We start from the raw sequence: 57,671 nt of genomic DNA, 5'->3' as shown, positions 1-57,671 counted from the left end.
GATACTCGCAGGCGTTCTGGGAAGTCCGCTACGCGTGGCTTCACCGCCATTTGGCCGCGCTGTTCGCCGTGGTCGCCGCCGCTTGCCTCGGGATCAAATACGGTTACAAGGCCGCGCGGCGCCGCGTTCGGGCACGTGCCTGGCCCCCGCGGCTCGTCCGGTACTTCCTGGAGCTGAGGGATATCGGATACGTGCTGATCCATCCTTACCACGCGTTTTACAAGCTGAAGGAGCGAACCGTCTCATGGCCTGTGATCGTCACGATTTTGCTAGCGGCCGTCGGCTTCAAAGTGCTGGCGATCTATGTTACCGGATTCGTGTTCAATCCCGTCGATACGTCGCAAATCCATTTGCCGAACAAGCTGATCTTCTTTGCCGTGCCATGGCTGACATGGATTGTCGCCAATTATTTGGTGTCCAGCGTCAGAGGCGGCGAAGGGCGGTTTCGGGAAGTCGTACAGTCGAGCGCTTACGCGCTTGCGCCTTACCTGGTTTTCTCCCTGCCCCTCTTGCTGCTCTCCAACATCGTCGTGCTGGAAGAGAGGGTTCTCGTCGACGCCCTGCAGCAGACCATGCTCATCTGGCTGCTCTGCCTGTTTTTTGTCAGCATGCAGGTCATTCACAACTTCGAGTTCGTCGAGACGATCCGCAATTCGCTTATTACGGCGTTCGCGATCGGCATCATTTGGTTTTTCGCCTTTATCGTATCCGGGTTGACTTTTAATCTATATGACTTCTTCATTCAATTGTACCGGGAGGCGATCTACTTTGGCTGAACGATCCCTTCCCATTCGCCCGAAAACGATCGGGATTCTGTCCGCCGCTCTTCTCGTTGCCCTGGGGCTCGTCTCTATCCTGTCCGGCGGCGAAGCTCTGCCGACACCGAAGGAGCTGAACCTGCCGCCGTTACGGACGGCGGCGATGCCCGACTACGAAGGGCAACCTTGGCAGCCGGACGCTGCCGAGGCAGACGCCGAAGGATTCGTGCCGGCGCTCGAGAACGGCAAGTTCGCGCTGCGCATTCACCCGCAGACGACGCAAATCATCGTCGCCGACAAGGCCGGCGGCTACGAGTGGCGCAGCAATCCGCCGGAGGCATCGCTGGAAGACGAGACGGTGAAAGGGCTGCTGCTGTCCAACTTGAAGTCGCCGATCGTGTTGGAATATGTCGGAACGCAAGGAGACGACAGGTCGAGGCGGGCTCAGCTGAACGCTGCGAGCAAAGAGCTGCGGACGACGCTTACCCGCTACGATCGGGGCATCCAGGTTACGTACGCGTTTGAGAAAAAACGGATTCGCGTCGTCGTCCAATACGAGCTCACGGAGTTCGGCCTTCTCGTTCGCGTGCCGGACCAAGGGATCCGGGAAGACGGGGAATACGCCTTGTACTCGTTCGACCTGCTGCCGTATTTCGGCGCGGCGAAGGCCGGCGTAGACGGCTACCTGTTCGTCCCGGACGGCCCGGGCGGGCTGATCGACTTCAACGCGAGTCGATCCAGCTTATCGCAAGGCTACGTGCAACAAATCTACGGCCCCGAGATCTCCAGGAAGGTGCGCGGTCAGCAGCCCGTCGCTTTTTCGGCGTTCGGCGTGAAGCGGGGGGACCACGCCTATGTCGCCGTCGTGGAGGACGGCAAGGAGGAAACGGACATCAAGGCGATGCCGGCCGGTTTGAAATCGAGCTACTACAACGTCGGGGCGAGCTTTAAATACCGGGAGGAATATTTGCGCAGAACTGGCCGGCTGCAGAATCCGGTGAAGGCGGTGGAGGCCGACCGGATGAAGCTCGACCGCTCGGTCGAATACCGGTTGCTCGCGGGTAGCAAGGCGGACTACGTCGGCATGGCCGAAAGCTACCGGAGCCGGCTTCAGGAGGACGGACGGCTGGGAAGCAAGCTGGCGCCGGTCGACCACGTTCCGCTCAATCTGGGCATCGTCGGCGGCAACTCCGAGGAAGCTTACAGCCGCGACCGTTACGTGGCCGCGACCACGTTCGCGCAGGCGGCGGACATGGTGAAGGAGCTGAAAAACGGCGGCGTGGACCGCATCCGGATCATCTATTCGGGCTGGCAGGACGGCGGCGACTTCAATGCGACGAAGCGGTTTCCGATCGAAAGCAAGCTGGGCGGGAAGAAAGCGGCGCAAGCGTTCGTGGACGAGATTCACCGCCTCGGCTTCCCGGTGCTGTTCGAGGACAACTTCGTCTATGTCGATGCCAGATCCGCCGTATCCGCCAAATCCAACGGAGCGCGCGGCATCGACGGCACCGTGTTTTTCACCTCATGGAACGATTTTCTCCTGAAACCCTCGCTTACGGTCGGATACGGCTTGGAGACGGCCGGCAAGCTCAAAGAGATCGGAGTCGACGGCATTCACTTCAATTGGCTGGGCGAGACGACGTTCCGCGACTACGAACGGGAGCCGACCGAACGCGCCGAGACGGAGCGTCTCTACCGCGGGCTGCTGGATTATGCGCGGAAGGAGCTCGGGCAGGCGGGTGTCTACCAGGGCAACGACTTTACGATCGGAGCGGTCGACTACATCGCGGACTTTCCGCTCGACTCGAACTACAACCTGATTGTCGACGAATCGGTGCCTTTCTATCCGATCGCGCTTCACGGCTATGTGCCTTACTACGGAGCGCCCGGCAACGTTCGCAACGATTACGAGAGGGAATTTCTCAAGGCGATCGAGTACGGCGCGCTCCCGTCGTTCGTGCTGACGCACGACCCGGCCCGGAAGCTGAAGAACACGCCGTCCTCCTACATTTACAGCAGCCGGTTCGAGGAGTGGAAAGAACGCATCCGGACGGAATACCGGGATTTCGACCGGCTCTCGAAGCTGTACGATCAAGCGATCGTCGATCATCGGAAAATGGCGGATGACGTGTTCGTCACGGTCTACGAGAACGGCGCGACGGTGACCGTCGATTATGGCCGCAACACTTTCGCGGTTCAGGATGGAGGATCCAGATGAAAGAGACGAAGCAGCGGCATAAAGGCTTCCTCCGCTCCCGGCTGAAGCAGTACGGCGTCGGCTACCTGTTCATTCTCCCCTGGGCGATCGGCTTCGGCGCCCTGATCGCTTTTCCGCTCGGCTGGTCGTTCTTCATGAGCTTCCACAAAGTCGTCGCGACGACGGGTGGTTTCTCGTACGATTTCGTCGGACTGCAGAATTTCAAGGATGCATTCGTGAAGGACAACGTATTCCCGATCCAGTTGATCGAATACGTGCAGGAAATGCTTTTGATGATTCCGATTATCGTCATTTTCTCGCTTCTTGTTTCTCTGCTGCTCAATCAGCGTTTTCCCGGCCGGTTTCTGTTCCGCGCGGTGTTCTTCCTGCCGGTCATCTTCGCGACGGGACAAGTGCTGACCGAACTGTTCGCCCAGAACGCGGGAGAAATTCCGTTCCTGGACCAATACAATCTCGAGCCGATCGTGCAGAAGTACGTCGGGGAGGGGCTGGCGCAGCCCGTCCTGAGCGTGTTGGGCAAAACCGTCATCATTCTGTGGTATTCGGGCGTGCAAATTTTGATTTATATCGCGGGCTACCAGACGATTCCAAAATCCGTGTACGAGGCGGTACGCATCGATGGAGCGACGCCGTGGGACAGCTTCTGGAAAATCACGCTGCCCGCGACGCTGCCCTTCATCAGCCTGAACACGCTGTACACCATTGTCGATTTGTTCACGTTTCCGATGAACCCGGTGCTTGAGCATGTCCGGAAAAACATGTTCAAACCCGACACCGGCTACGGATATTCGAGCGCGCTGGCCTGGATTTACTTCGCGTTTATTTTCGTGCTGCTGGCGATCGTATTGCGTTTGTTCAGCAGCAGCGCCAAAAGAAGGGGGGGGAGGGCTTGAAACTCGCGGAGACTTACCGTGCGGCCTCGGCCGGCGTATCCCGGTTCCTGTGGAGCCGCTCCGTGCAGCGGGTCAAGATGCTCGCGCTTGGTCAGCAGGCGAACGAAGGGTGGGGCGCGCGGCTGATCATCTACTTTCTGCTCTCGATCATCGCCTATTTGTATCTCCAGCCGCTCTTCTACATCATCAGTACGATGTTCAAAAACTTAAACGACTTGCTCGATCCGACGGTCAAATGGATTCCGCGCGAGCTCGATTTCAGCAATCTGAGAACGGCTTGGCGAGGGCTGCACTATCCCCAGGCGTTCGCCCACACGCTGACGATCGCGTTCGTCTGCTCGGCGATCCAGGTTGCGGTATGCGCGATGACCGGCTATGCGCTGGCCAGATTAACGTTTCCGGGACGGGGACTGGTGACCTTCCTTGTGATCCTGACGTTCCTGGTGCCGCCGCAAATCACCATCATTCCGCTTTATGTCATTTACAGCAAGCTGGGGCTTCTCGATACGCCGTTCGTTTTTATCGTCCCGGCGTTGTTCGGCCAGGGTGTGCGCAGCGCGCTTTTCATCATCATTTTCCGGCAGTTTTTCCGGACGCTGCCGGCGACGCTGGAGGAGGCGGCCAAGCTGGACGGAGCTTCGGCATTCCGGCTCTTCTCCCGCATCATGCTCCCGCTGGCCCGCTCCGCTTGTTTGGTCGTGTTCCTGTTCTCTTTCATCTGGTATTGGAACCTGTATTACGAGCCGTCGATGTTTTTGCGGGACCATTATTTGCCGCTGTCCATCAGCCTCGACAGGCTCCAGGAGGTGCTGACCGGCGTGCCGGCCGGAGGCGGCGGAGAGGCGCTGCGCAAAATCGATCCCATCTCGGAAGCGCCTAAGATGGCGGCCGCTTTTCTCATCATTTTCCCGCCTCTCGTCCTCTACATGTTCATGCAGCGCTGGTTCGTCGAAGGCATCGAACGCACGGGGCTGGTCGAGTAACCGGGAACATTTCGAGAGGAGGTGAAGCCGGACGAAGGTCCGAGGCAGGGTCCATTCGAATGTCCGAATGAAGGGCGATCGACAGCATCAGGTGCCATCGTACGGAAGGGAACCAGTTATCAACCAAAATCGGGAGGGTAAAACGGATGAAAAGAAGAGGACACTGGAAAACAGCCTTACTGCTCGGTATCGTGCTGCTGTTTACCGTCGTCATGTCGGCGTGCAGCGGCAAAAACAACGAGAGCGGCGGCACGCCCGCGCCGGGGTCGGAGAGCGCGGGAACGCCGGGGGCTTCGGCTTCGGCGCCGCCCTCCGAAGAGAAGCACGACCCCGTGACGCTCAGGCTGATAACCTGGAATAACACGTACCAGGAGCTTTATGACAAGTTCCATGCCAAATACCCGTGGATCACGGTGGAAGCGGATTTGATCGGCGGGGCGGACGACAACGGAATCGTGGAAAAAATCGCCGCCCTGGAAGCGGCGGGGACGCCCGCCGATTTGACCTGGCTGATGGATTTCACCCCGTACCTCAAAGGGGGGCTTCTGGAAGATTTGAAGCCGTACATGGAACAAGATGAGAACTTGAAAAACGTGAAGCTGCCCGATGGCTTTTTCGAATCGATGGAAATCGGGGGCAAACGGCTCGCCATTCCATTCGTCGACGTTCCGATGTGGATTCTCGTGAACAAGGATCTTCTGGACAAATACGGACTGGAGCTGCCTTCGAACGATTGGACCTACGACGACTTCCGCAGCATGGCGAAAGCCGCGACCGATCCGGCGGCCGGAGAATACGGCCTGACGAACGACCCGATCTTCGCCGGCCATTTCGCGACAGCGATGGCGGTTGCCAACGGAAGCGCGCCGAATTTGGCTTACATGAACGCGGATTTGACCCAGAGCGTCCTGAATTCGCCCGCCGTGCTGGCCGACGTGAAGTGGATGCAGGAGCTGATGACGAAGGACGGCTCGCTTCCGGGCAACAAAAAAGCGGCTGAACTGGGCGATTCCGTGAGCAAATTCATCACCGGAAAGACGTTGTTCGGCATCGGCTACGACGCGGTGCTCGAATCGCTCAGCAAAGAGGCCAAATTCGAATGGGACGTGCTGCCGTTCCCGAAGGGCAAAGTGAAGCAGTCGACTTATCACATCTACGGACCGATCGCGATGCTGGCGGGATCGAAGCACAAGGACGCGGCGTACAAATGGATCAGCTTCCAGTTCGAGATGGAAGCGCAGAAGTGGAAAATCGACCACGGCGCGAACGCATCCGTCATCAGCGACGAACTCAACGCCTATATCGATCAATCGCCGCTCTGGAAAGGCAAGAACAAGAACGCGGTGATCCTGACCAAGGACATGGGCAGCATCGCGCCCGGACCGACGATTCCGGCATTCTCCGAATACATGTGGTGGCAGCCTTGGGTGTCGGAGGTCATCTTGGACGGCAAGGATCCGAACAGCGTCATCCCGCTGGTCGAGGCGTGGAACAAGAAGACGCTGCAGTTGCGCAGCGAAGCCGCGAAATAGGTGAATGGAAAAAGGAGAGGCCGGGGTGGCCTCTCCTTTTGATTGCAGTTCAGTTCGTGCCCGGTTTGACCGCGCACGGAGCGGTCGACTTGCGGACGATCAATTTGTTCGGAAGCACGACTTTGCTCCGCTCCTGCTTCGGATTGTCGATCACGGACACGAGCAGCCTGACCGCTTCCTTGCCGATCTCGAGCTCGTCCTGGCTGACGCACGTCGGCGGGATGGCGGACAGGGCGGCAAGCTCGTAATTGTCGAAGAACACGACGGACAAATCTTCGGGCACCCGAATGCCCATATCGACCGCGGCCTCGATCAGGGTAAGACCGACCGCCGCGTTGACGGCGAAGACCGCGCTCATGTCCGGGTTTTCTTTCAGATACAGCTGCATTTCCTTCTTCGCCGTTTCGTCCGCGATTCCTTCGTCCAGCACGGTGTTCATCGGCTCCGGAGCGAAATGGGTCAGGCGCAGCCTGTGCTCGACGGGGATATGATGCTCGGCCAACGCCTTTTCGTAGCCGACCAGCCTGTCCTCCAGACTTGTCGTTCCGGGGTAGACGGTGGACAAGAAGCCGATCTTGGTATGGTTCAAGGAGATCAGATGCTCGGTAGCCATTCGGGCGCCTTCCACGTTGTCGGCGTAGACGCAGTTCGTCTCGATTCCCCGCAAATAACGGTCAATGACGACAAGGGGGAAATCGATCAGCGTCAGCCGCAGGATGTCTTCGCTGTACGTTTCGCCATCCACCGGGAAAATGATAATGCCCTTCACCCCGAGTTGGATGACTTCCTGCAGCACTTCTTTTTCGATTTCCTGGGAGTCCTTTGTCTTGCAAAAAATGAGCCGGTACCCGTGATTGGCCAGTTCGGTTTCGACGCCGTCGAGCATCCGCGCGGTGAAGGAATTGACCAGGCGAGGCATCAAATAGGCGACCAAGCCTTTGTTCTTGCCGCCGATCGCCGCGTCCGGAGCATAAATGAGCGGTTCGCCGAAGGGATCGGGCGAGATGAACGAGCCTTTGCCCTGTACCCGGAAGATGAGGCCCTCTTCGTTTAACTTGGAGAGCGCGTTCTTCACCGTTATCCGGCTCACGTTAAAGCGGTCCGCCAGTTCGTTCTCGGAAGGAATGCGGTCGCCGGGAAGCCAGGCTTTTTGCTCGATTTGATCTCGGATATATTGGCGAATCTGGGTGTACAGCGGGATTCGGGGGGAAGATTTTGCCATGTCTAAATTCACTCCTGCAACGAAATCAATGTTTATATCAAATGTACAACATTCCGGTTCAAGTGTATATAGCTAGCGAGCTTAATTTGCTTGATTTTATAAAAGTTATAATATTTAATATAACCAAGAGACAACAAGATATAAACTTGAATATTTATTAAAAGGAATGATGGGAGAGGGTAACGGTTGGACAACAAGACAGTTCACATTATTTCGCATTCGCATTGGGATCGCGAGTGGTATATGCCATTCGAGAAGTTTCGCATTCGGCTGGTTCAGCTGATCGACCGGGTGATGGAACTGCTGGAAGCCGGGGGCAACGGGTTCGAATATTTCCATATGGACGGACACGTGCTCCCCATTGACGATTATTTGGAGATTCGGCCCGAGCAGGAATCCCGGATTCGCAAGCTGGTCGAAGCCGGCAAGTTGTTCGTCGGCCCGTGGTATGTGCTGCAAGACGCCTTTCTGACGAGCGGAGAGGCGCAAATTCGCAACCTGCAAATCGGGATGCGGCGGGCGGAGCAGCTGGGAGGCGTGGCCAAAATCGGTTATTACCCCGATACGTTCGGCAATATCTCGCAGACCGCGCAGCTGCTGCGCGGGTTTGGGATCGACGCGGCGGTGTTCGGGCGGGGGATTAATGCGATCGCGGAAAACAACACGGTCGTCGCCGATGCGATCGACCGCTATCCGTCCGAATTATGGTGGGAAGCCCCGGACGGCTCCAAAGTGTTATCCGTCTTTCTGGCGAACTGGTACCATAACGGAATGGAGCTGCCGACGGATCCCGAAGCGGCGCGGGAACGGGCGGAGGTGATGCTCGCCAATGTCGAGCGGGTGGCGACGACGCGACATTTGCTGCTGATGAACGGCTGCGACCACCAGCCGGTGCAAGCGAATGTCGGCCAGGCGATCGACGAGCTTAATCGGGTCCGGCCAGGCTATTCGTTCGTGCACAGTCATTTTCCGCAATATTTCGAAGCGCTTCGGAGCGCCCCTGCGGAATGGCCGACGGTAACGGGCGAACTGATCGGAGAATATACGACGGGGTGGGGGACGCTTGTCAATACGGCGTCCGCGAGGATGCACCTGAAGCAATGGAACGTCCGGCTCCAGACGGAAATGGAACGGTGGGTCGAACCGTTCACGGCCATCGCCGGCTTGCTCGGCGGGACCTATCCGGAAGCCTTCGTCCGTCATGCCTGGAAGCTGCTCCTGCAAAATCATCCGCACGACTCCATCTGCGGATGCAGCGTGGACGAAGTGCATGAGGAAATGTTGACCCGTTACCGCAAGGCCTGGCAAATTGCCGAGTCGCTCAGCGGCCAGGCGCTTGCATCGATCGCGGCATCCATAGACACTGCGTCGCTGCTTGTTTCCGCCGGAGCCGAGCATGCGAAAGGCGCCGCGATTCCGATCGTCGTGTTTAATCCGCTCGGCTGGGAACGAAGCGAATGGGTGACGGCGGAAGTGGAGGTGGAGGAAGAAATACAAACCGACCAATGGGTGCTGCTCGACGGCACCGGGGATCCCGTTCCGTATGACTGCGAGGATCGCGGATGGGTGCACGGTTTCACGCTGCCCGATGACAAGTTCCGGATTCCGTGGAAAAAACGACGGTACATCTTGCGTTTTCCCGCCGGGAACGTCCCCGCGGTAGGCCATCGATCTTTGATTTGGTTGGAGAAGCCGGCGACGCCGGTTCCCGCATGGCCGCAACAAAAGCTGCCAACCTGCACGGTTTCCGGCAGCTCGGCGTTGTTGGAAAATGCCTTTCTACGTATCGAAGCGGGAGGAGACGGCCGCGTTCGCCTCACGGACAAAGAGACGGGCCGGGTATTCGAGGATTTGCTCATCCTCGAAGACACGGGAGACATCGGCAACGAATATATGTACGTCGCAGCACAGGAAGCGGAGACTGTCACGACGGCCGGCCGCCCGGCGCGGCTGGAAAACATATCGACCGGCTATACCGCATCCGTCCGCCTGGTCCATACCCTCGAACTCCCGGCAGAGCGCGAAGGGATGAAGCGCTCGGGACAAACGAAGCTGCAGAAGATCGAGATCGACCTGCATTTGGAGGCCGAAGCTCGCAGGCTCGACGTTGAGGTGCGTCTCGACAATCAAATCAAGGATCATAGGCTGCGGGTGCTGTTCCCGAGCGATCTCCGTGCGGACAGTGTCTACGCGGACGCGCCGTTCGACGTGGTCGAGAGAATCATTGAACCGTGGAGCGGATGGACGAACCCGACGCGGAGCGAACGAATGCAATCGTTCTTCGATTTAACCGACGGATCGGTCGGGCTTGCGATTGCCGCGGAAGGTTTGCCGGAATACGAGGTGCTGCGGGACGGCCGGAACACGATGGCGCTGACGCTGCTGCGCTGTGTCGGCGAGCTGGGCGACTGGAACTACTTCCCGACGCCGGGCGCGCAATGCATCGGGCCTTTTACCGCTCGATTCGCCATTGTGCCTCACCGTGGAGACTATCGTTTCGCGCTGCGCGAAGCTCAAGCGTTCAACGTTCCTATGCGCGCGGTGTCGACATCCATTCAGGGCGGAAGCTTGTCGCCCGAGCTGTCGTGGGCGACCGTCGAAGGCGATCCATCCGTTCATCTGACCGCGCTGAAAAAGGCCGATTTCGGCGACGGGCTCACGCTTCGGCTCGTGAACTTGGGCACGGAGGAGCAGCGCGTCCGAATGACCGGCGAGCTGTTTGAGCGAAGCCGCGTCACGTCCGAGGCGAATCTAAGCGAGCAAATCATCGGACCTGCGAAGAGGGAAAATAACGCTGTTTGTCTCACGCTGCCCGTTAAAAAAATCGCCACGGTGTTGGCGGAAGGTTTAATTCAATGATTAAGAAAATAGTTCTTTACAGATCAAATGTCATACGTTAAATTATATCTATATACAACTGAATCTAGTTGTATATAGATATAAGAAATAAAAGGGGGGCGGCCGCAATCGCGCAATCGGGAAGCGTCTTCCTGATCGGTCGAAGCCGATTCTGGAAAGCGCTATCAAAACAGAAGGCCACAGCATGTCAATCATCATTTAACGAGGTGTATCCATGAAAAAGAACGTATGGACAAAGCGGAACATGATCGCTTTCGCTACGGCCGTTCTCCTGCTCGCGCTAACCGCGTGCGGAGGAGGCAATGAACCGGGGAATACAGGAACGGGGGCGTCACCGGGAGGGAGCGCTGCGCCGAAAAGCGATGTCACCTTGACGCTATGGCACTGGAAGGTGGGGTTCGATCCCGGATTGAAAGCGGTTGCCGACGCCTACAAGAAAAAGACCGGCATCACGGTCGAGACGCAAGTGACGACGCCGGACGACGCCTATACGCAGAAAGTGACCGCCGCGGCTACGGCCAATAATATGCCTGACATTTACTTGTACTGGTCCGGTCCGACGAACGGGGCTTTCGACGGAAGAGCGATGGAATGGTCGGCCGAGCTGGACAAGGACCCGGCATGGAAGAACAGCTTCTACCCTTCCGCATTGTCCGGCACCGTGATCAAGCAGAGCCAACTGGATTCCTACGCGAAAGACAAGAAAGCGAGCGATTGGCTCAAGAGCCGCCAAATCGGCCAATATTACGGCATTCCGATCGATGTCGGCTCCTTCTATACGATCTACGGAAATGCCAAGCTGCTCCAAGAAGCGGGCGTACCGCTCGAAGCGCCGCCGACGGTGGAGCAATGGCTGAAAGACATGGATACGGTGAAGGCGAAAACGGGCGTTCCCGGCTTCGTATTCAGCGCCAAGACGTTCTCGGTGTACGAGAACTGGATGGCGAACTTCCAGGATTACATGAAGAACGGGCCTGAGGAATTTACGAAGTTCATGAACCGGGAATCGAAAATGTCGGATCCGGCTCATCTGCAGGTCGCCAAATTCATCGAAGACATCTCCCGGTCTGGCAATCTGCTGAAGGGCGCGGTAACGCTCGATATCGATCCGTCGGATCAGGCGTTCGCGCAAGGCAAAGCGACCTATACGCTCGGCGGCACCTTTACGTTGTCCAGTCTGACCGCCCTCGGCATGAAACCGGAAGACATCGTCAGCTTCCGGGTACCGGCCTACGAAGGCTCGAAGGTGCCTGACGCGAAATTGCCATCATTCCCGCTCGTGCAGGCAATCGTGACGGATAATGGACCGCACAAGCAGGAAGCCATCGATTTCGTCAAATATTTGACTTCCGAGGAAGGCATGACGCTGTATGCGGCCGGCGCGTTAGACGTTCCGTCCGTCCAATTGAAGAACCGCGATTCGCTCAGTCCCATCTTGCAGAGCATGATCGGCTCCATCGGCTCGGAGGCGAACTGGTATGCGGACAATGCGGATACTTACAACAAAGTGTTCGGGGCCGAATGGAACAAGTTCCATGAGATGAAGCAGAAGATCATTCTGGGCTCTGCGACGGCCGAGGAAGCGGCCCGCGAATTCGACAAAGCGGCCGAAGCAGAGAAAGCGAAGGAATAATAAGGATGAAAAGCGGCAGCTTCCACAGCAAGGCGGCTCGGAGAGAAGCCGCGTCGGCGTACTTGCTAATGGCTCCGGCCATCCTGTTGTTTCTCGTCATCGGTCTATTCACGGTGCTGTTCTCGATCGGGCTGTCTTTCTTCCACATGGGCCACGGTTCGCTGATCGCGAACGCGAAGTTCGCCGGGCTCGACAACTTCAAAGATTTTTTGCTCGGAGACGACCAGCTTTTGTCGGAAAGCTTCTGGCGGGCACTGCGCAACAACTTGATCATTTGCGTTTCGGTCGTTGCGCTCGTCATACCGGTGTCGCTGCTCATTTCCGTCCTGCTGCAGAACATCGCGCGAGGCGTCCGTCTGTTCCGGACGCTTCTCCTTCTGCCGATGGTTTCATCCTCGGTTGCCATCTATTACGTTTGGACCGGCATTTACGAGCCTTCCGGGTTGCTGAACCGGCTGCTGCAAGCAATCGGATGGAAGAGCGCGATGGCCGCCAACGGCTGGCTCGGAGAACTGCACACGTCGCTGCCTGCCATTATCGCGGTGATCGTGTGGGGGATGATTCCCGGCACGATGATTCTTTACTTCGCCGGTCTGCAGACGATCGACTCTCATTTGTACGAGTCCGCGGACATCGACGGCGCCAGCTTCGGGCAGAAGCTGCTGCACATCACATGGCCGATGTTAAAGCCGATTACGGTCATCGCCGTCATTATGAGTCTGAACGGGGCGATTCAAATCTTCGATCCGATCTGGATCATGACGAAGGGCGGACCCGCCGGCTCCACCGAGGTGGTTAGCGTTGTGATCTATCAAGAGGCATTCGTCAACATGAAAGGCGATTTGGGCAGGGCGAACGCGATGGGATGGACGATGTTCGCGCTGACGTTCGTCATCTCCCTGATCAGCATGAGAACGCTCAAAGAGAAAACCTAGGGGGGAGAGGCGAGATGAAACGCGGTATTTCGGCGAAAATGATCAGCTATGCGATTCTGCTTCTCTGGTCGGCTATCTGCGTCTATCCCCTGCTGTGGATGATCGGCGCTTCCTTCAAAGAGCCTTCCGAGGTGTTCGCGGGTTATGCGCTATTTCCGACGGGAGCGTGGAATTGGCACACGTATGTCGATGTTTGGGATCGCATGCATTTCTTTCGCTATTTCGTGAACAGCGTCAATGTGACGTTCTGGACGCTTGTCGGCATCAACCTTTTCTATACGATGGCAGGGTTCGCCTTCGCCAAGTTGAGATTTCCCGGCAGCGCCTTCTGGTTCTATATCTTTCTTGCCATGATGTTCGTTCCGGGCATCACGATCATGATTCCGCTGTATTTGACGGAGAACGAATTGCATTTGCTCAATACCCACTTGGGACTGATCCTGCCGTTGGTGAACGGAAGCGCGCCTCTGGCCGTGTTTTTGTTCCGCAATTACTTCCGGTCCATTCCCCACGAGATTTACGAGTCCGTCAGACTGGACGGAGCCGGCATTTTCCGGACGCTGTTCCGGATTTACATTCCGCTTGCGCTGCCGGCTATGGCGACCATTACCATTACGAACTTCCTCGGATCGTGGAACTCGCTTGTCCTGCCGATGGTCATGCTAAACGATTCCAAATTGTTCACTTTGCCTCTGGCGGTGCTGCTGCTGGACTCCGGCGTGTTCCGGCAATGGAACGTATTGATGGCGGGGGCGCTTATCTCCATCGTGCCGGTCGTGCTGGCGTTTCTATTCTTTCAAAAGTATTACATCCAAGGCTTGTCCGCGGGAGCGATTAAATCATAGAAGGCCAAAAGGAAAGGGGAGATCGCCATGCATGCCCTTGTGCCCGAATTGCAGCGCCTGATCCGGCACAAAGCTTCCGGCTATTGGCCGGAGAGAATCCTGACGCAGCTCGAATACGCGTACCGGTTGTCCAAAGTGAACGGTGGACGATTCGATTCGCTGCTGGAAAAGGCTGTCGATTACTTGACCGACCGGGCTTCCGAAGAAGGCGTCATCACGCGAAGCGCCGCCGTTCAGGCGGAAGGCATGATTGCCGGACTTTCTGCGGAGGCCAAGAAGCTCAGGCTGCTGTGTACGGCGCATGCCCACATCGATATGAACTGGCAGTGGGGCTGGGACGAGACCGTGCAAATTACGCTCGATACGTTCCGGACGGTTCTGGATCTCTTGAAGGAATATCCGTCCTTCACGTTCTCCCAGTCGCAGGCGGCGATTTACCGCATCGTCGAGGAATATGCCCCCGAGATGCTGCCGGAAATCAAACAAAGAGTCAAGGAAGGGCGCTGGGAGGTGACGGCGTCGCATTGGGTGGAAGCAGACAAGAACATGCCAAACGGTGAAAGCTTGTCGCGCCACCTGCTCTACACGCGCCGTTATTTGTCCAAGCTGCTGGATATCCCGCCAGAGTCGCTGAATATCGATTTCGAGCCGGATACGTTCGGACATAGCGCGAACGTTCCGGAAATATTGGCCGACGGCGGAGTCCGCTATTATTATCATTGCCGCGGCTATGAAGGCCACCATATCTACCGCTGGGTCGCGCCGTCCGGCAAGTCCGTGATCGCGTACCGCGAGCCGATCTGGTACAACGCCTACATCGAATATGGAGCGGGGCTATATGTGCCCGAGTTCTGCGCGAAGCACAACATGACGACGATGCTGAAGGTGTACGGAATCGGCGATCACGGCGGCGGTCCGACGCGGCGCGATATCGAACGCCTGCTCGATATGGCGACGTGGCCGGTTTATCCGACCGTCGAATTCGGCACGTACGCGCAATTTTTCGCCTTGGTCGAGCAGGTCGCCGATCAGCTTCCGGTCGTGCAAGACGAGCTGAACTTCGTGTTCAGCGGCTGCTATACTTCGCAGAGCCGCATCAAGCTGGCTAACCGCACGGCCGAAGCGGCGCTATACGAAGCCGAAGCGCTGGGCGCGATCGCCCACCTCCGCACCGGGGAGGCTTACCGGGCGGACCGGTTCGAGGAAGCATGGAGGAACGTGCTGTTCGCTCAATTTCACGATATTTTGCCGGGGTCCGGCGTCACCGAGACGCGGGAGCATGCGCTGGGCATGTTCCAGCACACGATGGCGACGACCCATTCGGCTCGGCACCGGGCGCTGCTGGCCCTATCCGCCGAGATCGACACGTCGAAGTTCATCAGCGACGAGCCGATCGCCGATTCGATTTCGGAAGGGGCCGGCGTCGGCTACGGGAGCAAAGATTTCAAAGTGTCGCAGGTCGGACGCGGACGGGGCGGCACGCGCATTTTCCACATCTATAACACCACGCCTGTCGACCGGGAAGAGGTTGCCGAATTCGTGCTGTGGGACTGGAACGGCAACATTTCGCACGTCGTCTTCGAAGACGACGAGGGCCGCGCGACGGAGCACCAGATCATCGATCATGGATTCAACCATTATTGGTCCCATTATTTCATGCGCGCGCTCGTCAAGGTGCGCGTTCCCGCGTTCGGCTACAGCACCTACGCGATGAGAACGGAAGCGCGGGAGGATCCGCTGCCCTTCCAGGTCGAGCCCCGGCTAGAGAAGGTAGACGAATTCGTTCTGGAAAACGAACGGATCCGGGTGGTGTTCCATCCGGTCGACGCTTCGATTGTCTCATTCGTCGACAAGGAGAGCGGAGAGGAGCTGATCGACCCGGGACGGCCCTCCGGCATTTTCCGGTTCGTGCAGGAAGACTTCAACAAAGGGATGTCCGCCTGGATTGTCGGCCGCTATATGGAAATCCAAAGCGCTCACGGGCAAGTCAGGCTGTCGAAGCGTTACGACGGCGCCGGCGTGCGTCAAGCGATTCGATACGAGATGTCGTTCGGCGACTCGAAGCTTGCGGCCGAAGTGTCGCTCGACGCGGGCAGCAGCCTGCTGAGCTTCGAAGTCGAATGCGACTGGCAGGAGATCGGCAAGGCCGGGCTAGGCATCCCGCAGCTGCATTTCCATCTGCCGTTCGCCTACGATTGCGACGAATATGTGTATGATATTCCGTTCGGCACCGTTGTCCGGGGGGCGAGGGAGCAGGACGTTCCCGCGAACGGTTGGGCGTTCGGCCGCCGCAAGGAAGGAAGGGGCCGATCGTTCATGCTGCTGGCCGGCGCCAAGCACGGCTTCCGCGGCACGGACAACTCGCTTTCCGTCACGCTGCTGCGCAGCTCGTACGATCCGGATCCGCACCCGGAGCTGGGCGTGCACCGCTTCCGGATCGCCATCGCGCTGGCCCATGGCACGTCGAACCGCGACCTCATCGAATTCGGCCGGCTGTACCATCATCCGCTGCACGTGCTATCGGATATCGCCCGCGAGGGCCGGCTGCCTGCGACGTACGGCTTGGCCGGACAAGTAACGGGCAACGTTGCCGTCTCCGCGATCAAGCTGGCGGAAGACGGGAGCGGGGACTGGATCGTGCGGCTTTACGAGACGGAAGGGGCGGAGACGGAAGCGGGGGTGCGGCTTCCGAGCGCTCCGCGGCAAGCGAGGCTCGTCGATATGCACGAGTCATCGCTTTCGGATGTACCTGCCGTCCGCATCGACGGCGATCGGATCGCCGTTCCGGTGGCCGCCAACACGATTGCAAACGTCAGGGTCACGTTCTGACTTGGCTAAGAGCAGCAACCAATAGGAGGAGGAGGGAATCAAGTGCTTCATGATAACATGCTGTTGACGGCACGCAAATTGGAGGCGCGCATCCGGGAGCTGGAGCGCTTCCGCTATATCGATCACCGCCAAACCGGTCCCTACCGGTTATGGGTCGATCAAGAGGCGGTAGTCGGGGCGATGCCTCCCGAGGACGCCCAGTGGACCGAGATCGGACTGGGCGGCCGCTGGCGCGGTTGGGACCTGACCGCCTGGCTGAAGGCGGAGGTGACCGTTCCGGCCGAATGGGCGGGTAAAAAAATGCTTGGCCTGTTCGACTTCGGCAAAACGGGGTACGGCCACACGTCGGGCTTCGAATCGCTCTTGTTTCTAAACGGGAAACCGTACCAGGGGGTCGGCGGCAACCATCGGGAAGTGTTCCTGCCGCCGGAAACCGCCGGGCAGAAGATCGAGCTCCTGTTCAAAGTGTGGACCGGTCTGAACGGCATGACGCCGGATAAGAGCGAGCTGGAGCACGAGATTCGCTGCTCCGCTCTTGCGCTGGTCGAGCCGGATACCGACGACTTGTACTTCACCTCGTTGGCCGTCTCGCAGACGATCCAGGTGCTGGATGAGAACAGCTGGGAAAGCCGTAGCCTGCTCAAGGCGCTCGATCGCGCCTTTCAATGGATCGATTGGCGCACGCCGGGAAGTACTCGTTTCTATGAGAGCGTGAAAGAGGCCAATGGAAAGCTGAAGCAAGAGCTTGAGGCGATTCCGAAACAGAGCGCCGTTACCGTGCGCTGCATCGGCTCTACGCATATCGATGTCGCCTGGCTGTGGACGCTCAAGCATACGCGCGAAAAAGCGGCAAGATCGTTTTCCACGGTGCTTCGTCTGATGGAGCAGTTTCCCGAATACGTGTTCATGGTGACGCAGCCGCAATTGTACGAAGATCTGGAGCGAGACTATCCCCAGCTGATGGAGCAAATTGAAGAGCGCATCGGGGAAGGGCGCTGGGAAGCAAAAGGCGCGATGTGGCTCGAGTCGGACTGCAACGTGCCGTCCGGCGAATCGCTCGTGCGCCAGCTGCTGTACGGCATGCGGTTCTTCGAGCAGAAATACGGCTCGCAGTGCGAATATTTGTGGCTGCCGGACGTGTTCGGCTACAGCTGGGCGCTGCCGCAAATTTTACAGAAGGCCGGCCTCCGGTACTTCATGACGACCAAAATCAGCTGGAACATCTACAACCGTTTTCCGCATGATACCTACTATTGGCGGGGCATCGACGGTACCGAAATTTTGACCCACTATATTACGACGCCCCATCCGGGTCATGACAAAAACGGCATTTACCGCTTCTATACCTACAACGGGGAAGTGCTTCCGGAGACGGTAACCGGAATCTGGGACAATTACCGCGACAAGGAGATCAACGAAGAGCTGCTGCTTGCCTTCGGCTACGGGGACGGCGGAGGCGGACCGACGCGCGAGATGCTGGAAATGCGCAGGCGTCTCAACCGGATGCCCGGGTTGCCCAACGTGACGACGGGAAGGGCGGACGAATTTTTCAATCAGTTGGAAAATAATGTACGGAGTTCCGACCGTTACGTGCACAAGTGGGACGGAGAGCTGTACCTGGAGCTGCACCGCGGCACCTATACGTCGCAGGCATTCATCAAAAAGAGGAACCGGCAAATGGAGCACCTGCTGCGCAACGCGGAAATCGTGTCCGCCTTCTGGGGCGCGCTGGCGGGGTTCGGCAGCTACCCGTCGGACCGCCTGTACGAAAGCTGGAAAATCGTGCTGCGCAATCAGTTTCACGATATTTTGCCGGGCTCTTCGATCGCCGAAGTGTACGAGGATTCCCGGTTGGAATACGCGGAAGCGGAGAAGCTGGCGGCGGGCGCGTTCGCGGATGGCTTCGGGCGTCTGGCCGGGCTCGTTCCCGCGGGAGAATCGCCGAGCTGGATCGTGTTCAATACGCTGACGTGGGACAGAGACGAATGCATTCGTCTGCCATGGGAAAATCATTTCGGCAACGCGATATGGGAGAGTGCGGACGGACAACGCTTGGCCACACAGCGGATTCAGTTTGATAACGGCGAAGACGCGCTGCTTGTCCGGGTCCGGAACATTCCCGGCCTTGGCTACACCACGGTGTATTGCAAGGAAGCGGAGGAGGCCTCCGCCGATGTCGCGTTGCGGGCCGCCGATCAACCCGTGCAGCCTTTCCTCGTTGCGGAGAGCTCGGTTGCTACGCCTTTCTACGAGATCGAGTGGAATGCCGAAGGCCAATTGACGCGCCTTTACGACAAGCGTACGAACCGGGAGTTGATCGCAGCCGGCGAAACCGCCAACCGGTTCGACGTGCATGAGGATAAGCCGCTGAATAACGATGCATGGGATATCGATATTTTCTATTACGAGAGCGTCCGACAGGTGAACGAACTGAAGTCCGTCCGCGTCGTCGAACAAGATGAGCTTCGTGCCGTGATCCGGTTCAACTGGGCGTACGAACGCTCGACGATTGAACAGGATATGATTCTGTATGCCGACGATCCGCGCATCGATTTCCCGACCCGCGTCCACTGGCAGGAGCACCAGCAGCTGCTGAAGGTCGCGTTTCCGCTCGCGGTGCGGGCGACTTCGGCCACGCATGAAATCCAGTTCGGCAACGTGCAGCGTCCGACACTTTGGAACAACAGCTGGGATTTTGCCCGGTTCGAGACGTGCGCCCAGCGCTGGATCGACTTATCCGAGCGGGGCTGCGGCGTCAGCTTGCTGAACGATTGCAAATACGGGCATGACGTGCGGGACCATGTGATGCGGTTAACCTTGATCAAATCGGCCGTCAGTCCGGACGCCAATGCCGATATCGGCGATCACGCGTTCACGTATTCGCTGCTGCCGCACGAAGGAGACTGGTTTGCCGCGGGAACGATGATTCAGGCAGCACGGTTGAACATTCCGGTCGAGGTGGCCAAGCTTGGCGGCGGGACGTCTGCGGAGGCGGACGCTCGAAACGGGGATTCGCTGCCTCCGACGCTCCGCTTCTTCGGAACGGACAGCGACCATGTGGCGATCGATACGATCAAGAAGGCTGAAGACTCGGAGGACTGGATCGTCCGCTGCTACGAGTTCGCCGGCAAACGGGGAACCGTCCGGTTTGCTTCGTCCCTTCCGATACATTCGGTTGATGAAGTCAATCTGATGGAGCGGGAAGCATCGTCGGTCGCGCATACGGACGAAGGGTTTGAAACGAACATCAAGCCTTATGAAATCAAATCGTTCCGCATCCGGTTCAGCTAGTGGGCCGGTACCCTTAGTAGTTTGAAGGGGGGGGGGGGGGACATAAATCCGCAATCGTATCGGCGGGAACTGGACGCCATCTTTCGCAAAATCGATCGCAACGCCGCCAAATTCGAAATCTCGTTCCCGCATATCGCACCGGGTGAAGATGGGACCTATGTCACGAATACGAGCGGAAGCTGGACGGGTTCGTTTTGGACGGGAATGGTGCTGCAGGTCTATCCGAGCTTGGGAGAGCCTGGACAGCGAGTTCCGCAGAGGAAAAATGATCATCGACTGCATGATGAATCTCCCGCTGCTGTACAGCAATTCGGGCTACCCAGCCTGCTCCATTACTTGAGCCCAGCTTATTACCACTAACGAATCGGCCTGATGGAGCGCGGCGATAGCCACAATTTTACGGAACGAACGGTATATTACGATATCATCATCACGATGCTGCATAAAATCAACGAATGGATATGCGATGAACAGGTATGCGATATCGCGGACAATATGACACGCCATTTGTTTGATGCGCTGTTTTACGGGGAGGATGGTCTTCTCCATCTGAGTTGGGGGGCCGTTACGGACCCGGAGGACAAATCGTACGTGAAAGAGTGGATCCGGACTCCGATTACAATAGGGGCCGCGTATCCGGGACTGTTAACTTGGATGAAGGATGATTTGCGTCGTCATCCGGACGAGGAACGAGCGGAGAAGGTCCTGCAGCTTGAACGGACGATGGCTTCTTATGTTTACGCGGACGGTACGCTGCCCTCGGCGATAGCTTCGGACGATCCGCTCCTTTCCATCGCGACGACTCCCGCTTACGGCGTCCATTTCTGGCTCTATTTAATCGAAAGGCTCGGCTCTCGCGTCCGTTCGCCGGAAGCCGTACCGCTTCCCGGCATACACCGAACGGCCGGAGATATTGTCTGGAAAACGAGCGGAAAGCTGTGGGAAATCGAGCGCAGCGGCAAACGGGCGTTTGCCGGGTATAAGCGATTGCCCTCAGGCGTGATGATCGGACCGGACGAGCGGCTGCCGGGCATCGATTTCGACGAATTGGATCACTGCGATATTGCCGAAATCATATCGTAAATCAATTAACTGGGCAGTGTCACTTGATATGCCAGGCAAGAAACCTCTATACCAAAGTATTGTCGATCATTTTATACAGCAATTGAACCCCCGTGAGGGGGTTTTTACGATTGTGCGTGTCGTTTCAGCTGTATCTTATACGTGTTTCCGATTGTAAAATGAAGGTGCTGAACGTGAACGACAGGGCAGATCTCCTTGGGAAGGAGCAAACTCATGAAGTCGAAATATGATAAGCACGATGCAATCAAGCTTGAAGGCCCGAGGAACAAAACGGCCTGTTATTGGCCTGAGGAGATACGTTTTGAACTCCCTTTTCCAGTTTATTATGATAGATTTTTGTATATAAGCAAATTTTGGTATGAAAAGTGGTATACCCCGACTCAATTTCACGATCATTTCGAGTTATGTTATGTCTGTGAGGGGGAAGGCTGGTTCATCCTCGAAGGTATGATGTTTCCTGTAAAAAAAGGAGACATATTTGTTACCAAGCCTGGCGAGATACATTGCGGAGGCGCTGTGGTCAATGCGAAATTTCTTGTTTATGCGGTTGGTTTTCGGTTCGAACAGGCGGAGTTGGAAAAAGAATATTATAAGCTGAATATACAACGGATTTCCAACGATTCGGATGAAGTTATAAGACCGTTTCTGGATAACATTATGAATGAAATAGAAGAGGACTCCGCGTATGCACACCTTATGGTTCGATCTTATATGAGTGCGATGCTGACGGTCATTTTTCGAATTTATGAAAGACAGCATGGATTAACGAAAGAGAAGACGAAGTCGTTGACACCGGAGATGATGCACGTTCTAAATTTAGTTCATATGGACATGAATTTTATGGGGAAGATTGATGAGATCGCAAAGAGGGTGAACATGAGCAGGTCGAATCTCGACAGAGAGTTTAAAAGTCAAATGGGAGTTGCACTTGGAGAGTATGTCCGGGGTGTGTGGGTGGAAAGAGCAAAACAGTTGCTAAGACAGTCCAGCGAATCCATTACATCGATCGCTGAAAAGTTGCATTTTGACTCCGTCCAAGCTTTTTCTATGTTTTTTAAACGCCAACTTGGATTGTCGCCACAAGCGTTTAAGCGGCGAATCAATGTTGATGAAATGCAAGTCTCAGACAAGTTGTAATCCTGATGAAAAACGTGAAATACTGTATGAAATTCAGTAAAGCTCCTTTACATTCTTGACCTTATAATTGAGGTGAAATTCATATCTCATGTGGTAAAGGAGTTTGATCCAGTGATGGCTTATTTTAGCTCTGAAGAAGCATTAAAAAAATTGAAGTTGTTTTTTTCTTTGGAATTCGATTTGATCCGTCATACGATTGGCTATTGTCCTCGCATCCCTCGATATCTCGACAAATGTCAATTCGTTCGACATGTCTATGAGGATTTAAAGCGAAGCCGCATGCTCCGAGAAAGAATTCAGGATTTCGGACTCGCACAACCAGAGAAGCAATTAAACGAAGCATGGACGAATCTGGTTCGCCATCTGATGAGCGCGGCGGATGCCGACTTTTTTATCGCGGCGTTTTATCGTGTTGTGAAGGTCGAGCAAGTTGCGGCTTACAGAACCTATATTCAGAATACGCTTCGCTTGAATGACGCTCCGTCGGTGGAAGTTTTCGAAGATCATCTCCCGGCGATGGAGAGGCAGATTGCTTGGGGAAAACAGTTCGTGGAAGCGGGAAGCATTTCGGCTGACAAAGAACGCGAAGTGATCAAGTTCGAAATTGAAATTCGCGATCATATTGCAAGGTTGGGGAATTTGTATGGAGGCAGCTCACAGGAAAACGTCAACATAGAAACGGAATACCCGGATTATGAGGTGCCTGCCGAGATGGAACTGGAGCCCAGGTTTGTATGGAGAAGCGCTGAACGTATTTTTGATGCCGTAAATGAAAACGAGGAGCATCCGACCCACCACTCGTATACTCACTTTACGGAATTGCCCATTATCGATTTAGTAACAAACATCGTTTATGACGGCAGACATATGCCGTTTGAGTATATTGCAGATTTTATCCGCCAAACCTGGGATGAAGCGCGTCATTCGCAAATGGGGTTTTCGCGTCTACGTTCTATGGGGGTAGACCCTTATCAAGTTCCGATTCCTGTCGGACACTACAAAGCATATACCTCTGTACCGCTGCTGGAAAGAATTGCAGCTCTGACGCAGGTTGGGGAGGCTTGTTCATTCGTACCCAAAAAACAATGGACGAAAATGGCTGTTGAACACAACGATTTGCTTACAGCACTCGAACATGACTACGATGTAGTGGACGAAAAAAATCATGTTAAATTCGGAACGAAATGGATGAAAGAACTGATCGCGAAAAATAAAGAAACCCGTGACTTTAAGCAGATTGTTCAAGATGCTGAATGGAAGGTCAGAACGGGAGTAAACGAACTAAAGAAGGAGAAAGGAGAGAAATGGCAAGCTGATCTTGGACCACGCTTTGAAGGTTGCCAAGTCAGCAATTCTCCGTTAAATCTCGCACCGAATATTATTATTGCATAAACTTGCACAGAGGAGTCCCGAATAGCATTGGTGCAGAGCCGTTGGAGAACGTACTGTTCTCCGACGGTTCTTTCAATTTGCAATCATATCATTTAAGTATATAATGATCTTAATATATTAGGGTGGTGTTTCCTGACATGTCAGATAAGAAACCTTTATACCAAAGTATTGTCGATCATTTTATACAGCAAATTGAGGGAAGGCAATTGGTTCCGGGCAGCAAACTGCCATCCGAAAAAGAACTGATGGATTTCTTTGGCGTGAGCAGAATAACGGTGATCAAGGCTCTGGATGAATTGTCTCATTCCAGCCATATTTATCGGGTGAAGGGAAAGGGAAGCTTCGTCTCCGAAAACAGCAAGAACGATGTTCGAATCGACGGCTCTTCGGCAAATGGCGCGCTTGAAGACGCTTCGATGAAGATTTTCTCGGTCGTGCTTCCTTATAGCGAGCAAATCGGATATGAAATATTGCGTGGCGCGGAAAAAGAATTTGAAAAAATCGGCGGCTATGTTACGACTCACAACTCCGAGTACAAGCCTGATCGTGAACGGGAAATCATTCAAAAATTAAGGGCGGACAAGGTTAGAGGCATCATTATCTATCCGTGCTCCAGTGAACATAATATTGATTTATTCGGCGATATGCTGATTGATGGATTTCCTTTTGTCATGATCGACCGCGATATCAAGGAACTCCACACCCCCCACGTTTATTCTAATAACTTTCAGGGGAGCTATGATATTGTCTCTTATTTGATCGGCTTGGGGCATCGCCATATTGCTTTTGTCTGTTCGAGATTACGAGAGGTTACTTCGATTTTCATGCGATACAGAGGGTATTGCATGGCCCAAATCGATGCCGGCATTACGCTCCAACCCGAATTGCTGATCAGCGACTTGATTTCCTCGGACGATCCAGCCGAAAATAATCCATCGGAAAACCCGGAACCGCACTTTTTGGCGGCATCGCGGGTAATAGAGCGTTTAATGTCGCTGGAGCAACCGCCTACCGCTATTGTGGCCGATAACGATTACTCGGCTATGTTTCTCATGAAAGCAGCGATGAAAATGGGCATCAGCATTCCGTCCCAGTTATCGATTACCGGCTTCGACAACCTTCCCTTTAGCAATCATATGGATGTTCCTTTAACGACAGTGGAACAATCCTTCACCAAGATGGGCGAGATGGCCGCACGGATGTTGATTGAGCGGGAGGGGGGCCTTCAGACCGAATCCAATGAAGTGATCCTAAAAACAAGTATCGTCATTCGAGAATCAACCGCAGCACCAAGGTCCGAAAAAATAAATTGGCCCGCTCACAGCGAATAACATAATATATTATGCTTGATCAACTTTATTTTTTTTTTGATTTTTTAAGTGACAGCGCATACATTTTGCCCTATAATGAGTAACTGTAGACGCATGATATGTCATGTAAGATGTAATGAGGCCTTTCCACTCAAACATAATATGTTAAATAAACATCTTGGGGGGAATTATGAAATCAATCGTGCAAAAGTCGAAATATGGAGCATCTCAACGTCGAATTCGAAATATCGAGGCATGGGCCTCGGTAGGACCCGTCATGGTCTACATGTTCATATTTTCTTTATTGCCGGTGATGTTTGTTATCTATCTTAGCTTTACGGAATGGAATGGAATCATTGGCTTACCGCAGTGGGTTGGACTTAAAAATTTCGTGAACTTCTTTTCATCCAGCCAATATTTAAAGGTTTTGTGGCAAACGGTTTATATCGGCGGCATCGGGCTGATTCTTGGGATGACGCTCCCATTCCTGCTGGCGCTGCTGTTAAACCTGAAAATTCGGGGACAAAGCGCGTATCGGACGGTTTGGTATATTCCCGTAGTGACTTCATTTGCCGTCATGTCGCAAATTGTCATCGTTTTCCTTAATCCGATGGATGGTTCACTAAACCATTTTCTGTTGAGTATCGGTTTGCAGCGGGTCGATTGGCAACTTAGCACGTTCTGGATGGTCTTTTGGATTACGATTTTCAGCCAATGGAAAGGAATGGGAGGCGGTGCGCTGCTGTTCCTGGCGGGGCTTCAATCCGTCGATCCGTCCGTGTACGAAGCAGCCAAGATAGACGGAGCGGGGAGATGGCGGCGCATGGTGTCGATCACCGTACCGCTGATGAAGCCAATGTGGGCATTCGTATTTGTAATGGGGATCAACGGAATGTTTCAGGTTTTCGAGCCCATTTATTTTATTACGCAAGGCGGACCGAAAGGTACGACGACTGTTATCGTTTACCAACTGTGGAAGGACGCCTTCGTGAACTTTCAGATGGGAATGGCGAGCGTTGGCTCCGTCGTTATTTTATTGATTGTAATGGCGTGTACAATGGTCAGCTTGAAGTTATCCAAATCGATTTATTAGGTGGTGATCGTATGCACTCGAGCGCTTTGATCAGGGGAACCGCGCATGTGATCTTATTTGCAGGCGGGCTTATGATGCTGTATCCGCTGCTGTATGCTTTTTTTGGCGCCATGATGGATCCCTTCGAGTATTTAAGATCCTCAAGCTTGATACCCATTCCATCTCACTTGAATTTTTACAAATTTGCAGAGATGGTAACCTATAAAGATTTCCCCTATTGGATTCGCAATACGTTGTTCAGGATTACCTGGTATCTGATCTTCATGGTCGTGACATCGGTCGTGCTCGGCTATTTTTTCGCCAAAGGAACGTTTGTCGGCAGAAAAGCGTGTTTCTACTTCATCTTGTCCACGATGATGATTCCATCCATTACAGCCATGATCCCTTCCTATGTGATGTATGCAAGATGGCCTTGGACTGGCGGTAATGATGTTTTTTTCGGTGGGCACGGCCTGTTGAATTCATGGGGGGTTTTGCTCCTGCCCGGTCTCGTTTCCGTCATGTCGTTGTTCCTGACCAAGCAAATGTATGACACGCTTCCCGGCGAATATGAAGAATCGGCTCGTATGGACGGAGCAAGCACGTACCGCATCATTTTTCAAATCTACGCGCCTATGTTGAAGCCGGTACTTGCTGTGATTCTGATTACCGATTTCAATGGCATATGGAACGATTTCATGACGAATTTGATCTATACCGACAATCCAGGCCGCAATTTAACGACGATTTCTTACGGCATGACGAAATTACCGAAACTGCTGAGCAATATTAAACTGCAAGATCATTTCGTAAGCGATTACCCGGGGATATTTGCTGCTGCATTTATGATCGTATTACCGACAATCGCGGTCTATCTGTTGGTTCAGCGCCATATTGTCCAAGGGCTGGCGATGTCGGGGCTGAAAGGATAGGGATAGATACTACCGATTGGGGAGGTGAGGCCAGAAGAGGGAAGGTTGGAAGCGGCATCATGGACAGTATATGAAAGGCATGAGGGGATCATTACAGCTTGTATAATAGGGAGGTTTCATTTGAGATGAAGAGATTAAAAAAAACGATGATTGTTTTTATGCTAGCCGGGTTGTTGTTGACTGCGTGCAATAATTCGTCCCCATCCTCTAATGAATCAGGTGCGCCGAGTGCTTCATCCGGCGCGACTGACAAAACTGCCGAAGGCGGGAAAGAACAGAAGGATGTTACGCTTGTCGTATGGGTCGGCGGCATGAACTCGAGTGAAGAGATTGAGGCGGATAAAGAAAAGAAAGAAAAGGAAGGCAAAAAGATAGAAGGTCAAGTGGCGGCTACATATAATTTGATCGCCGCGTTTGAGAAAGAACATCCCGGCGTGAAGCTGAAATTCGAAAATCATGGATGGGGCGAAGAATTGACCCAGAACGTTCAGAGGGCGGTTCTGGGCGGCACGGCTCCCGATGTTGTCGCGGGAGAGTCACAGGTGTCTGAGTTTACAAAACTAGGCGCATATAAAGCCCTTAACATTGACGATATGAAGGATGACATTATTTCGGGTACGATCAAAGCGGCAACTAAGGATGGCAAAGTGTATGGCTTGCCTTTGAAGTCGGGAACATTCGCGCTTCAGTACAATCGGGATGTGCTGAGAAAAGCGGGCTACGACCCGGATAAGGATATTCCGACGACTTGGGATGAATTGCTGAAGATGTCCGAAGAGATCACCAAGAAGGGCAATGGAGAATACTACGGCTTTATGATTGAACCCTCGCCGGGAACGGGAAGCATGTTCCGCTTTCATCCTTGGCTCCAGCAATTGGGCGGCGATTTCGGGACGTCCGAAGGAGATGTGTTATTGAATACGCCGGAAGCGTTGAAGGTATACGAGTTTCAACGCAATCTGTCGCTGACATCACCGCCAGGAGCTGCAGCGATGACCGATGAGGGGCAAATCCTATCGGCATTGCATAGCGGAAAAGTAGCGTTCCAAATCGACGGTCCGTGGCAAATCGATTGGGCCAAGGGCGATAAGTGCGATTGCGGCTACGCCAGAATGCCTGTACCGGAGGCTGGGAAAACCGGGAATTCGATTATCGGCAACCCGATCTACTCGGTGCTTCGGGATAGCAAGAATCCCGATCTAGCGGAAGCATTCGTCAAATTTATTGCGTCTCCGGAAGGTCAAGCGATCCAAATGAGGGAAATGGCCATTTTGCCGGTTAACAAAAAAGCGATAGACCTGGTGCCGGATTATTTTACGCGGTATCCCGAGATGAAGGCGTTCTACGACGAACTCGAGCAATCCGTCAACTTGTCGCCGCTTCCGGAGTTCAAGAAAAATTCTTCCCAGATCATCGACATCTGGACGATATTGAAGACACTTGTGTTCGACCCGAAACAGGATATCAAGAAAGTATCGGATCAGGCTCAGAAAAATGCTGAGGATCAATTGAAATAAGGAAAGGCATTCGGTGTGAGAAAAAGGGGGGGATGTTAACGTACGAACAATATCCCCCAATAAGGGGATCAGGGGATCAAGTGCCAGTTTGAAATGTGTTCTATGGTTATTAAAACAAGGAGGCTAATCTGATGAGAAGAAAGCTGCTCCGGTTTTTGATAGCTTTGATCTTGATCTTGGCGTTGATAGCCCCCGCCATGGACTCCGCGTCGGAAGCGGAGGCAGCAAGTCTCGGATCGACGATTTATGTGTTTGATCTCGATCAATACCGCGATACGGCGGACCGTACCGATTGGTACGACATGGAGTTGTTTGTCAGTACATTGCAAGGCATCGTCAACCAACAAGGCCCGAGGCTGTATATTCGCAACCATAAGTTTGGCGCTCCTTTCGGAGATGTGGCCACCTCTGAGTACAACAACATCAATTCTTATTGGTTGGACAAGTTTACACAACGGGGGCAATGGTTGAGTGAAGCGACGGTAACGACACTATCAACGATTGAGGATCTTGTCTCCACCTTCAACAGCAGCATTAACGGCCTGATCCTCTGGGATCCGAAAGTGGATGCAACCGTTAACGTGGCCACGACGATGGCCGGTTACGAAGGTGCTCCCATTGTAATGGCCGGCGGCAATTTGTATAACCGGCTGACAAGCGAGCCGAACAATTTGGCTGTGAAAACAGGCTGCTCCTGCAACCTGACGACAGCCAACGGAGGAGGGCCTTTCTCAGGTGCCAACGCGAAGACGGACGCTTATACATGGGCGAAAACCAATTATTTAGATACGGGCAAAGTGAATGCCGGCCTGATTGGCTTTATTGAGGATGGGTTTGTACGTCAACCGGGATCGATCAATCCGCAAAGTTTCGCCGTAGAGCGCGACTACCTTGTAAAAAATAAAGGGTTTGCTTTCGATCTGTCGCCCTGGGGCATCCAATCGGTCGACGGCAATGAGAAACCGGGCGACGCGCCTAACGAAGGAACAGGTACGACGAATACGACGATCTCAAGAGACAGGGAGGTGCTGTTATCGATTCTGCAATCCTCCTATTCGATCTGGGGTCAATATTGGCCGATCGAAATGACCGGCTTCATTCCCTGGTGGGATAAATATTCTTCTGTCGGCAACAGGGGTTCGCACGATCCGGTGTCCGGTGAATGGAAGAGCGTCGAGGAATTTTCTAAATACAACGTCCACATTTCCAGCGCGATCGACACACTTGGTTATGGGAACGCTTCTTTCCATTCCTGGGCGCCGATCGGCACCGGTTTGAAAAATATGCCGCAATCGCCTGCCAGACCCGTGCTAGGAACGAATAAAACCTATGTGCTGTTTTACATGGGTGATCATGATGGTGGGATGCTCCATCAATCGTTACCTTATATATGGGAAGATAAGGGAAGGGGCAAATATCCGTTAGCGTGGGGCGTCGTGCCGAACATGATCCGCGACTATCCGGACATCGCCCAGTACATGTACGATACGGCAACGCCTAACGATTATTTCTATGCCGGCTCTTCCGGAGCGGGTTACGCGAATCCCGGCATCCTTCCGAGTCTGGACAATTGGACAACCTGGAGCGAACTGCTCTATAAACGAACCGGCATGACGATGTCAGGCTTTATCAATAACGGAAACGGAGGTGCGCCAAGCAATACCGTTGAGCAATCCTATTCCCAATATAGCGCGGATGGCATCACAGTTTATACAGCGACCGGCACCCCTGCTGTCCGTAATGGCAATATGGCGGTTATTACGAACAACTTGGGTGTGGACAGATACGACTTGAATTCGGCGGCAACGACCATTTACAACGCAACTTCAGCATTAACGAATCCGGGTGGACAGAATAACTTTCTTACGATCCGCTCAGCGTTTGCTAGTCCTTCTTTCATCAATGACTTATATGAAAAAATGCGGGCGGATCATCCGTCCTGGAATTATGAAGTGGTCGATCCTTTTAGCTTCTATAGCTTGATCAGGCAGGCCACTACATCCAATGCTAATGATGGTATCGTCCTGTCTGTCGATATGCCCGATCAAATGGTCGCCGGCAATGACTACGATGTCAGTGTAACACTTCGAAATGTTGGAAGTACAACCTGGACGATGGGCTCTAACGACCGGTTCGGCGCCGGTACGAGCAACCATTTCATCTGGAAAAACTTGAACGGCGGATATTCCACCGGCGCAACAAATCAAAGAATATTTCTTTCCTCGGGAGAAAGCATCGCACCGCAAGGCACGAAGAAGTTTACGTTTACGATAACGGCTCCGGCGACACCAGGTGCGTATACGTTCAGTGGACAGATGGTGCGCGACGGGGTTGCTTGGATGGGAACTCCATATACAAGATCTATTCCGGTCGTGGCGGCGTCAGGAGATCGAGCGATCGTCACTTCCGTCTCCGTGCCAACCGAATTGGCCGAGGGTGCAACAGGGACGGTTAGCGTAACCGTGAAAAATGTCGGCAGCACTACCTGGTCGGTAGCAAGCAATTACCGTCTGGGCTCTGTTCCGGCTTACGATTTAGACTTTAAAAAATCGATTGTAAACAGCATCATATGGACCGGACCTTCCGGTTGGGGATTCAGCAATTCCGAAACGAATCAACGGGCGTATTTGGCCGCTGGGGAATCCATTGCACCCGGCTCCAGCAAGACGTTCGCCTTCAGCGTGCAAGCGCCGGCCAAACGAGGGAAATATGTGTTTTCCGGTCGCATGGTAAAGGATGGGACGGCCTGGTTCGGTCCGACGTTTGAGAGAGAGATTACGGTCGTACCTTCCGTTCGCGCCGGATTGGATGCAGCGATGGTGAACAGTGCCGCTGTTCCCGTTTATATGCCGGCCGGCTCGAGTAGAAGGGTGACGATTTCTCTCAAAAACGTTGGAACGGAAACGTGGACTCGCACGGGAAATTATCGACTTGGTGCGACAGCGGCAAACGAATTTATGTTCAGCAATTTCAAGGACGGCGGCAGCAGTGCTTCGGCCACGAATCAAAGAGTTTATTTGAAGGCACAGGATTCCATTGCACCTGAAAGCGTAAAATCCTTCACTTTCGATATTACGGCTCCGGCTTCGGCAGGGATGCACACGTTCTCGGTCGATATGATTCATGAGGGGACGGGTTGGGCGAATCAAGCCGAATCTTTTAACGTGAACGTAACGAATGCCACGAATGATGCGGCATTCACAAACGATAACATTCCGTTGCAAATGGCGGCGGGTTCCCAGCATTCCGTGGAAGTCGAACTGGTGAATAAGGGCTCGGGGAAATGGACTTCCTCGGCGAATTACCGTTTAGGTACGCCGACGGGCAACGATTTTACCATCGTGAAATTTAATGATGGCGGGTACAGCTCCGGTGCTGCGAATCAGCGCGTGTTTTTGAACAACAATGATTCTGTTCGTCAAGGCGATAAAAAAATGTTCAGATTTGATCTCCAGGCTCCAACTGCGCCGGGAACCTATAATCTTGTGCTGCAAATGGTACAAGATGGAGTAACCTGGTTCGGCGATACAAAAACAATTTCGATTCAAGTCGTAAGCCCGAAAGTATACAGGGTTAATGCAGGAGGCAGCGGATTCACCGATGCCGGCGGGCGAGCATGGGCGGCGGATCAGGCATATTCATCCGTGCAAGGTTACGGATATACCGGAACGATTGCGGCAGGCTCTACGGCAAACACAGTTACGGTTGTCGATCGTGACAATGACGATTTCCCTACGACACTGTTTCAAAGCGAAAGACATGGCAGATCGTTCGGTTACCAGTTTGACGTGCCGAACGGCACGTACCGGGTTCGACTTGCGTTCGCAGAGCTTGCCAAGACGCAATCCTATCAACGCCAGTTTTCTCTGCAGGCCGAAGGGAACGACATCTTATCCGGTTACGACATCTATAAGATGGTATACGACCGCATCGCCGGCGGACAATATCGGGGTCAGCGCTTTGAGTTTACGGTCGATGTGGCGGACGGGCAGTTAAATCTGGACTTTAACGGGCAAACAGGCGACGCGCAGGTGAACGGTATTGAGGTCGAACGTCTCTACTAACAAAGATACACATTATTCCCCATTCCCCTTGATTTGTGGTATTTCGGCAATGCAAAAAAATAATAGAAAGAGGCGATGAAGATGAACTTAACTCAAGCGCAAATCGATTTTTTTGAAACATTCGGATTTATCAAGCTGCCTCAGCTTATGTCCGACAGCGTCGATTGGATCACAGACGAATTCACCCAAACCTTCAATGGATATTCGCTGGTGAATCCGCACGACGGTACAAAACGCTCTTGTATTTTTCCCTTTATCGATCAACGCGAAAAAATGAATACGCTGCTGGACGACCCGAGAATCGAGGGGATCGGAGCTTCGCTGCTCGGCGATGACTTCAACTACATGGGTAGCGATGGCAACTATTATACAGGCGAGACCAGCTGGCATCGCGATGGGATCCACCGCAAATACAAACATCTCAAAATCGCGATTTATCTCGATTCGTTGGACGGGAACTCGGGCGCGCTTCGCGTCATTCCGGGAAGTCACCGATTGGACGACCGTTTCGGTCAAGATTTGGATCAAAAAACGCAACGATCCCAAGAAAACTGGGGCGTCCCGGGAGATCAGGTACCGGCTGTCGCGATCGAGGTGACACCCGGCGACGTTCTGGTGTTCGACCACAATATTTTCCATTCCTCGTTCAAGGGCGGACCGAACCGAAGGATGTTTACCATCAATTTATGTGAACGTTACAAAGAGGAGGATTTGCAGGAGCTGCGCGATTATCTTGCAGGGCATGCGCGTTTCTGGATCGATCGCAATTATTCCGAAACGATGATGAGAACGGCGTCTCCAAGCCGTATGAAGCATTTGGAGCAGGTCATGGCCAATGACGGCCATTTGGCAGCGCTGTCTGCACAATTACGGAAGACGATGTCGGAACCTTCTCGAAGTTGAACCATTGGAAGAAAGATAAGAGCAAATTGATAGGAGCGAGTATTGATTTGGAGAATAAGACGGTTCATATTATTTCTCATTCCCATTGGGATCGCGAGTGGTACATGCCATTCGAAAAGTTTCGCATGAGGCTGGTTCAGCTGATGGACCGGGTGTTGGAGCTGCTGGAAACCGAGGGCAACGGGTTCGAGTTTTTCCATATGGATGGACACGTGATCCCGATTGACGATTATTTGGAAATTCGGCCCGATCAGGAATCCAGGATCCGTAAGCTGGTGGAAGCCGGCAAATTGTTCGTCGGTCCGTGGTATGTGTTGCAAGATGCCTTTCTGACGAGCGGCGAGGCGCAAGTACGCAACTTGCAAATCGGCTTGCAGCGGGCTGAACAGCTCGGAGGGTCTGCGAAAATCGGGTACTACCCGGATACGTTCGGCAATATCTCGCAAACCGCGCAGCTGCTGCGCGGGTTTGCGATCGACGCGGCTGTATTCGGTCGGGGGATCAACGCCATCGCGGAAAACAATACGGTCGATGCCGATTCGATCGACCGCTATCCGTCCGAATTATGGTGGGAATCGCCGGACGGCTCCAAAGTTTTATCCGTGTTTCTAGCGAACTGGTATCATAACGGAATGGAATTGCCGACGGACCCCGATGCGGCAAGGGAACGGGCCAAAGTGGTGCTGGAGAACGTCGAGCGGGCGGCAACGACGCAACACCTATTATTGATGAATGGCTGTGATCACCAGCCGGTACAGGCGGATATCGGCCAAGCCATCGACATCCTCAATCGCATTCTGCCCGACTATACGTTTGTTCACAGCCATTTTCCGAATTATTTCGCCTCGCTTCGGAATGATCCGGCGAATTGGCCGACGGTATCAGGCGAGTTGATTGGCGAATATACGACGGGTTTAGGAACGCTCGTCAATACCGCGTCCGCGAGGATGCATCTGAAGCAATGGAACGTACGACTTCAGACGGAATTGGAACGGTGGGTGGAACCGTTTACGGCCATCGCTCATTTACTCGGCGATCCCTATCCTGAAGCTTTTGTCCGTCACGTATGGAAGCTGCTGCTGCAAAATCATCCGCACGATTCCATCTGCGGATGCAGCATTGATGAAGTGCATGAGGAAATGGTGGGCCGTTACCGTAAGGCCTGGCAAATCGCCGAAACGCTAAGCAGTAAAGCTTTGGAGTCGATTGCAACGGCTGTCGACACCGCGTCGCTGCTTGCTTCTGCCGAATCGGAAGGCGTGGAAGGCCATGCGGTTCCGGTTGTCGTGTTTAATCCGCTCGGTTGGGAACGAAGCGAATGGGTCACGGCGGAGGTGGATGCCGAGGAGGAAATTCAAACCGACCGTTGGGTGCTGCTCGATTGCAAGGGAGAACCCGTTCCGTATGACTGCGAGGATCGCGGCTGGGTGCACGGTTTTACGCTGCCCGACGACAAGTTCCGCGTTACATGGAAAAAACGGCGCTACATCCTGCGCTTCTTCGCCAGGAACGTTCCCGCGGTAGGCCATCAGTCGTTTCTCTGGATGGAAAAGGCGGCTATGCCGGCTCCCGAATTCCCGCAACGAAAGCTGCCAATCTGCACGGTCTCCGACAGTTCGGCTTTGCTGGAAAATGCGTATTTACGCGTCGAAGTAGAAGGAGACGGCCGAGTTCGGCTAACGGACAAAGAGACAGGCAGGGTGTTCAAGGATTTTCTCATCCTCGAGGATACGGGAGACATTGGAGACGAATATATGTATACCGCCGCACAAGGAGCGGAGCCGATCACAACGGCCGGTCGCCCGGCGCGACTGGAAAATGTATCGACCGACTTTGCCGCATCCGTTCGCCTGGAGCATATCCTCGAGCTTCCAGTGGCGCGCGAAGCGTCGACGCGGTCAAGTCAGAAGAAAAAGCAAAAAATCGAAATCCTATTGAGCCTGGGAACGGAATCGCGCAGCGTTGACGTGGAGGTTAGCCTTGATAATCAAATTAAGGACCACAGGCTGCGGGTGTTGTTCCCGAGCGATCTCCGTACGGACAGCGTCTATGCGGACGCGCCGTTCGACGTGGTGAAGCGGAATATCGAACCGTGGAGCGGATGGACGAACCCGGCGCGCAACGAAAGGATGCAATCCTTCTTCGATTTGAGCGACGGATCGGGCGGTCTCGCGATTGCCGCGGTAGGTTTGCCGGAATACGAAGTGCTGCGTGACGGCCGAAACACGATGGCCCTGACGCTGTTGCGCTGCGTCGGCGAACTGGGCGATTGGAATTACTTCCCGACTCCCGGCGCGCAATGCATCGGGCCTTACTCCGCCCGTTTCGCCATTGTGCCTCACCGGGGAGACTATCGTTTCGCGGTGCGCGAAGCTTATCAGTTCAATGTACCTATACGCGCGATCACGACTTCCATTCATGGGGGAAGCCTGGCGACCGAGCTGTCGTGGGCGGCCATCGAAGGCGATCCATCCGTTCAACTCACCGCGCTGAAAATGGCCGATTCCGGCCAGGGATTGACGCTTCGGCTCGTGAACTTGGGCATGGAGGAGCAGGTTGTTCGCATGAGCGGAGAACTCTTCAAACGAAGCCGCACAATGTTCGAGACAAGCCTAAACGAACAAATCATCGGACCTATGGAGCGGGAAGAAGCGGCGGTTTGCCTGACGCTGACTGCCAAAAAAATCGCCACCCTGGTGACGGAGCAATAGTTAAATGATGTCGGATTCGACACTTTTGGCTGGACGGAGGAATAAAGTGAGCGACAAGCGTGAGAGCATCAAGAAAATTTTTGTCGTTTCTCATACCCACTGGGACCGTGAATGGTACCAGAGCTTTCAGGGATACCGCACCGACCGGCCGATCGGCAAGGTGACGTACGAGACGAACCAGCGCCGCGAAGCCTCCTTGCCGCTGAAGCACTCATTCATAACGGTCGGAACGGCGGACCTGATCATGAGCGCTGTCAAAGAGCCGGCAGATCGAGCGGAAGGCAGCATCCTGTGCCTGTTCAACGCTACAGACCTTCCTGTGCAGGACGTTCTCACATTTGATCGCCCTGTCACTTCCGCCGTCATTGTCAACCTCGACGAGCAGCCTGTGGGACCGGCGCTCGCATCGGGACGGACGGTAACGGTGAATGCCGGTCCGCGGCAAATCGTCACGCTCGAAATCCGCTTTTCATCTGGCTCTACAGAGTAAACGGGATACGCTGAAGGATATCTATCTGCAACTTACTTGAGCTGTAGATAGATATCATTCTTTAGCCGGAAAATCCCGGATTATCAAGTATCCGCATACAAGGAGAGAACGACATGCATCCGCTCGTGCCCAAATTACAGCAACTGAACAAACATAAAGCTTCCGGTTATTGGCCGGAAAGGATTCTGACCCAGCTCGAATATGGTTACCGCTTGTCCAAAGTTAACGAAGGGCGCTTCAATTCACTGCTGGAAGAGGCCGTCGATTATTTGACCGACCGGGCTTCCGAAGAGGGCGTCATTACGCGAAGCGCCGCCGTTCAGGCGGAAGCCATGATTTCCAGTCTCTCGCCGGAGGCCAAGAAGTTTAGGATGCTGTGCGTAGGCCATGCCCACATCGATATGAACTGGATGTGGGGATGGGATGAGACCGTTCAAATTACGCTTGATACGTTCCGGACGGTGCTGGAGTTACTGAAAGAATATCCGGATTTCAAGTTCTCTCAGTCACAGGCGGCGATTTACCGCATTGTCGAGGAGTACGCCCCGGAAATGCTGCAGGAGATCAAAGAAAGAGTCAAGGAAGGGCGATGGGAGGTTACGGCGTCTCACTGGGTGGAAGCCGACAAAAACATGCCGAACGGCGAAAGCTTGTCGCGCCATCTGCTCTATACGCGCCGTTATCTTTCCGAGCTGCTGGATATCGCACCGGAATCGCTGAATATCGATTTCGAGCCGGATACGTTCGGACATAGCGCGAACGTTCCGGAAATATTGGCGGGTGGCGGAGTCCGGTACTATTACCATTGCCGAGGCTATGAAGGCCACCATATCTATCGATGGGTTGCGCCTTCGGGCAAGTCCGTGATCGCGTACCGCGAGCCGACCTGGTACAACAACTATATCGAGTATGGGTCGGGGCTGTACGTGCCCGAGTTCTGCGCGAAACACAACATGACGACCATGCTCAGGGTGTATGGAGTCGGAGATCACGGCGGCGGTCCGACGCGGCGCGATATCGAGCGTCTTATTGATCTAGCAACATGGCCGGTCTATCCGACCGTCGAATTCGGCACGTATGCGCAATTTTTTGCCCTTGTCGAACAAATCGCCGATGAGCTTCCGGTTGTAGATAATGAGCTGAACTTCGTGTTCAGCGGCTGCTACACCTCGCAAAGCCGAATCAAGCTGGCCAACCGGACAGCCGAGGCGGCGCTTTACGAAGCCGAAGCGCTCGGAGCGATTGCCCATCTTCAAACCGGTGCGGCTTATCCGATCAATCGATTCGAGGAAGCTTGGCGGAACGTGCTGTTTAGTCAATTTCACGACATTTTGCCGGGTTCCGGCGTGATCGAGACGCGAGAGCATGCGCTGGGACAGTTCCAAAACACGATGGCGACGGCCAATTCATCGCGTCATCGGGCGCTTCAGGCGATATCTGCCTCAATCGACACGTCAAGGTACATCAGCGACGAGTCGATTGCCGATTCGATTTCGGATGGCGCCGGCGTCGGCTACGGCAGCAAGGATTTCAAGGTCACGCAAGTTGGCCGAGGCAGCGGCGACATGCGTATTTTCCATGTTTTCAACACGACGTCGACTGAACGGGAAGAGGTTGTCGAATTCGTGCTGTGGGACTGGAACGGCAATCTCTCGCAAGTTGTATTCGAAGATGATAAAGGCTGCGCGACAGACCATCAGATTATCGATCAAGGGTTCCATACATACTGGGCCCACCATTTCATGCGTGCGCTCGTCAAGGTGCGAGTCCCAGCCTTCGGTTACAGCACCTATGTAATGAAAACGAAAGTACAGGAAGAACCGCTTCACTTCCAAATCGAGCCCCGAGTGGAGAAGGTGGACGAGTTCATCCTTGAAAATGAGCGGATTCGGGTGTCGTTCCATCCTGTTAACGCTTCGATTCGTTCGTTCATTGACAAAGAGAGCGGAAAGGAATTGATCGACCCTAACCGTCCTTCCGGGATTTTCCGGTTCGTACAGGAAGACTTCAACAAGGGAATGACGTCCTGGATCGTCGGCCGTTATATGGATATTCAATGCGCGCACCAACAGGTTAAGCTCACGAAGCGGTATGACGGTTCCGGCGTGCGCCAGGCGATTCGTTACGAAATGTCGTTCGGCGCATCGAAGCTTGCAGCCGAAGTGTCGCTCGATGCGGGCAGCAGCCAACTGGGCTTCGAAGTCGAATGCGACTGGCAGGAAATCGGCAAGATGGGGCAGGGCATTCCGCAGCTTCATTTCCATCTGCCGTTCGACTACGATTGCGACGAATATGTCTATGATATTCCATTTGGTACCGTGGTCCGTGGGGCGAGGGAGCAGGACGTTCCCGCGAACGGTTGGGCGTTCGGCCGCCGCAAGGAAGGAAGGAGCCGGTCGTTCATGCTGCTGGCCGGCGCCAAGCACGGCTTCCGCGGCATGGACAACTCGCTTAACGTCACGTTGCTTCGCAGCTCGTACGATCCGGATCCGCATCCGGAGCTGGGCATTCATCGCTTCCGGTTCGCCGTCGCGCTGGTCGGCTCCGAATCGAACAGCGAGCTCATTGATTTAGGCCAGAAGTTTCTTCATCCGCTGCATGTCGTAGCGGACAAAGCCCACGAGGGCAGATTGCCTACAACGTACAGCATGGCTGGACCGATATCCGGCGGAGTCGCCGTCTCCGCGGTCAAGCTGGCGGAAGACGGGAGCGGGGATTGGATCGTACGGTTTTATGAGACAGAAGGGAAGAAGACGGAGGCGGGTATGCGGCTTCCCGGTGCTCCGCGGCAAGCGCGGCTCGTTGATATGCACGAAGAAGCGCTTCCGGGTGCGCCTGCCGTCCGCATCGACGGCGATCAGGTGACCGTCTCGATAGCCTCGAACACGATTGCAAACATCAGGCTGACTTTTTAATATTGCAGCTTATTCTAACAAGGAGCGGTGGTTCGCAGCGAAAATTTGTTTGATATGCCTTCAATGACAGGTTTCTGATCTGCTTCTTCCGGCAGAGCAGAAACCTTTTTTGTTATCTATAATATTTAGACTGCTGCCTGCAGTGTCTGAGTTATGTCAAAACAATCGGCAGTTCCTTCAGCGCAAACATCATGGTGCTGTCCATCCGCGCAAGCTTCTCGGCACGGTCCCGGCGGTATTTGGGGAAACGGTCCAGCAGCGTTTCGATCGCGATTTTGGACTCAAGCCGGGCGAGCTGGGAGCCCAGGCAGTAATGAATGCCGCTGCCCAATCCCAGATGCGGGTTTGGGTTGCGGTGGATATTAAACGCCTCCGGACGGTCGAATACCTTCTCGTCATGATTGGCCGACGCCATCCAGATATGGACGAATTGACCTTGCTTCAGCTCTTGCCCGCCAAGGACCGTATCCTGCTTCACGCGGCGGAACATCAGCTGCACCGGGGAGAAATAGCGGAACACTTCCTCCAGCGCGCCCGGAATGAGGCTGCGGTCAGAGAGCAGCTGCGCTCGGACGTCCGGCAGGCTGTCGAAACCGAGCATCGCCGAGGCGATCAGGTTGGTCGTCGTCTCGTTGCCGGCCACAAGGAGCAGGATACAGAAGCCGATGATCTCGAGGTCCGTCAGATGCTCATTGTCGATGCGCGCCTCCACCAGCTTCGTGACCAGATCGTCCTGCGGATGGCGTCTGCGGTCTTCGGCAATTTCGGCGAAATATTCGCTCATTTCGCGCTGGCATTGGTTGAAAGCTTCACCGCTGTTCCCCACCAGCGCATCGGACCAGGCTTTGAATTGTTCGCGGTGATCGAGCGACACGCCGAGCATTTCGGCAATGACGACAATCGGCAGCGGGCTGGCCAAATCAGCGATGGCGTCCATCCTGCCCTTATTCTCCGCTTCGTCCAGAAGCGAGGTCGTGATCGACTGGATTTTGGGAGCCAGCGACTCGACGACGCGCGGCGTGAACGCCTGGGTCACCAGCCGGCGCAGCTGCCGGTGCTTGGGCGGATCCTGCCGCAGAATGCTGTGCTCGAGCGGGTCTTCGGAGTCAGGGAAGGGAGAGGAGGAATAAATGTCGTGATTCGTGAAAACCGCCTTTACATCGTCATAGCCGAAGACCTCCCAAACTTGATCATCGTTGCCGGACAGGACCACGGGGGACTCCCGCCGCATCTTTTTAAACCATTCCAAAGGCAGCAGTCCGTTTTCATTCCATTCCATGAAGCAGCACCTTCGCTTTCTTTTCAGATGATAGAATCTAAATGTCAGGCAAGCCCATTATCGATCATTGCGCAAAAAGTTCCTGCTTAATCAAGCGGCTTAAACAGACCTTCGGCAACCACCGTGAATACGAAGCTTTCCAGATCCTCGCGGCTGTACGCCTCCTGGTGGCTCAAATAATAGTTGCACGTACTTTCCAGAATGCCGATCGTGCTGGCTGCAGCCAGGTTTGCATCGATATCGCGCACGACGTAGTCCTCGCATTGAGCCTCCTTGAAAATACTGGCGATAAAGCTTACATGCTCGCGGCGGAGCTGCTTCAGCTCATCCAGCACATCAGGCTCGATGCCGTTGGACATTTCGTTGAATACGATATGGGCAAAATGGCGGGAATCCAGGAACAAGTCCAGATGATGCCGGATAATGCGCAAAATTTGCTCTTTCATCTTGAGGTCCGAATGTATGACGGTTTTCGTCCGTTCCATGATGTCCTCGAATCCGGCTTTCACCACGGCTTTGAACAGCTGCGACTTTCCCGGGAAGTTGTAGTACAGGGTGCCTTTGGCGACCTGTGCCCGCTGGGCGATCTCATCCATGCTGGCACGGTGGTAACCGCATTCGGAGAAGACGCTGGTGGCGGCGTCGATAATCTTGTCTTTACTCAAGGGGGTGTGTCAGTCCTTTCCTTCTCATTTATCTATTGGATGGAATTAATCTGACTGGTCAGTTCAAAAATAGCATAGCATGCTGGGAATATTTGGTCAACAGTGATGTGCCATACGATGACTTCTCTCTATTTACCAAAATGTAACATTTTAATGATCTTCAGCGTGTTCATAATAGGCTATGTTAAATTACGAGTAGTTGATAATTGCGAACGCTTGTTCTATAATTAGATAGACATCATGGTTTGAAGATGATTAACCATTGGATCTACTTTCTGCAAGGTCTGATTTGCCCCCATTGCAACAGCCATTCGGTTGTGCGATTAACGCACCAGAAGAAACGAATAGCAAACTTTGACGGTCGGCTTTTTCTTGTTGAACAAACTGGAGGATACTTCCATATCAATGTCTAAATGAATCTGTGGATTGTATAATTTTTTACCTTAATGAGGTGTAATATGGAAATCGTGATGTTGCGTGACGTAATCGAAGATGACCTGTCGATTTTTTTTGAACAGCAGTTGGACACGACTGCCAATTTTATGGCCGCCTTTACTGCTAAGGACCCGTCGGATAAGGTCGCTTTTAAGGCACATTGGGAGAAGATTTTAAACAATGAGGCGATTATAAAAAAGACGGTAATTTATAGTGGAAATGTGGCTGGACATGTCTCAAGCTTTGAACAGTTCGGTGAACGGGGAGTCGGCTACTGGATCGGACGTGAATACTGGGGGAAAGGTGTCGCGACTGAAGCACTCTCTCAATTTCTGGATTGTATAACCATTCGCCCCCTTTATGCTCGTGCGGCGAAGGATAACATTGCTTCCATTCGCGTATTAGAAAAGTGTGGTTTTGAGATAAAAGGGGAAGACAAGGGATATTCCAATTCACGAGCTGAGGAAGTTGAAGAATTTATCCTGAAGTTGTCTAAATAGACAGCCATTGTGGACTCAACTAATGAGATGTTAGCTCAATTAACCACCCTCCTCAGAAGGCGGTTAACTTTATACCCAAAATCAACATTAAGGCATTTTCCATCTTCCAAAGGGAACAAAATTATTTAAAGTGATGAATGTCGAAACCAGTGCTTTTATTGCAGTTCAAGATGATGGCATATTCTATAAAACGGAAAAAATGGAAGGGATGAAAACGGCAGCAATTAAGGTTGCTGTCAGACTTAAAAAACAGGGTTCCCGTTTCGGGACCCTGTTTTTCAAATGTGACTTTTCTTTGTTTGTTTAAACTAAGCGTACATTTCCGTAATCATGGCGACCGCTTCTTTAGCGATGATTAATTGATCACAATTCAGAACGTTGTATACATGAAGCGAATCGGCAACGGCGGTTTCTACACCGGGAATGTTACTTGCGCTTTTACAAACAAATGGATTTGTCGAAGGGGTAACGATGAGCGCCTTTTTCTCTGATCCAAGAGCACTAAGCATTGCTACTATAGACTTTGTCCTGTAATTTTCTAACGTGATCTCGTCGACGACAATGAATTCCTTGTTCAGTACTTTGCTGGATAATGCAGATTTTAGAGCAAGCTGCTTCACTTTTTTATTGATTTTGTAGCTGTAGTCGCGAGGTTTAGGAGCAAATACAATACCTCCGCCACGCCAATGCGGCATACGAATCGAACCAGCTCTAGATTTATCGATTTTATTCTGCTTATACGGTTTTCTGCCGCCGCCTCTAACTTCGCCACGCGTTAATGCAGATTGTGTTCCGCTGCGTTGATTGGCCAAATAATTGACTACTGCATCATGCATAACCGATTCATTGGGAATGATTCCGAAAATGGATTCTTCAAGCTCCATTTCACCGACATTCATCCCATCCATATTAAAAATCGTAACATTCAACATGATTCTTTCCTCCAGATCCTAATCTTTCACGAGATCGGCACTCGCATCCACGGTAAAAGCTTCCTTGCACTAGAAAACGCGTTGATGAACATTTTTTGTATATTTACAATCTCATCCATTCTTTTAACCTCCGTTTGCCCTGCTACATGTTAGAAGAACCATGGTTATAAAAGTAGCAGACAGAAATCGCATAAACTATATACCAAACGATTCTGTAATGTTTGGTATAACCTAACTGGGGACAATAAAAAAAGATGGTCCCGTGTGAGAACAGGGATCATCTTTAGACAGCGTAGCGTTATTAATTAGGATTTGTTATAAATGATTTTTCTGATCGCATACACAGAAAGGTAATAAGCATCTGCAATTTCTTGAATCGTATTACCTGACATATATGCTTTTATGATTTCAACGTTTCGCCTATCGATCTCTTCACGAAAACCGGATAATTCTCCCCAATGTTTATGTTGATCCTTTAATGCGGGAACATAGATATATTCACCTTGTACAAAATGTTGCAATTTCTCAACCAAATCTTTAGGGAGAATCTCATTCGCGTTAATATATCTCATGTAGACTCACTCCTTGAATCAAAAATATCTCAAGTAGCAAAGCCAGCATGATTGGTGATGAGGTTATTCCATGCAAATATCACCAAATCTCTGTCTTTGCATGGAATCGAACATGGGTGATTGTAAGATGAGACAACATTCATTCTCCTTTACAGTAATTTCACTGCAATTTACTTGTTGTGCCCGTATAGCTGACCGCATGCTGCATCGATGTCCGTTCCGAATTGCGTTCGCACAGTGACTTTGATTCCCTTGGACTGTAAGATGCCGACAAACTTATGAACCCGATCTTTGTCCGATTGACGATAGCTTTCAGGGGTCACGTCAGTTGAATTATAGGGGATCAAATTGACGTGATACAAATGTTCCCAAGGACCTCTTTGCTTGAGCAAAGCAGCAATGGCTTCCGCATGCTCATTTGAATCGTTTTCGCCTCGAAGCAATATATACGCGATATAAACTTTTCTACCTGTATGACGAATATGCTCATCCAACTTGTTCAACACATCATGCAGCGGAAACCGATTGTTAATGGGCATTAGCGCGCTCCGCTGTTCGTCGAACGGAGAGTGCAGCGAAAAGGTCAGGTTGACCTGTGGAAATTCTTTGGTCAGACGATCGATGCCCGGCAAAATTCCGATGGTGGAAACCGTAATTCTTCGATGTCCCAAACCGAAGATTCGCGGATCTGTTAGAATCTTAAGCGTGTCGAAGAGATTAGGATTGGCAAGCGCCTCTCCCATGCCCATAAACGAAACACTATCCAAAGCTTGACCGTTTAAATGAAAGTACAACAGTTGATCGGTAATTTCATCGGCGGTTAGATTCCGTTTCAGTCCGATTGTGCCTGTAGCACAGAAGCGACAGCCATATCCGCATCCGCACTGACTGGAAATACAATAGGATTTCCAGCCGCGCTCATAGCTTAGTTGGACGGCTTCGATGTGTTCGCCGCCATGAATGGAAAAAAGCACTTTATTCACTTGGCTGGATGTCTTTTGCATGACGGGGGTCAAGTTCAAAACGCGTTCGCCAAGGCTCTTTATTAATTCGTTTCTGATCCCCTTGGGGAGCATGGTCATTCTGTCATATTCGTCCATTCTTTGCTTGAAGATCGCATCCATGATTTGTTGAAACCGATAGGCGGGTTGTTTCAATTCGATCAAGATATGTTGAATCATTTCGTATTTCGAAGTTGATTTCATGTTTTTCTCCTCTTGTGCCGGAGAAAATACCTTAAGCACCAAAAAAAGGTACTTAACATCTACATTAACCAACTACAATAGAAACTCCATAGGTTTGCAGCTTCAGCCGCTACGTGCATCTATCGATAGATGGATAATGCTCCGGCATCCGTTTATTTTGATCGTGAACCGTACCAACGGACAATGAACGGTTCACATGAACATTTACAATTTCAAACATGGATTTCGACCTCCTCATCAAAATGACTCCATAAAAAATAAAGAGCTACAAGAAAGTTATCCTTCTTGTAGCTCAAATAAACAAATGCGAAAATCTAACCCAATGAATCGATTAGAATTTGTTATTTGATTTGAGGGAAGAGAATAAGTAACTTTCTTGCTTAACAAAAAAATAAAACAGTTGTTGTTTTATCATTCGTTAATGAAGCAAGAAATATTACATTATTCATTTCACTCCCCTAGATGAATTACTGGCATTGTAGCACAATCAATATCACATTTCAATTTCTGATTATTTCTGATTATTTCTGATTATGACGATCGGCGTTGGTTGCGCTCCGCCTACCTGCGTCCGCGGAACGTCCTGCGCAAATCCGACACCCACGCGTCCGGGATTTCCCACGGGATGAAGTGGCCTCCCGCTTCATGGGCGGTGACGTTCACGTGGTTGTACCAGGGGGCACGGTCGCTGGCCAGAAAGTGAGGGACGCGCTGTTCGGTCGAAATGCCCGGCGGATTTTCGTACCCGACGAAGGTGATTCCGGTCGGGGCTTCGACGACGGGCCATCGATCGTGCGAGGGCGTCCACGGATAGCGGTTCGCGTTGGCATACATGCGAATCGACGTTTCGATCGTATTGTTCGCCCAGAAAATCGTAGCATGGGTAAGGAGGTCGTCCTTGGAAAACACTTGCTCCAAATTGCCGTCATGATTGCTCCAGCTGGCCCAGCGCTCCAGGATCCAGGCGAGCATGCCGACCGGCGAGTCGCTCAGCCCGTAAGCGAGCGTACCGGGGTCGAGGACGTGCACGGCGAGATGCGTGGCGAAGCGGCGATCGAGCTGCAGGATGGCGGAGCGGATCGGCGCGGGCAGATCGTCCGGGATCGGGCGTCCCGCGGCATAATCCCAGGCGCGCTCCCCGGTGAAAAAGTTCAGCTTGAGGGCGGAGCCGATATGGATGCCGTAGAGCTCGCCGCTGTATTTGTGCCCCAGCTGTCCGGTCACGAGCGCCCCGACGTCGCACCCGGCCGCCGCGTATTTCTCGTAACCGAGAACATCCGTCATCAGCCCGTGCCAAAGGTCGGCGATCTTCCAAAAATTCATGTCCGGGTGGCGGGATAGCGGAGCGGAAAAACCGAAGCCCGGCAGCGAAGGGACGATGACGTCGAAGGCGTCGGCCGGATCGCCCCCGTAGGCGGCCGGGTCCGCCAGCATATCGACGACTTTGGACCAGTGCCAAAATGTCCAAGGCCACCCGTGGGACAGGATGAGCGGAATCGGACGGGGCCCTTTGCCCGGCCGGCGCATGAAGTGGACGGGGACGCCGTTCACTTCGACCTGGTAGTGCTCGTAGGCATTGATCGCCCGTTCGGACTTGCGCCAGTCGAACCCGTGGATCCAATAGTCGACGAGCTTCTCCAGATCGTCCCGCCGAACGCCGTAATACCCGTCCTCATTGCCGGCGTCGATCGGCCACCTGGTAGCTTGGAGCCTGCGCGCCAGATCGGCGAGCGTTTCTTCGGGAATATGAATGGGATGGGGGGTCAATGCGAAGGGAGCTTCGGACATCGGTGATCCTCCTTGACGATCTCGCGAGGGTAAACGCGAAGACCGGATAAGATGAGGAAATTATATCAATAATTTATATAAGTGTCTAATATAAAAAGGGAAAAGAAACCCCCGCTCCTTCGAAATCGTCAACGATCACATCGAGGAGGGGGGCGCTTCGTTCCCGATTTCGGACAATCGCTTCAGGGCGGGGATGGCGGCGGCGACGGCCTGCCGTTCCGCCGGCGTCAGCACGTCCGCGAACTTCTCGAGTCCGCCCGCGCGCGCCAAGCGGCGGGAACGGATCAAGTTCGCGCCTTGCTCGGTAATATGCACGAGGACGACCCGTCCGTCGTTCGGATCGGATCGGCGCTCCACCAGCCCGTCTCGCTCCAGCCGGGTGACCAGCTGGGTGACGGCCGACTGCGTGACCTGCTCGGTGGCGGTCAGCTCCGTGAGCCGCATCGGGCTCTTCAAAGTGAGGGTATGCAGCACGGACAACGTCGTGAAGCTGAGCTTCCCCTCGGTAGGCAGTCGGATCAAGATTCTCGTCAGCGCTTCGAGCGCGAAGGTCAATTCGGCGACGTTCAAGTCGCCGGGGATGGGTTCGTATGGAGGCGGTCTCATGGGACTATTATAGCATAGGCAGGCCCGGTCTACGCTTCTTCCGATGGGATCCGATCAAAAATGCGGAAATCGTCGCCGCTCCTTTGGCACTCATTCCTTTCTTAGATTAGGGAATCGGTTGACATGCAGGAAAGGATTGCCTATCATTTTGGGCGAGAGTCAATCTTTTGTTCGGATTTACCAGATTTATTTGAAAAAATTCGACCGTCTGTCGATTGGGGCTCCTGCCGTTCGTCGTATAGTTAAGTCAGTCGTAATCGCGAAAGCCGACTAACCATACCTAGGGGGTTTTTGGGTTGAAACGCGTTATCTCGGAAGACGGCACGACCATCGCTTACGAATCGGAGGGAAGCGGGCCGCCGCTTGTCTTGATCGACGGCGCGCTATGCAGTCGTTCGCACGGACCGAACGGACCGCTCGCGGAACTGCTTCGACCGTACTACACCGTATTCACGTACGATCGGAGGGGGCGCGGTGACAGCGGGGACCAATCCGCGTACGAGGTGGAGCGGGAGGTCGAAGACCTCTCCGCGCTGATCCGGGAAGCCGGCGGATCGGCGTTCGTTTACGGAATTTCGTCGGGAGCGGCATTGGCGCTCGAGTCGGCCATGCGGCTTCCCGGCATTCGCAAGCTGGCGCTGTACGAGGCGCCGTTCGTCGTCGACCGGAGCCGGTCGCCCGTACCGGAACATTACGCGGCGCAAATGGAGGCGCACGTCCGGGCGGAGCGCAGAGGCGCTGCAATCAAGCACTTCATGCGCCGCGGCGTGGGACTTCCCGCCCCCGTGGTGGCGTTGATGCCGCTGATGCCGGCCTGGTCGAAGCTCAAAGCCGTCGCCCATACGCTGCCATACGATACGCGCCTGACGATTGAGCATCAACGGGGCGACGCGAGCAGCTTGCGCCGATGGGCCGGGGTCCGCGTCCCCACGCTCGTGATCGCAGGAGGCAAAAGTCCGGCTTGGATGCAAAACGGGATGCGGGCGCTAGCCGAGGCGCTGCCTAACGCGCGCCTCGACAGCCTCCCCGGACAAACGCACATCGTCAAGCCTGCCGCACTGGCGCCGGCTCTTCGGCAGTTTTTCCAAGATGGAGAACCCACCAACACAGATCAAGGAGGTCTACCATGAAATTCGAAGCTGAACTTCTGGCGAGCGGAAAGACAGCCACCGGCATCGAGGTTCCGGAAGCGATCATCGAGGCACTCGGGCAAGGCAAGCGCCCGGCCATCCGCGTCACGCTCCGCGACCATACGTACCGTACGACCATAGGCGTGATGGGCGGACGCTATTTGATCCCCGTCAGCGCCGAGCACCGGGCGAAAGCCGGCATCGCGGCCGGGGACAAGCTGGAGGTCGAGATCGAGCCCGACACCGAAGCCCGCGTATTGGCGCTGCCGGCCGACTTCCAGGAAGCGTTGGGCCGAGAGCCGGGCGCCCAGGCGTTCTTCGAGGGATTGTCCTACAGCAACAAACGCAGGTTCGTCATGCCGATCGAGGAAGCGAAAACCGACGAAACGAGGCAAAAACGGATCGACAAAGCGATCGGGCTGCTGCGCGAAGGACGCTTGCCTTAAGCAGGGTAAACGCGACATAGATAAAGGAAACGCTTAGGCCGCCGGCTCCCGGCGGCTTTTTGCGCTGCCCTCGCCTTCTTTTCTACAAAATCCATACCAAACCGAAACGACAGGGGATAGCTTTTCCCGAGGTGCCCGGTATAATAGAATAACTTGTTGCGCTTACATCCAGAGCTGTCGGGCGGAAGGGGAAATCTCGCAGATGCTGCAAAGATGGACGAGGTTAACGGGACGGCATTTCAACTTGCGGACCAAGCTCCTGCTGCTCTTCGTCGTGTTGTGCCTGTTTCCGCTATGCCTGCAGGGCATCGTGACGTTTCGCCACTTTTCTTCCACGGTCAGCGAGAAGACGGAGCACTTCACGGTCGACATCGTCCGGCAGATCAACGCGAACCTGGACCGGCTGCTGAAGGATCTCGAGCAGCTTTCCTTCATGCCGCTCTACGACCAGAGCGTACTCGACATCCTGGCCAAATACGACGGACCGATGGGCTCGGCGACCTGGGCGAAGTCCGACGACTATATGAAGCTGAAGCTGTTTTCCTCCGCCCAGGCATACAATAAACCGGAAATTCACGGCATCCACCTGATCAGCACCAGCGGCATCCTGTTCTCCAGCGTCGACGCCATGGCGATCGACTCGGTCTGGGACGCCCGCCAGGACGATTGGTTCGGGGAGCTGTACGGCTCCGGCGGAGAATGGGTGCTGATTCCTCCGCATGCGCCTTCCTACTACACCGCCCGTACGTTCGAGCCGTTCGTCGCCTTCGGCCGGGTCATCCGCGAGCCGAAGACGCTGAAGCGGGTCGGCTACATGATTATCGATATCAAGCTCGACGCTTTTCGCAGCATCCTCTCCAATCTGAACTTCGAGAAAGATGCGAACCTCATTATCGTGGACGATCGCAAACGGCTGCTGTTCGAGCGGAATTCGGCCGACGGCCGTTCGGTCTACGGCGAGCTGCTGCGGCACGAGCGGCTGTGGCAGCTCGGGAGCAACGAGCGCCTTGCGCTGGACGGCAAGCAGTATTTGTACGTGCAAAACAGCTCGGCCTACTCCGGATTGACGGTCATCAGCCTGACGCCGATCGAAGTCATTCAGAAGGAGTCCCGGCAAATCTGGACGTTCACGCTCTGGTTCGCGGTGGCGTGCCTCGCGGTTGTCGCGGCGCTGGCGGTTTTCCTGTCGTATCGGATCACGCGGCCCTTGATCGATTTGAAGAAGAAGATGATCTCGGTCGAGCAGGGGGAGTTCGGCATGCGAGTGGCCGCCTTAGGCAACGACGAATTCGGTCTGCTCGGCCGCGGCTTCAACCGCATGATGGAAGAGATCAACCGACTGTTCAACGAGGTGTTCGTGCTCGGCATGCGGGAGAAGGAGGCGGAGCTGGCCGCGCTGCAAAGTCAGATCAATCCGCACTTCATTTACAACACGCTGGAGTCCATCAACATGATGGCGATTTCGCGCAAGCACGAGGAAGTATCCGATATGGTCTCGGCGCTCGGCAAGCTGCTGCGGTATTCGATCGACAAGGTCGACCGACTCGTCCCGCTGAAGGAAGAGATCGCCTTTCTCGCGTCGTACGTGCGCATTCAGCAGCTTCGCTACGGCGACCGACTGCGGGTCGTCTACGAGATCGACGAGGCGGCCCGGGAGCTGCTGATCCCGAAGCTGATTCTGCAGCCGCTCGTCGAGAACGCGCTGTACCACGGCATCGGCGACCGGGAGCATGGCGGAACTGTCTGGATCGGCGCCGTTCTCCTGGCCGGCGAACTGATCTTGGCCGTTCGGGACGACGGCAGAGGGCTGGAAGAGGAGGAGGTCGAGGCGCTGAATCGGGCAATCGCGGCCGAGCCCTCCTACCGGACGTGGCAGCGAACCGATCGGGATGCGCTCGGCCTGGGCAACATCTATCAGCGCATCAAGCTCATTTACGGCGAACGCGGCGATCTATCGGTCGACAGCAGCATCGGGCAAGGGCTGGCCGTCACGATATCCATCCGGATCAACGAGAAGGAGGGCGAGGACGATGTATAAAACGCTGCTGGTCGAAGACGAGGTCGTCATCCGCGAGGGCTTGCGCGAGCTGATCCGCCAGTCGACCTATCAGTTCCGGGTGTGCGGCGAGGCGAGCAACGGCAAGGAGGCGTTGGCGTTTTTGCGCACCGAGGTGCCGGATCTGTTGATCACCGACATCCGGATGCGGGAGATGGACGGGCTGACGATGGTCCGCAAAGCCAAGGAGATGTACCCGGAGCTGCCGATCATCATCATCAGCGGCTATGGGGAGTTCGAGTACGCGCAGAAGGCGATCGAGTTCGGCGTGTCCAGCTACCTGCTGAAGCCGATCGAGCGCCATGAATTCGTCGCCGCGATGCGAAAGGTCCAGTGGGCGATGGATCAAAAGCGGGGGGTACTCGCGCCGGAGCCGGCGAATGCGGAAGACGGGGACCGCCAGACCGGCGGAGACGCGCGGAAGCTCATCCGCGACGTCAAACAGATTGTCGTGCGCCAGGTGGACGGGGATTTGCGCCTGCAGACGGTGGCGGAGCAGGTGAACCTGAGCCCCGCCTATTTGAGCCAGCTGTTCAAGACGGAGACGGGGATGAACTACTCCGAATACGTCGCCGAAGCGCGAATGGAGCGGGCCAAGTGGCTGCTCGTCCATACACGGCTCAAGATTTACGACGTCGCCCGGCTGTCCGGCCATCAAAGCCCCAAGCATTTCATGCTGGCTTTCAAGCAGCAGGTCGGCGTGACGGCCGGCGACTACCGGGATCGCCACGGCCGGTCCGCGGACGAGGCCATGCCCGAATGACGCAAACGGAGTAAAATATCGTACCTTTTCTTAAACTGGCGTGATTTCGGGGGTCCGCTCCCTCTCGATATACTGAATGCAGACTTCAATCAGCCTCAGAGGGGGATACACATGAAAAAGGCAAGCGCTTTAACGGCCTTGGCGCTGCTGACCGCAGTGACCGCGGCTTGCGGCGGCAACAAAGACAACAACGCCGCGGGAGCGTCCGGCTCGCCGGACGGAGCGAAGGCGGGCAACGTCGAGCTCAAGTTCATGATGTGGGGCAACCAGGGCCACATGGACGTGTACAACAAGCTGATCGCAGACTTCGAGTCTCAAAATCCGGGCATCAAGGTGACGATGGAGTCCGTGCCGTTCGCCGACTATCAGCAGAAGGTGTCGGTGCTCGCCGCCGGCAAGTCGCTGCCCGACGTCGCATGGGTGTCCGAGCGGATGGTGCCGCAGTTCAAGGACAACGGCATTCTCGGCGACGTGTCCGAATTCAAGAACGACGCGGCGTTTAAGCTGGACGACTATATCCCGAGCACGCTGGACTTGTTCCGCGACGGCGATCGGCTGCTGGGCCTGCCGTTCTCCACGCCGCCGGTCGTCATGTTCTACAACAAAACCCTGTTCGACAAAGCCGGCCTGACGGATCCGAACACGCTGGCGAAGGAAGGGAAATGGACGTGGGAAGAATTCGAGAAATCGGCGAAGACGCTCACCGACAAAACAGCCGCCAGCCGCGTGTACGGGGCGAACTTCTTTCGCGATTGGAAAACCTGGATCATCCTGTCCTCGTATTCCTGGTCGAACGGCAGCGGTCCGTTCGATAAGGACATGACCAAGTTCACCTGGGACGACCAATACGGCGTGCAGACGTTCGAGATGCTGGAGCGCATGATGTTCACCGACGAGTCGCATCCGAAAGCCGGCGAGCAAGTCAGCTTCGACGCGGGCAACGTGGGCATGTTCTTCGACTCCTACAGCTACGTCTCGACCGCCCGCGCCATCAAAGACTTCGAATGGGACATCGCTCCGACGCCGTCCGGCTCCCAGGGCAGCGCGCCGATGCTCGGCCAAGCGGGCTACGTGCTGTTCAAGGACAGCAAACATCCGGAGGAAGCGAAGAAGCTGCTGAAGTACTTCGCCAGCCAAGAGGGCATCCAAGCGACCTCGACGTTCTTCGTCCCGCCGCGCGCGTCGGTGCTGAATTCGGACGAATTCCTGAATCAGCCGAACAATCCGAGCAAGGAGCACATCGTGCAGGCGGTCATCGACGAAATGCCGAAGGCTCGCATCATGCCCGGCCATGTGCAGTGGCAAAACATCGACAACGCGATCCTGCAAGGCTTCGACCGGCTGTTCGCCAATGCCGAGCCCGCAGAGAGCAACCTGAAGCAGATCGCCGAGAAAGTCAACGGCATCCTGGCTTCGAAATAAGGCCTGTCCCGCATCGGAATCCCATAACTTGAAGGCAAACGGTTCGGATTTCGGATTCGAGCCGTTTCCTTTTTTGACGGATCCGATTGGAAAACATGACTTCGCTATCCGAATAGGAGGAATCGCAGTGCCTCGATTGCATCAATGCCTGAACGAGAATCGCAAGCCGCTGTCGCTCCTCGTCAGCCTTCCCGTCAACGATGCCGGCCTGGCCCGAGCCGCCCTGGAGGCGGGCGCGGACGGGCTGAAGGTTCATTTCAACGTCGGACACCGCGCGAGCGGCCAGCATTTCGAATCGCTGGACAGCTACCTCGACGCGTTCCGCGAAATCCGCAGCCTGTTCGACGGGCCGCTCGGCGTCGTGCCGGCGGGCAGTCTCGAGGGCGCGGACGCCGCGACCATCAGACGGCTCGCTCCGCTCGGCTTCGACTTTTACTCCATCTACGCGCATCACCTTCCGTCGCACATGCTGTACGACACGGGACTCGACCGGACGTTTGCGATCGACGCGACGTACGATCCGTCGCTCGTGGAGGCGGCAGGGCACTTCGGCTTCTCGGCGCTCGAAGCGTCGATCGTGCCCGGCGAGGCGTACGGCACGCCGCTCAGCTTCGCCGACGTGCTGAAGTATCGGCAGCTGGTCCGCACCGCGCAGGTCCCCGTCATTGTACCCTCGCAGCGCAAGCTCGTGCCGGACGACGTCCGGGCGCTAACCGACGCGGGCGTAAAAGGGGTTCTGCTTGGCGCGATCGTGGTCGGGCGCTCGGGGGAGCAGATCAAGGAGCAGGTCGCGAAGTTCCGGGAAGCGATCGACAGATGGACTTAGAAGGCGGTGACAAGAGATGACTAGCGGGAAAAAACGCCGGAGCAAAGGTCCGCTGGCGCGCGAGGCGCAGATTACGGGCTGGCTGTTCGTCTCCCCGATGGTGCTGGGCTTTACGCTGCTGCTGCTGTTCCCGATGGGGATGGCGCTGTACATGAGCTTGACCGATTGGCCGCTGCTAGGGGAGCATCACTGGACCGGCCTGGACAACTACCGCGCCATGATGGCGGACGATCTGTTCTGGAAAGTGTTTCGCAACACCATTTACTTTACGGTCGGCCTCGTGCCGCTTAACATCGTGCTGGCGCTCCTGCTGGCGCTATTGCTCTCCCGCAAGCTGCCGGGGATCGGGCTGTTCCGCACCGCGATTTTCGTCCCGGTCATGACGTCGCTGATCGTGTGGGCGATCGTGTGGAAATACATGTTCGCCACCGATTCGGGGCTCATCAACCAGATGCTGCAGCTGATCGGGATCAAGGGACCGGCCTGGCTGTACGACACGAAGCTCGCGATGCCCGCCGTCATCGTGACGAGCGTGCTGAAAAACGTCGGCCTCAACATGGTGCTGTTCATCGCGGCGCTGCAGCAGGTGCCGCGTTCGCTGTACGAAGCCGCCGAGCTGGACGGCGCGGGCAAGACGCGGACGTTCTTCAACGTCACGCTGCCGATGATTACGCCTACCGTCTTTTTGACGGTCGTGATGACGGTCATCGGCTCGCTCAAGGTGTTCGGCCAAATCTTCGTCATGACGCAGGGCGGGCCGATGGAGAGCACCAAGGTGCTCGTCTACTACATCTGGGAGAAAGCGTTCAAGCTGTACGACCTCGGCTACGCGTCGTCCGCGGCGTTCGTGCTGTTCTTTGTCGTGCTCGCGCTGACGCTGGTGCAATGGCAGCTGAGAAAGAGGTGGGTATTCAATGAAGCCGACTGATTCCCGATCTAGGCGCCGTCCGTTCGGAGCGGTCGGGACGTACGCGGCGCTTGTGCTCGTGTCGCTCGTGATGCTTATCCCGTTTCTGTGGATGCTCTCGACCTCCTTCAAGGAGCCGCAGGACATTTTCAAATATCCGCCGCGCCTCATTCCGAAGAGCTTTCAGTTTCACAACTACCTGGACGTGTTCGATCGCATCCCGTTCGGCTCGTTCTACTTCAACAGCGTGTACATCGCATTCGTCGTCGTGATCGGCACCGCGTTTTTCGCTTCGCTCGCGGGCTACGCGTTCGCGCGAATTCCGTTCGCCGGGCGCAACATTGTGTTCCTCGTCCTGCTCAGCGCGATGATGATCCCGCACGAGGTGACCGCCATTCCGATGTTCCTGTTCATGCGGGAGCTGGGCTGGATCGACACCCATTGGCCGCTCGTCCTGCTGCCGATTTTCGGCGCGGGCGGCGTGTTCGGGATCTTCGTCATGCGGCAGTTTTTCATCACGATCCCCAAGGAGCTGGAGGAGGCGGCGATGATCGACGGCTGCAGCCGGTTCCGCATCTACGGGCAGATCATGCTCCCGATCGCGAAGCCGGGCATCGCGACGCTGACGATCTTTACGTTCGTGACGAACTGGAACGAGTTTTTCGATCCGCTCATCTTTATCAACACGCGCAAGCTGCTGACGCTGCCGGTGGGACTCTCGCTGTTCACCGACGAGGTCGGCACGGCGTGGCATCTGCTGATGAGCGCGACGGTCATGGCGACCGTGCCGCTGCTGATCGTGTTCTTCTTCGCCCAGCGGCAGTTCATCGAAGGCGTGGCCATGACGGGACTGAAAGAATAAACGCGCAGGGAAGCGCAAAGGGAGGATGCCGAGGATGAAAACGATAGAAGCGGACGTCGTCGTCGCGGGCGGCGGCCCGGCCGGCATTACGGCCGCCATCGCCGCAGGCCGGGCTGGAGCGAACACCGTCCTGGTGGAGCGGTACGGATTCGTCGGCGGCATGTCGACCGCCGCGATGGTGTATCCGTGGATGACGTTCCACGCCGACAGCGGCAAGCAAGTCATCGAAGGCTTGGCGCAAGAGATCGTCGACCGGCTGATCGAGCGGGGCGGCTCGCCGGGACATTTGCGGGACACAGTCGGGTTTGTTCATTCGCTTACGCCGTACAAGGCGGAGATCTACCAGATCGTCGCGATGGATCTGCTGCGGGAAGCGGGCGTGAAGCTGCTGCTGCACAGCTTCGTCGACGGCGTGGAGACGGAGGACGACCGCGTCGCGGCGGTGCGCGTCGCGACCAAGTCGGGGCCGATTGCGATCCGGGGACGGACGTTCGTCGATGCGAGCGGGGACGCGGATGTCGCCTACCTGTCCGGCGCGCGGACGCTGAAGGGCCGGGAAGGCGACAGCCAGGCCCAGCCGATGACGATGAAGTTCCGGATGCGGGGCGTCGACCTCGAGCGGGTGAAGGCGTACATGATCGCCCACCCCGAGGATTTCTACAAGAAGACGCCGTTCGACGAGCTGCCGGATATTCCGCTGACGGGCGTTAGCGGCTTCTACTCGCAGTGGAAGGCGGCGAACGTCCCGATCAACCGCGACCAGGTGCTGTTCTTCACGGGACCGGCGGAGGACGAGGTGCTGATCAACTGCACGCGGGTGCAAGGGCTGGACGCGACCGACGTGGTGGAGTTGACCCGGGCGGAGGAGGAAGGGCGGAGGCAGGTGTTGTTGATGTCCGAATTTCTGACGCGGGACGTGCCCGGCTTTGAGCGCGCTTCGATCTCCTCCGTCGGCACGCAGATCGGGATCCGCGAGACGCGGCGCATCGTGGGGCGCTATGCGCTGACCAAGGAAGACGTGACCGCGGGCCGCAAGTTCGAGGACGTCATCGCCCGGAGCGGGTACCCGATCGACATCCACGATCCGTCGGGCAAGGGCGTCACCGCGGCCTGGATCTCGGGCGACGGCGCGTACGACATTCCGTACCGCTGCCTCGTCTCGGCCGACCGGCGCAATCTGCTCGCGGCGGGCCGGTGCATCTCCACGACGCACGAAGCGCTGGCCACAACCCGGCTGACGCCGAGCTGCATGGCCACCGGCCAGGCGGCGGGCGCCGCCGCGGCGCTCGCCGCCCGGTCCGGAGTGGACGCGGCGGACGTCGACCTGGCGGAGCTGCAGGCGATGCTGCGCAAGGAGCGGGCCGCGATCTAGGCTGGGACGAAGACGCTTGGCGAATTCCAAGATAAACAAAGGAGCTATCCTGCAAGGTCGTGTTCAGGACCGCAAGGATAGCTCCCTTTGTGTTTGTTGATGTTAAAACGTGCCCCACAACCCGACACTCCGCCGAAATAGGGAACAAAATGTTCCTTATTTCCCCGTGCCCCCGCCACCCCGCCGAAATAGGGAACAAAATATTCCTTATTCCACCGCACTCCCGCCAATCCGCCGAAATAGGGAACAAAATGTTCCTTATTTCCCCGCGCTGCAGATAGACTAGAAAGTGGACACACCGTAGTAGCGACCTGTTACAATAAATCCAACAAAAAGGTCGAGGTGTGTCATGGGCGATATCCGTCAACATTTTGACGACGA

General features: G+C 54.7%; 41 protein-coding genes (1 of these 41 running past the window's edge). 33 read left to right on the top strand and 8 right to left on the bottom strand.

Annotated elements, in window-relative coordinates; translation table 11 throughout:
* The 5 genes from LKX83_RS02150 to LKX83_RS02130 form a co-directional block, all read left to right on the top strand.
* Positions 1 to 776, top strand: partial view of a YIP1 family protein gene (locus tag LKX83_RS02150; RefSeq protein ID WP_227880444.1) — the end only. The gene continues 1,243 nt to the left of window position 1, outside the view; the window shows 776 of its 2,019 coding nt (coding positions 1,244-2,019); its start codon lies off the left edge, out of view; its stop codon occupies positions 774 to 776.
* The gene (locus tag LKX83_RS02145) at positions 769 to 2,976 is read left to right on the top strand and encodes a DUF5696 domain-containing protein (RefSeq protein WP_227880443.1); all 2,208 of its coding nucleotides are present in this window, start codon (positions 769 to 771) and stop codon (positions 2,974 to 2,976) included. The genes LKX83_RS02150 and LKX83_RS02145 overlap by 8 nt, the downstream gene beginning before the upstream one ends.
* Positions 2,973 to 3,869 (top strand): carbohydrate ABC transporter permease, encoded by an 897-nt coding sequence (locus tag LKX83_RS02140; protein ID WP_227880439.1) that lies wholly within the window; start codon positions 2,973 to 2,975, stop codon positions 3,867 to 3,869. The genes LKX83_RS02145 and LKX83_RS02140 overlap by 4 nt, the downstream gene beginning before the upstream one ends.
* A complete protein-coding gene (locus tag LKX83_RS02135) occupies positions 3,866 to 4,852 on the top strand; it encodes a carbohydrate ABC transporter permease (protein ID WP_227880438.1) in 987 nt (328 codons plus the stop codon). The genes LKX83_RS02140 and LKX83_RS02135 overlap by 4 nt, the downstream gene beginning before the upstream one ends.
* Positions 4,853 to 4,998: 146 nt before the next feature.
* Complete coding sequence (locus LKX83_RS02130) at positions 4,999 to 6,384, top strand: ABC transporter substrate-binding protein (protein WP_227880436.1); 1,386 nt, start codon at positions 4,999 to 5,001, stop codon at positions 6,382 to 6,384.
* Between the two features lie 49 nt (positions 6,385 to 6,433).
* On the opposite strand, the gene LKX83_RS02125 is transcribed toward LKX83_RS02130, so the two are convergent.
* A complete protein-coding gene (locus LKX83_RS02125; RefSeq protein ID WP_227880434.1) occupies positions 6,434 to 7,606 on the bottom strand; it encodes a GntR family transcriptional regulator in 1,173 nt (390 codons plus the stop codon).
* Between the two features lie 186 nt (positions 7,607 to 7,792).
* Between LKX83_RS02125 and LKX83_RS02120 the strand changes: the two genes are divergently transcribed.
* The 18 genes from LKX83_RS02120 to LKX83_RS02035 all read left to right on the top strand — a co-directional run bounded on the left by LKX83_RS02120 (position 7,793) and on the right by LKX83_RS02035 (position 39,524).
* Complete coding sequence (locus LKX83_RS02120; protein WP_227880433.1) at positions 7,793 to 10,465, top strand: alpha-mannosidase; 2,673 nt, start codon at positions 7,793 to 7,795, stop codon at positions 10,463 to 10,465.
* A 214-nt stretch (positions 10,466 to 10,679) separates the two neighbouring features.
* The gene (locus LKX83_RS02115) at positions 10,680 to 12,098 is read left to right on the top strand and encodes an ABC transporter substrate-binding protein (protein ID WP_227880430.1); all 1,419 of its coding nucleotides are present in this window, start codon (positions 10,680 to 10,682) and stop codon (positions 12,096 to 12,098) included.
* Between the two features lie 5 nt (positions 12,099 to 12,103).
* Positions 12,104 to 13,033, top strand: coding sequence for a carbohydrate ABC transporter permease (locus LKX83_RS02110; protein WP_227880429.1), 930 nt, complete (start codon positions 12,104 to 12,106; stop codon positions 13,031 to 13,033).
* A gap of 14 nt (positions 13,034 to 13,047) precedes the next feature.
* A complete protein-coding gene (locus tag LKX83_RS02105; protein ID WP_227880428.1) occupies positions 13,048 to 13,878 on the top strand; it encodes a carbohydrate ABC transporter permease in 831 nt (276 codons plus the stop codon).
* A gap of 27 nt (positions 13,879 to 13,905) precedes the next feature.
* Positions 13,906 to 16,707 carry a glycoside hydrolase family 38 N-terminal domain-containing protein gene (locus LKX83_RS02100; RefSeq protein ID WP_227880425.1) on the top strand — a complete coding sequence of 934 codons (2,802 nt, stop codon included), beginning with the start codon at positions 13,906 to 13,908 and terminating at the stop codon, positions 16,705 to 16,707.
* Positions 16,708 to 16,749: 42 nt separating this feature from the next.
* The gene (locus tag LKX83_RS02095; RefSeq protein WP_227880424.1) at positions 16,750 to 19,998 is read left to right on the top strand and encodes an alpha-mannosidase; all 3,249 of its coding nucleotides are present in this window, start codon (positions 16,750 to 16,752) and stop codon (positions 19,996 to 19,998) included.
* Positions 19,999 to 20,370: 372 nt separating this feature from the next.
* Entirely contained in the window at positions 20,371 to 21,081 is a 711-nt protein-coding gene (locus LKX83_RS02090) for a hypothetical protein (protein WP_227880422.1), read from the top strand.
* Positions 21,082 to 21,294: 213 nt separating this feature from the next.
* Complete coding sequence (locus tag LKX83_RS02085; RefSeq protein WP_227880421.1) at positions 21,295 to 22,218, top strand: AraC family transcriptional regulator; 924 nt, start codon at positions 21,295 to 21,297, stop codon at positions 22,216 to 22,218.
* Positions 22,219 to 22,332: 114 nt separating this feature from the next.
* Positions 22,333 to 23,610, top strand: coding sequence for a DUF455 family protein (locus LKX83_RS02080; RefSeq protein WP_227880801.1), 1,278 nt, complete (start codon positions 22,333 to 22,335; stop codon positions 23,608 to 23,610).
* Positions 23,611 to 23,747: 137 nt separating this feature from the next.
* Positions 23,748 to 24,941: a GntR family transcriptional regulator gene (locus tag LKX83_RS02075; protein ID WP_227880420.1), complete on the top strand. Its 1,194-nt coding sequence runs from the start codon at positions 23,748 to 23,750 to the stop codon at positions 24,939 to 24,941.
* A 169-nt stretch (positions 24,942 to 25,110) separates the two neighbouring features.
* The gene (locus tag LKX83_RS02070) at positions 25,111 to 26,013 is read left to right on the top strand and encodes a carbohydrate ABC transporter permease (RefSeq protein WP_227880418.1); all 903 of its coding nucleotides are present in this window, start codon (positions 25,111 to 25,113) and stop codon (positions 26,011 to 26,013) included.
* A 47-nt stretch (positions 26,014 to 26,060) separates the two neighbouring features.
* Positions 26,061 to 26,924 (top strand): carbohydrate ABC transporter permease, encoded by an 864-nt coding sequence (locus LKX83_RS02065; protein WP_227880417.1) that lies wholly within the window; start codon positions 26,061 to 26,063, stop codon positions 26,922 to 26,924.
* 125 nt (positions 26,925 to 27,049) lie between these two features.
* Positions 27,050 to 28,441, top strand: a complete 1,392-nt coding sequence (locus tag LKX83_RS02060; RefSeq protein ID WP_227880414.1) for an ABC transporter substrate-binding protein — start codon at positions 27,050 to 27,052, stop codon at positions 28,439 to 28,441.
* A gap of 131 nt (positions 28,442 to 28,572) precedes the next feature.
* Positions 28,573 to 32,505 carry a malectin domain-containing carbohydrate-binding protein gene (locus tag LKX83_RS02055; RefSeq protein WP_227880409.1) on the top strand — a complete coding sequence of 1,311 codons (3,933 nt, stop codon included), beginning with the start codon at positions 28,573 to 28,575 and terminating at the stop codon, positions 32,503 to 32,505.
* Positions 32,506 to 32,586: 81 nt separating this feature from the next.
* A complete protein-coding gene (locus tag LKX83_RS02050; RefSeq protein WP_227880407.1) occupies positions 32,587 to 33,408 on the top strand; it encodes a phytanoyl-CoA dioxygenase family protein in 822 nt (273 codons plus the stop codon).
* Between the two features lie 47 nt (positions 33,409 to 33,455).
* Positions 33,456 to 36,119 carry an alpha-mannosidase gene (locus LKX83_RS02045; protein WP_227880403.1) on the top strand — a complete coding sequence of 888 codons (2,664 nt, stop codon included), beginning with the start codon at positions 33,456 to 33,458 and terminating at the stop codon, positions 36,117 to 36,119.
* Positions 36,120 to 36,165: 46 nt separating this feature from the next.
* Positions 36,166 to 36,609 (top strand): glycosyl hydrolase-related protein, encoded by a 444-nt coding sequence (locus LKX83_RS02040; protein WP_227880401.1) that lies wholly within the window; start codon positions 36,166 to 36,168, stop codon positions 36,607 to 36,609.
* Between the two features lie 113 nt (positions 36,610 to 36,722).
* A complete protein-coding gene (locus LKX83_RS02035; protein ID WP_227880400.1) occupies positions 36,723 to 39,524 on the top strand; it encodes an alpha-mannosidase in 2,802 nt (933 codons plus the stop codon).
* A 151-nt stretch (positions 39,525 to 39,675) separates the two neighbouring features.
* On the opposite strand, the gene LKX83_RS02030 is transcribed toward LKX83_RS02035, so the two are convergent.
* Complete coding sequence (locus LKX83_RS02030; protein ID WP_227880399.1) at positions 39,676 to 40,803, bottom strand: cytochrome P450; 1,128 nt, start codon at positions 40,801 to 40,803, stop codon at positions 39,676 to 39,678.
* Between the two features lie 86 nt (positions 40,804 to 40,889).
* Positions 40,890 to 41,468 (bottom strand): TetR/AcrR family transcriptional regulator, encoded by a 579-nt coding sequence (locus LKX83_RS02025; RefSeq protein WP_227880397.1) that lies wholly within the window; start codon positions 41,466 to 41,468, stop codon positions 40,890 to 40,892.
* Positions 41,469 to 41,926: 458 nt separating this feature from the next.
* Here LKX83_RS02025 and LKX83_RS02020 point away from each other — a divergent pair, with 458 nt between their 5' ends.
* A complete protein-coding gene (locus LKX83_RS02020) occupies positions 41,927 to 42,403 on the top strand; it encodes a GNAT family N-acetyltransferase (protein ID WP_227880395.1) in 477 nt (158 codons plus the stop codon).
* A 308-nt stretch (positions 42,404 to 42,711) separates the two neighbouring features.
* Here LKX83_RS02020 and rplD read toward each other — a convergent pair whose 3' ends face one another.
* From rplD to LKX83_RS01995, 5 genes are all read right to left on the bottom strand, one after another.
* Complete coding sequence (rplD, locus tag LKX83_RS02015) at positions 42,712 to 43,335, bottom strand: 50S ribosomal protein L4 (RefSeq protein ID WP_227880393.1); 624 nt, start codon at positions 43,333 to 43,335, stop codon at positions 42,712 to 42,714.
* Between the two features lie 305 nt (positions 43,336 to 43,640).
* Positions 43,641 to 43,907, bottom strand: a complete 267-nt coding sequence (locus LKX83_RS02010) for a CD3324 family protein (RefSeq protein WP_227880391.1) — start codon at positions 43,905 to 43,907, stop codon at positions 43,641 to 43,643.
* Positions 43,908 to 44,077: 170 nt separating this feature from the next.
* A complete protein-coding gene (locus LKX83_RS02005) occupies positions 44,078 to 45,112 on the bottom strand; it encodes a Cfr family 23S rRNA (adenine(2503)-C(8))-methyltransferase (protein ID WP_227880390.1) in 1,035 nt (344 codons plus the stop codon).
* A 561-nt stretch (positions 45,113 to 45,673) separates the two neighbouring features.
* Positions 45,674 to 46,900 carry an epoxide hydrolase family protein gene (locus tag LKX83_RS02000; protein WP_227880389.1) on the bottom strand — a complete coding sequence of 409 codons (1,227 nt, stop codon included), beginning with the start codon at positions 46,898 to 46,900 and terminating at the stop codon, positions 45,674 to 45,676.
* Between the two features lie 135 nt (positions 46,901 to 47,035).
* A complete protein-coding gene (locus tag LKX83_RS01995) occupies positions 47,036 to 47,506 on the bottom strand; it encodes a MarR family winged helix-turn-helix transcriptional regulator (protein ID WP_227880386.1) in 471 nt (156 codons plus the stop codon).
* Positions 47,507 to 47,802: 296 nt separating this feature from the next.
* On the opposite strand from LKX83_RS01995, the gene LKX83_RS01990 reads away from it, so the two are divergent.
* The 9 genes from LKX83_RS01990 to LKX83_RS01950 all read left to right on the top strand — a co-directional run bounded on the left by LKX83_RS01990 (position 47,803) and on the right by LKX83_RS01950 (position 57,290).
* Entirely contained in the window at positions 47,803 to 48,636 is an 834-nt protein-coding gene (locus tag LKX83_RS01990; protein WP_227880381.1) for an alpha/beta fold hydrolase, read from the top strand.
* Positions 48,633 to 49,082, top strand: coding sequence for a YdeI/OmpD-associated family protein (locus LKX83_RS01985; RefSeq protein WP_227880380.1), 450 nt, complete (start codon positions 48,633 to 48,635; stop codon positions 49,080 to 49,082). Before LKX83_RS01990 ends, LKX83_RS01985 begins: the two co-directional genes overlap by 4 nt.
* A gap of 202 nt (positions 49,083 to 49,284) precedes the next feature.
* A complete protein-coding gene (locus LKX83_RS01980) occupies positions 49,285 to 51,120 on the top strand; it encodes a cache domain-containing sensor histidine kinase (protein ID WP_227880378.1) in 1,836 nt (611 codons plus the stop codon).
* Positions 51,113 to 51,901, top strand: a complete 789-nt coding sequence (locus LKX83_RS01975) for a response regulator transcription factor (protein ID WP_227880374.1) — start codon at positions 51,113 to 51,115, stop codon at positions 51,899 to 51,901. Before LKX83_RS01980 ends, LKX83_RS01975 begins: the two co-directional genes overlap by 8 nt.
* A 111-nt stretch (positions 51,902 to 52,012) precedes the next feature.
* The gene (locus LKX83_RS01970) at positions 52,013 to 53,323 is read left to right on the top strand and encodes an ABC transporter substrate-binding protein (protein WP_227880372.1); all 1,311 of its coding nucleotides are present in this window, start codon (positions 52,013 to 52,015) and stop codon (positions 53,321 to 53,323) included.
* A 127-nt stretch (positions 53,324 to 53,450) separates the two neighbouring features.
* Entirely contained in the window at positions 53,451 to 54,149 is a 699-nt protein-coding gene (locus tag LKX83_RS01965; RefSeq protein ID WP_227880369.1) for a hypothetical protein, read from the top strand.
* A gap of 16 nt (positions 54,150 to 54,165) precedes the next feature.
* Positions 54,166 to 55,077: a carbohydrate ABC transporter permease gene (locus LKX83_RS01960; RefSeq protein ID WP_227880368.1), complete on the top strand. Its 912-nt coding sequence runs from the start codon at positions 54,166 to 54,168 to the stop codon at positions 55,075 to 55,077.
* A complete protein-coding gene (locus LKX83_RS01955) occupies positions 55,064 to 55,918 on the top strand; it encodes a carbohydrate ABC transporter permease (RefSeq protein WP_227880366.1) in 855 nt (284 codons plus the stop codon). The genes LKX83_RS01960 and LKX83_RS01955 overlap by 14 nt, the downstream gene beginning before the upstream one ends.
* Before the next feature lie 34 nt (positions 55,919 to 55,952).
* Positions 55,953 to 57,290 carry an FAD-dependent oxidoreductase gene (locus LKX83_RS01950; RefSeq protein ID WP_227880364.1) on the top strand — a complete coding sequence of 446 codons (1,338 nt, stop codon included), beginning with the start codon at positions 55,953 to 55,955 and terminating at the stop codon, positions 57,288 to 57,290.
* The last annotated feature ends 381 nt before the right edge of the window (positions 57,291 to 57,671 follow it).

This window comes from Cohnella baijiui (genome assembly GCF_020731285.1).
Lineage (GTDB): Bacteria > Bacillota > Bacilli > Paenibacillales > Paenibacillaceae > Cohnella.
The sequence above is the reverse complement of the archived record's forward strand: the minus strand, read 5'-3'. Positions and strand labels throughout refer to the sequence as shown.

Coding starts and splice junctions, on each gene's coding strand:
- LKX83_RS02060 (WP_227880414.1), top strand. CDS start 27,050: ATGAAGAGATTAAAAAAAACGATGATTGTTTTTATGCTAGCCGGGTTG.
- LKX83_RS02035 (WP_227880400.1), top strand. CDS start 36,723: ATGCATCCGCTCGTGCCCAAATTACAGCAACTGAACAAACATAAAGCT.
- LKX83_RS02130 (WP_227880436.1), top strand. CDS start 4,999: ATGAAAAGAAGAGGACACTGGAAAACAGCCTTACTGCTCGGTATCGTG.
- LKX83_RS02110 (WP_227880429.1), top strand. CDS start 12,104: ATGAAAAGCGGCAGCTTCCACAGCAAGGCGGCTCGGAGAGAAGCCGCG.
- LKX83_RS02105 (WP_227880428.1), top strand. CDS start 13,048: ATGAAACGCGGTATTTCGGCGAAAATGATCAGCTATGCGATTCTGCTT.
- LKX83_RS02125 (WP_227880434.1), bottom strand. CDS start 7,606: ATGGCAAAATCTTCCCCCCGAATCCCGCTGTACACCCAGATTCGCCAA.
- LKX83_RS02010 (WP_227880391.1), bottom strand. CDS start 43,907: ATGAGATATATTAACGCGAATGAGATTCTCCCTAAAGATTTGGTTGAG.
- LKX83_RS01970 (WP_227880372.1), top strand. CDS start 52,013: ATGAAAAAGGCAAGCGCTTTAACGGCCTTGGCGCTGCTGACCGCAGTG.
- LKX83_RS01960 (WP_227880368.1), top strand. CDS start 54,166: ATGACTAGCGGGAAAAAACGCCGGAGCAAAGGTCCGCTGGCGCGCGAG.
- LKX83_RS02100 (WP_227880425.1), top strand. CDS start 13,906: ATGCATGCCCTTGTGCCCGAATTGCAGCGCCTGATCCGGCACAAAGCT.
- LKX83_RS02050 (WP_227880407.1), top strand. CDS start 32,587: ATGAACTTAACTCAAGCGCAAATCGATTTTTTTGAAACATTCGGATTT.
- LKX83_RS02080 (WP_227880801.1), top strand. CDS start 22,333: ATGGCTTATTTTAGCTCTGAAGAAGCATTAAAAAAATTGAAGTTGTTT.
- LKX83_RS02070 (WP_227880418.1), top strand. CDS start 25,111: ATGAAATCAATCGTGCAAAAGTCGAAATATGGAGCATCTCAACGTCGA.
- LKX83_RS01950 (WP_227880364.1), top strand. CDS start 55,953: ATGAAAACGATAGAAGCGGACGTCGTCGTCGCGGGCGGCGGCCCGGCC.
- LKX83_RS01975 (WP_227880374.1), top strand. CDS start 51,113: ATGTATAAAACGCTGCTGGTCGAAGACGAGGTCGTCATCCGCGAGGGC.
- LKX83_RS02000 (WP_227880389.1), bottom strand. CDS start 46,900: ATGTCCGAAGCTCCCTTCGCATTGACCCCCCATCCCATTCATATTCCC.
- LKX83_RS02115 (WP_227880430.1), top strand. CDS start 10,680: ATGAAAAAGAACGTATGGACAAAGCGGAACATGATCGCTTTCGCTACG.
- LKX83_RS02140 (WP_227880439.1), top strand. CDS start 2,973: ATGAAAGAGACGAAGCAGCGGCATAAAGGCTTCCTCCGCTCCCGGCTG.
- LKX83_RS02090 (WP_227880422.1), top strand. CDS start 20,371: ATGGAGCGCGGCGATAGCCACAATTTTACGGAACGAACGGTATATTAC.
- LKX83_RS02030 (WP_227880399.1), bottom strand. CDS start 40,803: ATGGAATGGAATGAAAACGGACTGCTGCCTTTGGAATGGTTTAAAAAG.
- LKX83_RS02005 (WP_227880390.1), bottom strand. CDS start 45,112: ATGAAATCAACTTCGAAATACGAAATGATTCAACATATCTTGATCGAA.
- LKX83_RS02085 (WP_227880421.1), top strand. CDS start 21,295: ATGAAGTCGAAATATGATAAGCACGATGCAATCAAGCTTGAAGGCCCG.
- LKX83_RS01980 (WP_227880378.1), top strand. CDS start 49,285: ATGCTGCAAAGATGGACGAGGTTAACGGGACGGCATTTCAACTTGCGG.
- LKX83_RS01995 (WP_227880386.1), bottom strand. CDS start 47,506: ATGAGACCGCCTCCATACGAACCCATCCCCGGCGACTTGAACGTCGCC.
- LKX83_RS02075 (WP_227880420.1), top strand. CDS start 23,748: ATGTCAGATAAGAAACCTTTATACCAAAGTATTGTCGATCATTTTATA.
- LKX83_RS02055 (WP_227880409.1), top strand. CDS start 28,573: ATGAGAAGAAAGCTGCTCCGGTTTTTGATAGCTTTGATCTTGATCTTG.
- LKX83_RS01955 (WP_227880366.1), top strand. CDS start 55,064: ATGAAGCCGACTGATTCCCGATCTAGGCGCCGTCCGTTCGGAGCGGTC.
- LKX83_RS02020 (WP_227880395.1), top strand. CDS start 41,927: ATGGAAATCGTGATGTTGCGTGACGTAATCGAAGATGACCTGTCGATT.
- rplD (WP_227880393.1), bottom strand. CDS start 43,335: ATGTTGAATGTTACGATTTTTAATATGGATGGGATGAATGTCGGTGAA.
- LKX83_RS01985 (WP_227880380.1), top strand. CDS start 48,633: ATGAAATTCGAAGCTGAACTTCTGGCGAGCGGAAAGACAGCCACCGGC.